The organism is Streptomyces sp. DI166 (assembly GCF_900091315.1).
Taxonomy (GTDB): domain Bacteria; phylum Actinomycetota; class Actinomycetes; order Streptomycetales; family Streptomycetaceae; genus Streptomyces; species Streptomyces fuscus.
On the sequence record NZ_FLSP01000005.1, the window covers coordinates 115,344 to 161,838 of the forward strand.

Below are 46,495 nucleotides of genomic sequence, written 5' to 3' on the forward strand. Positions count from 1 at the left end.
CCACGGCGGCACGGGCGGCACCGCGACCTCGCTGACCCTGGCCTCCGGCGAGCACCTGACCTCGGTGCGGCTGACGCAGGGTCAGAAGGACGGCCGTACAAGGATCTTCTCGGCGTCCTTCGGCACGGACGCGGGCCGCACGCTGTCCGCCGGTACGGCGACGGCCGACGCGAGGACCTTCACCGCGCCGGCCGGCTGGCAGATCGTGGGCTTCACGGGAAGGGCCGGGGACGAGATCGACAAGCTGGGGGTGCTGTACGCGCCGATCGGCTGACGGCGTTCACTCGTTGCGCAGCACCTCCGCCGCGGTCAGCCGCCCGGCCCGCCGCGCCGGGACCAGCGCTCCCAGCACCGCGATGACGATCCCGGCGAGGGCCAGTCCCGCCAGGGCCGGGGCCTGCCACACATCGGTCATGTACGAGGGCAGGGTGATGTCCACGGCGTCCGCCATGCGCGGTACGACCATCCGGTGCCCGGCGACGCCGAGCGGCACCCCGAGCAGGGAGCCGAGCGCCCCGAGCACCGCCATCGAGGTCACCTTCATCACCGTGACCTGGGCCGGAGTCATGCCGATCGACTTCAGCATGCCCAAGTCCCGGCGGCGGTCGCGGGTGTTGAGGACGACCGTGTGGAAGACGCCGAGGGCGGCGACCAGGGCCAGCAGTGTGGTGAGCGCGGCGGCCGAGCCGACGACGGTCTGCGTGACGGAGTTGGGGCCGGTGAGGGCCGGTGACAGGCCCCGGTCGGCGGCGCGCGCGGCGCGGGCGTAGGCGTCCGCGTCGGCTCCGGGGCGCAGCAGCACGTGGTAGGCGATGGGGTCCTCGTCCGGTGCCAGTGCCCTCAGCGTCCGCCAATCTCCCACGATCATCCGGGAGTTGGTCTGCATCACCTCCCCGACCACGCGTACCCGTTCGCTCCGTCCGCCGCGCTCCAGGCGCACGGTGTCGCCGACGCGCAGTCCGTTCTGCCGTAGGAAGGCCGATCCTGCGACGATCTCGCCGGGGGCCCGGTGCCAACGCCCGTCGGTGAGCATGTCGTCCAGGCGCGGCCGGTCACCCCGGCGCCCTTCGAGCATCACCTCCTGCGCGGAGCCCGCCATCCCGACCTCGACATCGGCCCGCGCGGTGACCTCGCGCGCCCCCGGCAGCCCGGCGAGCAGTTCGTGCAGGGCGCGGTCGCCGTGCTCGGGGCGGATCTCGCGGCCGTCCTCGTGTGCGCCGACGTACACCGTGAGGTCGTAGGCGCCGCGCCCCGCGTTGCCGAAGCGGTCCATGGTGGTGGCGAGGCCGGTCGCGAAGGTGACGGTCGCCGCGCCGAGGACGACGGCGGCGAGGGTGAGCGCGCTGCGTCCCGGCCGGGCGAACGGCAGCCCCATGCCGAGGCTCACCGGCCGGGGCAGCGGGCTCCCGGCCAGCCTCCGCTGGACGGCGAGCGCCCGCCCGGCGCGGGGCGCGCTGCCCGCGCTGATGGCCCGCGCCGCCGACATGCGGTGGGCGCGCAGTGCCGGGGCGAGCGCGGCCAGGACGCAGACGGCGGGCATGCCGAGCAGGGCGACGGCGTTCACCCAGGGGGCGATGGACACACTGCCGTGCAGGATGCCGGCGTCGGGCCCGGAGAAGACGAAGTCGAAGAAGGGGCGTGCCAGCAGGTTGCCCGCCGCCGCGCCGAGGGCGCAGCCCAGCACGGACGGGACGGAGATCATCGTGAGGTAGACGGCGACGACCTGACCGGGCGTGAACCCGATCGACTTCAGTACGCCGATGTGCCGGAACCCGGAGATCACGGCGCCGCTGACGACGTTGCCGATGATGAGCACGGAGACCGAGATCCCGAGCACGCCGAAGGCCATGAGGTAGGGCGTGTACGCGCGGGCCGAGCCGCTCACCCGCTCCTTGAGTCCGAGGTAGGTGCGGGCGGCGGTCAGGGCGTCGGCGGGGAGTTCCTCGGTGACCGTGGCGAGTCCGGCGCGCAGGCGGTCCTCGGAGGACGTGCCGTCGGTGAGGCGCAGCAGCAGTTGGGACGCCCGCGGGGCGAGGGCGTCGGCCTGGCCGGGGGTCACCCAGGCGTCGGCGGTGCCGCTGAGGCCGTAGGCGAAGCCGACGACGGTGAGGCGGGGGCCCGAGGGGATGGTGAGGGTCTTGCCGAGGTCGTCGGGGGCCCAGTCGCGGTCCCGGTTGAGGACGACCTCGCCGGGCCGGGTGGCCCAGCGTCCCGCCCACACGTCGAGCCGGTCCACGTCGGCGTCGGGGTCGGCGCGTCCGACCACGGTGATCTGCCGTCCGAGGCCGAAGGTCATGGCGTCCTGCGGCAGGGCGACGGAGGCTTCCGGATACGGGCCCGCGACGGCCTCGACGCCGGGCTGCCGGGCCGCCCGCGCGAGCGCCGCGTCGGAGGCGGCGGCGCGGTCGAAGGAGGCGACGACATGAGGGCCGCGCTGCTGGGCGAAGGCCTTGTCGAAGGGGGCGGAGGCGGCGTCGACCAGGCCGAGGGCGACCACGAGCGCGGCCGTGGAGGTGAGGGTGACCAGGGCGATCACGGTCGTCTGGAGCAGGCGCCGCCGTACGGCCGCGCGTGCGGTCCGCCACACGGCCCTCATGCGGACGGCTCCAGGGTGTGCTCGCCGGTGACCCGGCCGTCGGCGAACTCGACGATCCGGCCGGCGCAGCGCCTGGCCAGGTGCTCGTCGTGGGTGACCAGGATGAGTGTCTGGCCGATCTGGTTGAGGTCGATCAGCAGGTCCATCACCTGTTCCCCGGACCGGCTGTCCAGGGCGCCGGTCGGCTCGTCGGCGAGCAGCAGCGCGGGACGGTTCATCAACGCCCGCGCCACGGCGACGCGTTGGCGTTCGCCGCCGCTGAGGAGCGCCGGGTAGGCGTTGCGCCGGTCGGCGATGCCGAGTTCCTCGAACAGCTCCAGGGCGCGGCGGCGGGCCTGGCGGGCCGGGGTGCCGGTCAACTGGGCGGCCAGGGCCACGTTGTCGAGCGCCGAGAGGTCGTCGATGAGGTTGAAGAACTGGAAGATCATGCCGATCCGCCGCCGCCGGTACAGGGCGAGCTGCTTCTCGGACAGCTCGCCCACGTTCTCCCCCTGCACGACGACGGACCCCGCGGTCGGCCGGTCGAGCCCGGCGATCATGTTGAGCAGCGTCGACTTGCCGCACCCCGAGGGGCCCATCACGGCGACGGCCTCCCCCGCGCCGATCCGCAGTGACACCCCGTCCAGTGCCGTGGTCTCGCCGTACTCCTTGCGCACTCCGTCGAGTTGAACGACGGCCCCGCTGTCCTGTGCTGTCATGCCGAGGACGCTACGGCGCACCGGCGGAGCGGACATCCCTCCGGGGATGGCACCTGGGGCGGCTGCTCATCCCGGGGATGCAGGGCGCTGCATCCCCCGGCCGATGCGCGGGCGGCGGACGTCTGCGAAGGTGGACCCGTGTGGGAGTCGACGGCGTTGGTCACGGGGTGGGTCGCGGTGGTGTGCCTGGCGGTGGAGCTGGTACGGACCCGGCGGCGCTGGCGGGCGGCCGTCGGGGAACGCGGCTGGCTGCTGGAACGGGAGCGGGAGAACGCGGCGCAGGCGGCGGTGGAGGCCGAACGGGACCGTATCGCCCGCGAGTTGCACGACATCGTGAGCCACAACGTCAGCCTCATGGTGGTGCAGGCCGGGGCGGCGCGCGAGGTGCTCGGCACCATGCCGGACGAGGCGGTGACGGCGCTGCGCGCGGTGGAGGACGCGGGCCGCGGGGCGATGACGGACCTGCGGCATCTGCTGGGCGTCCTGGCCCCGGCACAGGACGGCGCGGACGGCGAGGACGGCGGCCCGGGGAGCACGGCCCCGCAGCCGGGACTCGACCGGCTCGGCACCCTCGTCGACCGGATCTCCTTCGCCGGGCTGCCGGTCGAGGTGCGGATCTCCGGGGAGCCGCGCCCGCTGCCGCAGGGGGTGGACGTGACGGCGTACCGCATCGTGCAGGAGGCCCTCACCAACGCGCTGCGGCACGGCGACGGCGGCAAGGCCGAGGTGACCGTGCGGTACGCGGACCACGCCCTGCGGGTGGAGGTCCTCAGCACCGGCCCGAGCGTGCTGACCGGCCAGGCCCCGCCCCCGCCGACCCGGCAGGGGACGGGACGCGGGCTGCTGGGACTGCGCGAGAGGGTCGCGGTGTACGGCGGTGACCTGGACGCCCGACGGCGCCTCGGCGGCGGTTTCCGGGTCCGCGCGCGCATCCCGCTGGACCGGCCGTGACGGCGCCCCGGGTACTGGTCGTCGACGACCAGACGCTGATCCGCACCGGTTTCCGGCTGATCCTCACCGCGCGCGGCATCGAGGTGGTGGGCGAGGCCGCGGACGGCGCCGAAGCGGTGTCCGCGGCGCGGGAGTTGCGGCCGGACGTCACCCTGATGGACATCCGCATGCCGACGATGGACGGCCTGGAGGCGACCCGCCGTATCCTCCAGCACCTGCCGGACTGCCGGGTGTTGATGCTGACCACCTTCGACCTGGACCACTACGTCTACACGGCCCTGTCGATGGGCGCGAGCGGCTTCCTCCTCAAGGACGTCACGCCCGAGCACCTGGCGTCCGCGGTACGCCTGGTGAACACCGGCGACGCCCTGCTGGCCCCCTCCATCACCCGCCGCCTGGTGGAGCGCTTCGCCGACACCGCGCCCGCGCCGCCGCCCCCCGCCCTGTCGAACCTCACCCCCAGGGAACGGGAGGTCCTGGCCCTCCTCGGCCGGGGGCTGTCCAACACGGAGCTGGCCGAGCACCTCACCCTCAGCGAGGCGACGGTGAAGTCCCATGTGGCCCGTATCTTCGCCAAACTGTCCCTGCGCGACCGGGCGCAGGCGGTGGTGCTGGCGTACGAGACGGGGCTGGTGAAGCCGGGATCGGTGTGAGACGCCGGATACCCTAGACCCCTTAGTTTCACGGCTAGTACCACCAGCATCCGGAGGGAGCCCCATGGCCCGCGCGGGTCTCACCGCCGACCGCGTCACCGCGGCCGCCGCCGACCTGGCCGACGAGGTCGGCTTCGAGAAGGTCAGCCTGTCGGCGCTGGCCCGGCACTTCGGCGTCAAGGACGCGAGCCTGTACTCCCACGTCCGCAACCTTGAGGACCTGCGCACCCGGATCGCGCTGCTCGCGGGCGGGGAGCTGATCGACCGCATCGCGCTGGCGGTCGCGGGCCGGGCGGGCAAGGACGCGCTCAGGGCCTTCGCCGACGCCTACCGGGAGTACGCCCTGGAACACCCCGGCCGCTACGCCGCCACCCAGATCCGCGTCGACCAGGCCCTGATCGCCGACACCCCGGCCCTGCGCCGCACCGCCGAGATCACCTACGGCGTGCTGCGCGCCTACGGCCTGGACGAACCCGATCTGACGGACGCCGTCCGCCTGCTGCGCAGCACCTTCCACGGCTACTGCGCCCTGGAGTCGGCGGGCGCCTTCGGCGCGCCCAGGGACGTACGGGCCTCCTGGGACCGCGCGGTGGAGGCACTGCACGTGGCACTGGAGCACTGGCCGAAGCGGGAACAATCAGTCGGCGGCCCTGGCTAGCGCTTGCACCTCGGCGTACGTGGGCGCCGCGCCGCGCGGGCTCCGGCCGGCGCGGATCCCGGTGGCCGTCTCCACCGCCGCGGCCAGTGCGCGCCGGTAGAGCAGTGAGCCGAGGCTGACGCGGTGCACGCCGAGGTCGGTGAGGTGCGCGAGGGTGGGTCCGGTGGGCGAGTAGAGGATGTTCAGGGGGACCTGGACCTGGCGGACGAGGGCCGCGATGCGCGCCGGGTCGGTCAGGCCGGGCACGAACACGCCGTCCGCGCCCGCCTGTTGGTAGGCGTCCAGGCGGCGGAGGGTGTCGCGCTCGTCCCCTTCGCCGAGCCAGTGCGTGTCGGTGCGCGCGTTGACGAAGAGGTCCGGTGCCGCCGCCTTCACGGCCGCGATCTTCGCCGCGTGCACCGGCACCGGGCCCAGTCCGTCCTCCAGGTTCAGACCGACGGCCCCGACAGCGGCCAGTTGCCGGGCGAACTCCCCCACCTCGTCCGGGTCGTCGCTGAAGCCGCCCTCCGCGTCGACGGAGAGCAGGAACGGCCCGCTGCCCAGGGTGAGGGCCAGCCGCAGCGTCTCGTCCTGGGTCGCCGAGGCACCGTCCGGCAGCCCCGCCCCCGCGGCGACGGCGAGGCTCGTGGTGGCGACGGCCGGGAAGCCCTCGGCGGCCAGCGCCAGGGCGGAGGCGTGGTCCCAGGCGTTGGGGAGGAGCAGCGGCGCGCCGGTGCGGTGGAGGCGGGCGAAAGGCGTCATGAGGGCACCGTAGGGCCGGGTCGCTTCGGTACCGGCCGAACCGTCGCGCCCTCAGCCGCCGCTCGTCACCTCCACCCGGCCGTCCTCGATCCGCATCCGGCTCTCCCCTCCGCCCGCCCAGCGCACCAGCAGGCCCCCCTCGCCGTCCGGGCTCACCTCGGCCAGCCGGGACAGGTCCGCCGGTTCCGGTTCCGCCGTCAGGCGGGCCAGCGCCACGAAGAGGGCCGGGGTGTCGCCCACCGTCCCGGTGAGGGCGCCCGTCAGACCCAGGGCCGGGGTCAGGTCGGCGCGCAGCTCGGCGGGCGGCGACCAGCCCGTGACCCGGATCTCCGTACCGGCTTCCGCCCCCGCCACCAGATACGCCCTGACCTCCACCGCGCCCCGCACCAGCACCGCGCAGGTGACCCGGGCGCCGCGGGCCGCGGTGTGTCGGGAGGCGGCCCAGCCCGGGCCGGTGCCCAGGGGTTCGATGGCGGTGCGGCTCGGGTCGCCGTCGACGAGGACGCTGTTGTCGCCGGACGGGGAGGGCCCGGTCGCCGTGGAGTAGGCGAGCCGGGAGTAGTAGGGGTCGTAGTCGGGGTGCTCGCTGCCGTGGTTGTGGAGGCGGACCAGACCGTCGGCGGTGGTGGACTGCAGCAGCCAGTTGGGCGGGGCGACGGGGTACGCCGCGTCCGGGCCCTCCGCCGGGGCCGGTTCCTCCGGTGCCGTCCAGACCTCGTGGTCCGCGGGGAGCAGCAGGCCGAGGAAGCCCTTGCTCGCCCAGTACGGGGACGCGGGGCCCGAGTAGTTCTGCAGCACCGCCGGGTTGGGACCGTGCCAGCCGAGGGTGAGCAGGCCGTGCTCGTCCAGCGCGCCGCGCTCCAGGAAGTGGCGCAGGGCGCCGGAGGCGAGGCGGCGGGTGCGGCCCGGGGGCAGCGGGGTGCGGCCGGTGAGGGCGCCGAGCCACAGCGGGGCCGTGGTCGCGAAGCGGTACGTCAGGGAGCGGCCCTGGTGCATGGGGGCGCCGTCGGCGGCGAACAGGCGCTCGTAGTCGGTCAGATGACGGTGCAGGCGGCGGCCGTAGAGGTCCAGCAGCCCGGCGTCGTCGGCGAGCCAGGCGTGCAGCACCGGGTAGAGGTGCATCGCCCAGCCGTTGTAGTAGTCGAACTTGCGGCCGTCGCCGTCGGTGTACCAGCCGTCGCCGAGGTACCACTGCTCGATGCGTTCCAGACCGCGGTCGATCGCCTTGCGCGACGCCTCCGGTTCGTGGCCCACCGACTCCAGGAAGCCGCCGACGGTCACCGGGAACAACTCCCAGTTGCACGGCCACGGTTCGGCGGTGAGGGCGTCGCCCAGCCATGCCGCGGCGCGCTGCCGTACCCGGTCGTCGAGGCGGTCCCACAGCAGCGGCCGGGTCAGCCGCAGGGCGAGGGCGATGGAGGCGGCCTCCACCAGCGGCTGGCTGCGGTGCCGCACCTCGGGCCAGACGCCGGCGGTACCGGCGGCGAGCCCGTCGGCGTAGCGCTCCAGTGCCGTCTCGTCACGGCGGAAGGCGGCCAGCAGGAGCGTACGGGCGTACCCCTCCAGGCCGTCGGAGAGCCGCCCGGACCAGCTCTGCCGGTCCCCTGGCAGGTGGTAGAGGGCGCGGTCGGCGGTGGCGTACGGCTCCACGGCGGCCAGCAGCGCGTCGGCGGCCGCCTCCCAGTGGGCGCGGGTGTAGCCGGTGCGGGGGCTGAGCGCGCGGTCGTCGGGGGGCAGGTCCATCAGCAGGCGTTCCTTCCAGCAGTGGCCTGGGGCGCCCCGGTTCCGGTCGGGACGCCCCAGGGGTTCATCCCACCCGCACCAGGCCCCTGGGCACCAGACCCTGGGCGAGCAGTTCGTCGCGGACGATCCCGGCGTAGGCGGTGGCGCCGCGCTCCGAGGTGTGGGTGTTGTCCCGTTTCTCGTTGTAGAGGTACAGCGCCTTGGAGCCCTCGACGCCGAGCGACTCGACGAGGGCCTTGGTGCGTGCGGTGAGGTCGACGAGCGGGACGTCCCGGTCGGCGGCGACCGCGCGGACGACCGCCGGGTGGTCCACCCCGAGTCCGTTGACCAGCAGGGCGGTGCCGTTGTTCAGGGTGCCGTCGGCGTTGAACCAGCGCCGCACGACCGGGGTGACCAGCACCGGCCGGCCGCCCCGCTCGCGGACCCCGGACACCAGGGGTTTCCAGGTTGGCGCGGTAGGTGGCCCCGTCGGTCGTCTTGTCGTTGTGCGCGAGCTGGATCAGTACCAGGTCGCCGCGCCGGATCCGCGGCCGGACCGTGTCCCACAGCCGGGGGTCGGCGAGATAACTGACCGTGCTCTCCCCGGAGTCGGCGTAATTGGCCACCGAGACTCCCTGGCGCAGGTACTGCGGGAGCTGCTGGCCCCAGCCGGTGTAGGGGTCGCCGGGCTGGTCGCAGACGGTGGAGTCGCCGATGAGGAAGATCTGCCGGGTGTGCCGGGCGGGGGTGACCCGGATGTCGGCGAGCGCGGGTGCCGAGCCGCCGATCGCCAGGTCAAGTCCGGGAGTTCCGTCGGGTCCGGTCGGTTCGCCCTCGGGGGTGCGGACGTCGACGGTGAAGGAGCGGGCGACGCGTGCCCCGGCGGGCGCGGCCGTCTCGGGGAGCAGGGCACGGCGGGTCTCGCCGCCGATGGCGGTGCTGGAGGCGGCCGGGCCGCCGAGGAGCACCCGTACGTCATAGGTGCCGGGCGGCAGGTCGAAGTGGCAGGCGGTGGCGGTGCAGTGGTCGATGTCCCGCACCGGCGCGGCGGCCTGCGCGGGCCCGGCGGTCAGGGCGGTGCTCAGCGTCACCGCCGCCAGTACGGCGATGTCGAAACGTCTCACTCGCGGCTCCTCCGTCACGTCCGGCGCGATGGCCGGTCCTGGTGCCGGACCGTACCGCCGATCGGCAAGCGCTTTCTAGATCCATACCGCAACTGACTGAATATCCAACACCAAACGTGCGCAAGCCCTTTCGCAAAATCGATTCAACTGTCAGCCTCGGACCCACCGGCAACCCCCACACCTCCCGAAAGGGGCACCCCCCATGCCCGCATCCGGACCGGTCGCCCGCCGTACCCTCGTCCTCGGCGCCGCCGCGGCGGCAGGCACCGCCGCCCTCGGCGGCACGGCCAGCGCCGCCGCCTTCGGCTGGAGCGACGACGGCGCGAACTACGTCATCGACACCGGAGCCCAACTGGTCTTCAAGGTCGGCAAGTCCAACGGGGATCTGACCTCGCTGGTGTACCGGGGCGTGGAGTATCAGGGCTACGGCGGCAAGAACTCGCACATCGAATCCGGTCTCGGCTCCTCGACCGTGACGATCGGTCAGTCCGGCTCGACGATCCTGGTGTCCGTCACCCACGGCACACTCCGGCACTACTACGCGGCCCGCAGCGGCGAGAACAACATCTACCTGTGGACCAACAAGGCCGACACCTCGGTCTCCGCGACCCGCTTCATCCTGCGCGTGAGGGCGGGCCTCTTCCTCAACGACGAGCCCGACTCCTACACCTACGCCCCCACCGCAATCGAGGCCTCCGACGTCTTCGCCAAGCCCGACGGCCAGACCCGCTCCAAGCACTACTCCAAGCTGCGCGTGGCGGACTACACCCACGTCGGCTGGTCGAGCGGCGGTGTCGGCCTGTGGATCGTGCGCAGCAACCACGAGAAGGCGTCCGGCGGCCCGTTCTACCGCTCCCTGCTGCGCCACCAGAGCGCCGACGGAGGCGGTCTGTACGAGATCCTCTACTACGGCCAGAACCAGACCGAGCCCGAGCGCTTCGGCCTCCAGGGCCCCTACGTCATCGCCCTGACCGACGGCGGCGCCCCCTCCGCGTCACTGTTCCCCGGCACGCTCACCACCCCGTGGGCGGACTCCCTCGGCATGGCGGGCTACGTCGGCGCGAGCGGCCGGGGCCGGGTCGCCGGGGTCGGCATCACCGGCCGCGACACTGCGTACGCGTACACCGTGGGCCTCGCCAACTCGGCCGCCCAGTACTGGGGTTCGGCCCGCGCCTCGGACGGCTACTTCTCCATCCCCGGAGTACTGCCGGGCACGTACACCCTGACCGTGTACAAGGACGAACTCGCCGTCCACACCGGCACGGTGACGGTCACCGCGGGCACGACCACCACCCTCAACACGATCGCGGTCCCCGCCTCCAACGACCCCTCGAACGCGACCGCGATCTGGCGGATCGGCGACTGGACCGGCACCCCCCGGGGCTTCAAGAACGCCGAACTGATGACGTACGCCCACCCCTCCGACGTACGGGCCGCACCCTGGACCGGGAACGTGGTGATCGGCAGCGGGACGGAAACCTCCGCCTTCCCCTGCTACCTCTGGAAGGACGTCAACAGCGGAATCGTCGTCTACTTCCGGCTCACCGCCGCCCAGGCAGCCGCCGCGCACACCCTGCGCATCGGCGTCACCACGGCCTACGCCAACGGCCGCCCCCAGGTCGTCGTCAACGACACCTGGACCTCCGCCATCCCCTCCCCGCCCACCCAGCCCGGCACCCGGTCGCTGACCAACGGCTCCTACCGCGGCAACAACCACACCTTCACCTACAGCGTCCCGGCGTCCGCCTGGCTGGCGGACACCGGCGCCTACAACACGCTGCGGATCAATGTGGTGAGCGGTTCGGGGACGACGTCCTACCTCAGCGCCGGCACCTCCATCGACGCGATCGACCTGCTGGCCTGACGAACCATGTCAACTCCCGCGCGTCCACTGCTGATTGGCGCCCCCGTTGCAGGAGTAGGTGATGAGGGCCGCGGAGTTGGCGGTGGACGCGCCGCTGACGTCGAGGCACTCCCCGCTCGCGCGGGAGACGACGTTCACGTACGAGCCGGTCGTGGTCACCGACCACTGCTGGGCGGCCACCGAGGCGGCGCAGTCCTCCTGGGTCACCGTGCTCGCGTTCTCCCGCAGACACAGGGAGCTGTGCCGCGCCACCAGCTGGTAGTAGCCGCCGCCCACCGGCTTGAACCAGTACTTCTGGTTGTTCCCGCCGTTGCAGTCCCACTGCTTGATCTGCGCCCCCCGCCACTGCGACTGACTGGTGACATCGGCGCACTTGCCGGAGTGCCGGGCGATGAGCGTCTGGTACGTGGCACTGACCCCGCTCACCGTTCCGGCGGCCGTGTCGACGGTGACCTCCGGGGTCCAGGACATCGACAGCGTCGTGGCGGTCGGGAAGTTCAGCGGCAGCCACACATAGCGGGAGTCGTTGACGGTCCCGCCGAAGGAGTTGCCCCAGCGGTCGCCGAGGTAGAGGTAGGAGGTGCCCGAACTGCCCTGCACGGGAAGGACGTAGGCGGTCTGCGAGCCGTAGGCCGTGGAGTCGCCGACGTCGGTCATGGCGGTCCAGGGCCCGGCGAGGGAGGTGGCGGTGGCGTACTGCTGCTGGTTGGGGTTCCAGCCGGTGGCGCCGGAGGTGAGCATGAAGTAGACGCCGCCCCGCTTGAACAGCGCCGGTGCCTCCCGGTGGCCGCCGTGCCAGGGGTCGGCGACCAGGGCGGCGATGCCGGTGTAGTCACTGGTCAGGCGGTAGATGTGCAGGTCGTAGTTCTCGCGCGCGGCGGAGACCATGTAGCCGGTGCCGTCGGTGTCGACGAAGACCGTGATGTCGCGGGACATGTGGCCGAGCGGGCGGAAGCTGCCCTGCCAGGTGTAGTCGCCGTCCACGGTGTCGGAGACGGCGACCGCCGCGCGCGCCTCGCCGTAGTCGATGCCGTTCTCCTTGTGCATCCACATCACGAACTTGCCGGTGGCCGCGTTGTACATGACCTTGGGCCGCTCGATGTTGGCGGTGGCCAGCTCCGGATCGGTCGCCTCGGTGAGGACGTGGTTGCGGAACTCCCAGTTCTTCAGGTCCGTGGAGCGGTACGCGGAGACGTACCGGAAGGTGTTGTCGGCGTTGCGGTTCTCGCCGAACCAGTAGTAGTACGCGCCGACCTTGACGACCCCGCCGCCGTGGGCGTGCACGGGGTTTCCCGAAATGTCGGTGAACTGGGTGCCGTTGACGACCGTGTGGGGCGCCGCCTGCGCGGGCCCGGCGAGGCCGAGGGCACCGGCCAGCGCCAGACAGAGGGCGAGCAGGATCGCGTACGCACGGTGGAGGTGTTCGCGGCTCATACGGACTGCCTCTCGAAGGGTGGGGGAAGGTCCGCGGCGACTGTTCGAAATTACGTACAGCATCTGCAATCCCGAACGCCGAAAAGGTAAGGGTGTGGCGGAGAGAGGTCAACGGGTCCGACGGGACAAGCGCGAGCGATCGTTTCCCGCCGCCGCGAGGCAGCCCCACGCCGGGCCAACTGACCTGCACAGCGCAGGAAAGAGCATTGCGGCCCAACTCAACGAATGATGAGATCAAACTCATGACGGAACAGAACGTCGTCGTGGACGACGAGGTCGAGGTGTTGGTCGTCGGGGGCGGACCGGTCGGGCTCACCGCCCGCATCATGCTGGAGCGCTGGGGCGTCAGCACGCTCCTGGTCGAGAAGTACCGTGAGCTGTCCCCGTTCCCCCGGTCCAGGCTGGTCAATGTGCGCTCGATGGAGATCCTGCGCGGGCTGGGCCTGGACGAGAAGGTCGAAAGCAGCTCCTTCCGACGGGAGTTCGGCCAGATCCGCTTCCGGGAGACCCTGGACAGCCCCGACTTCGCCGGGGAGGACTGGGTCGGGGTGAAGACACCGGTGCCGGAGAGCCCGGTGCTCGGGGTGGTCACCACCCAGGACCGACTGGAACCCCACCTCCTGGGCGGCGCCTCCACGCCGATGCGTTTCGGCGCCGAACTCGTCGACCTGACCGAGGAGTCGGACGCGGTCCTCGCCCGGATCCTGGACCACGAGCACGGCGGCCACCGCCAGGTCCGCGCCCGCTACCTGATCGCCGCGGACGGCGCGGGCTCCACGGTCCGGCACCTGCTGGACATCGGCACCGACGGCCCCGGCAGGATCGCCGACGTGACCACCCTCGTCTTCGACGCGGACCTCGACCCCTGGTGCGCCGAGTACCCGGCAGGCGTCTACTTCCTCACCCACGGCTCCCTCATCCCCCTCTACCCCGAGGGCGGTTGGGCGTGGGTCGGCCCGACCCCCGAACCCGCCGAGCACGACGACTGGCCGGGCTATCTCAACCGCCTCTTCAACATGCGCGAGAAGGTGGCGATCAAGATGCTGCGGGTGCAGCACTGGGAGATGAAGGCGTTCGTCGCCGAACGGTTCCGGCACGACCGGATCCTGCTGGCCGGCGACGCCGCCCACGCCGTCCCCGTCACCGGCGGCCTCGGCATGAACGCCGGTATCGCCGACGCGCACAACCTCTGCTGGAAACTCGCGGGCGTCCTGCGCGGCTGGGCCGCCCCGGGCCTGCTGGACACCTACGGCCCCGAACGCCGCCCCGTCGCCGAACGGACCCTGCGCCAGGCGGTCGCCAACGCCCAGCTCATGTTCCAGGTCCAGGCCCGGCGCCAGGAACAGCTCCAGACCGGGGCGGAACCCTCGGAGCGGATCGAACTGCCGTGGTCCGAGCGGTACTTCGCACAACTCGGGCTCGTCCTCGGCGTGGCCTACGACTCCGACGCCGTACTCCCGGACGGTACCGAACCTCCCGAACCGGAGGACCCGGCGACCGACTACATCCCCACCGCCCGCCCCGGCCACCGCATGCCCCACTTCCCGCTCGGCGTGAACCGCTCCTCGCTGGACGCGCTGGGCGAGTGGTTCACCCTGCTCACCCCCGACCCCGACGGCTGGGCCGGACAGCTCACCTCACCCTGGCCGCTCCGGGTCGAACGTCTCACCCCGGCCCACCTGGACACCTGCGGCCTGGGCCCGCGGGGAGCACTGCTGGTCCGCCCGGACGGCCATGTGGCGGCCCGCTGGGCGGACGGCCCACGGACGGACTCGACGGTGCGCGAGGCACTGGAGGCGATCACCGGAGTCGACGCGACCGACTGATCTCACATGCTGTACACGCAGTCCATTGACCGGACACCATGAACCACCCGCACACCCCGTCGACTAATGTCATGACATGACCAGCGACACCAGCCTCGCCCAGGCCCTCTCCACCGGTCCCGTCGTCCTCGACGGCGGGATGTCCAACCAGCTGGAGTCGGCCGGGCACGACCTCAGCGACGAGCTGTGGTCGGCACGGCTGCTCACCGAGCGGCCCGAGGCGATCACCGAGGCGCACCTCGCCTACTTCGAGGCAGGCGCGGACGTGGCGATCACCGCCAGCTACCAGGCCACCTTCGAGGGCTTCGCACGGCGCGGAATCAGCCGCGAACGGGCGGCCGAACTGCTGGCGCTGAGCGTGGAGTTGGCCCGGGAGGCGGCCCGCCGCGCCAAGGCGGAGCGGCCCCTGTGGGTGGCCGCCTCCGTCGGCCCCTACGGCGCGATGCTCGCCGACGGCTCCGAGTACCGGGGCCGCTACGGCCTCACCGTCGACGAACTGGAGCGCTTCCACCGCCCCCGCCTCGAAGTCCTGGCCGCCGCCGCTCCCGACGTGCTCGCCCTGGAGACGGTCCCCGACGCCGACGAGGCAAAGGCCCTGCTGCGCGCGGTACGCGGACTCGGCGTCCCGGCCTGGCTGTCGTACTCCGTCACCGGCGACCGCACCCGCGCGGGCCAGCCCCTGGAGGAGGCCTTCGCCCTGGCCGCCGAGGCGGAGGAGATCATCGCGGTCGGCGTCAACTGCTGCGCGCCGGAGGATGTCGACGGCGCGATCCGCACCGCGGCCCGCGTGACCGGCAAGCCGGTCGTGGTGTACCCGAACAGCGGGGAGAGCTGGGACGCCGAGTCCCGAAGCTGGCGCGGGGAGTCCCGGTTCACCCCGGCTCAGGTGAGGGGTTGGCGGGAGGCCGGTGCGCGGCTGATCGGGGGGTGTTGCCGGGTGGGGCCGGGGGCGGTTTCGGGGATTTCCGGGGTGGTGCGGCGCGGGGACTGATCAGGCGTCCGCCCGTCGCCCAACTCGACGCTGCGCAACTCCCCCAGCCGCCGCAGCCGCGTGAGGAAGACCTCCGCGGCGCTCCCGTTCGTCACCCGTCCCCCGGAAGGCCCACTTTCCAGCTGTCCCGCCGTCCAGTGCGCACGACTGGACGCCGCCGAGTCCAGGCGGCCCGATCAGGCACGCGGCCGGTCCGCACGTCCAGTCGTCACGGGCGGTCGCGGGACGGAGGGCGGGACAACGAGGTTGGGCGGCACGTCGTTCGTTCCGTGAGGGAGTTCTTGTGCACGCATGTGGTCAGTGCCGCCGTACCGCCCCGGGCAGCCGCAGTCGTCGTACGACCGAGCGGAGTTCCGTCCCTCGCAGAGGTGAGGCGGTGGCGGCGGCTGTCGGGTCCGCCGGTGTCGTGGAGGTGGGGTCGGCGGCCCAGAGGGCGAGTTCGCGGTCGCGGGGGCCGTAGACCGTGTGGGGGTCGCCCTCGCCGAAGACGCGGACGGGGTGACTGGGGTCCCAGTGCTCCCAGCCGGGGTCGCCGGTCTCGACGAAGCGGACCCAGGCGCGGTGCATCGCCTCGGAGAGTTCGGGCGGGGCGCCGTCGCCGGCGAGCTTGACGGACTCGGGGGTCTCGCCGGTGCCGAAGACGAAGCCCAGCTCCAGGGCGTGGCAGGCGCCGAGGCCGGGGCGGTTGGAGGGCCAGGCGAACTCGTACACACGGGTGGTCTCGGGGCGGGCGTCGGCCAGGCGGTGCACGGGGACGCGCAGCAGGTGGTCGGTGACCATCTGGCCGACGATCTCGGCGGTACCGGCCTCGGGGTGCAGGGCGCGGTAGCCGCGGGGCACCTCGTGCCCGCAGTGGCAGCGGGCCATCGCCCCGGCCAGCGCCACGGGTCCGAGCCGGTCGACCCGCTCCACCAGGCCGCCGGGCACCAGCCACAGCCGGTACTCGTCGCGGGTCCACCCGGCCATCAGATCGACCCCGCGTGCGGCCCCGCCCTCGGTCAGGGCGGTCAGCGGGTCGCGCGGCACGAGGTCGCCATCCTCGACGATCCCGAAAGCGGGACCGCCGAGCACCGGGCTGCTGAGCCTGCCCACGTCGGCCTGGGTGCGCAGCAGCAGTTCCCGGTCGACCTCGGCGAAGGCGGCGGCGGTGGCCGGGATCTTCAGCCGGGCGGCCATCCGGCGCACCATCCGGCGCACCTTGTCCCGCTCGGACACCTCGGGCGGCCCGCTCTGCAGAATCGCCCGCCTGACCAGCCCCTGCGCCTGCGGGGCGGCGAGCAGCGCCCCGGCGCTGATGGCCCCGGCGGACTGTCCGGACAACGTGATCCGCTCGGGGTCGCCCCCGAAGGCGCCGATCGCCTCGCGCACCCACTCCAGGGCGGCGAGCTGGTCCCGCAGTCCCGGGTTGGCGGGGACGTCGGGGAACAGCCCGTATCCCTCCACACCCAGCCGGTAGTTCACCGAGACCAGCACGATCCCGTCCCGGGCGAAGTGCCGCCCGTCGTAGACCGGCACGGCGGACGAGCCCCTGGTCAGCGCGCCCCCGTGCAGCCACACCAGGACGGGGAGCCGCGTCCCCGGGTCCGGCTCGGGGGTCCAGACGTTCAGGTTGAGGCAGCCGTCGCCCGCCACCACAGGGTCGGAGAGGTACTGCGCGAAGGCCTCCGAGTACGGCGGTTTCGGCGCCGTGGGCCCGAAGGCACCGGCGTCGCGCACGCCGCCCCAGGGCTCCGGCGGCAGCGGCGGCCGGAACCGGCGGGGACCGAAGGGGGGCGCCGCGTACGGGATGCCGCGGAACACCGCGATGCCCTGCTCGTACCTGCCACGCACAGCCCCGTAGGGGGTGCTGACCACGGGTTGCGTCCGGTTCGCCGCCATGCGCCCACCAGCCCTTCGCCACGCTTCCGCACCGTTCACATCAGAGCATCACATCGCCCGAATGTATTCCGGTACAGGGCGTCAGCGCTCGGCCACTCGGGGTACCCGGGTGCGGCGGGACGCGTGCACGACCGATTGACCACCGCTTCCCGCCGGATCTACGGTGGACCCCCGATAGAATGCGCTTTCTACAACCGTCCGTCACTCCCCGGTCCCGCTCAGCTGCGTGCAAGCGTGTAGGAGACCCATGCCAAGTCCTCAGCCGCCAAGAGCCGTGTTCGCGCTGGATCCGGTGCATCTCCCCCAGCTCTTCCCACCGCCTCTGATGGCCCGCCTGCGCCGCACGGCCGACCTCGACCCGGCACTGGTGGTACGCGACTTCACCGACCCGTCGGTCGCCGGCGCGCTGGCCCGGGCCGACGTACTGATCACCGGCTGGGGCTGTCCCCACCTGGACGCCGATGCCCTGGCCGCCGCGCCCCGCCTCCGCGCGGTCCTGCACTCCGCCGGCTCGGTGCGCTCCCTGATTGGCGACGCGGTGTGGGAACGGGGTATCGGCGTCTCCAGCGCGGTCGCCGCCAACGCGCTGCCCGTGGCGGAGTACACACTCGCGATGATCCTGCTCACCGGGAAGGACGCGTTCACGCAACGCGACCGCTACCGCGCCACCCACACCCAGCCCTCCCCCACCGAAACGGCCCACATCGGCAACGTAGGCCGCCGGGTCGGCATCATCGGGGCATCGCGAGTGGGACGCCGGCTCCTGGAACTGCTCCGCCCGTTCGACTTCGAGGTGCTGCTGCACGACCCGTACGTCAGCGAGCCGGAGGCGGCGGCACTCGGCGCGCAACTCGTCACGCTGGAGACCCTGCTGAGCCGCAGCGACATCGTGAGCCTGCACGCCCCCGACCTGCCGGAGACGCACAGGATGCTGGACGCACCCCGCCTGGCCCTGATCCGCGACGGAGGAGTACTGATCAACACGTCCCGGGGGGCGTTGATCGACCAGGAAGCCCTCACCCAGGAACTGATCAGAGGCCGCCTACAAGCAGTACTGGACGTAACAACTCCAGAACCACTCCCCCCAACCGACCCCCTCTACGACCTCCCGAACGTATTCCTGACCCCCCACATAGCAGGCTCCCTGGGCAACGAACTGACCCGCCTGGGCCACATAGTCACCGAGGAGTTGGAACGCGTAGCGACCAACTCCCCCTTGAAACACGCGGTAACCCAATCAGACATGACCCGGGTGGCATAAAAACCCGGCCCACAACAAACCCCAAACCAACGGCACGGGCCCACCAAGGCCCACAAAAACGCAGGCCACCGGCCGGGAGGGAGCCGGAGGGGCGCGCCGTTGTCGGGAGGGCATGGGGGCACCTCCCGCGCGAGCGAAGCCGAGCGTGGGGGAGCGCGGAGGCCCGAAGGGCTGAGCACGATCGCCGTCCCGACAACGGCACAGAGCGCCCCGCAGGCGACCGACCCATCCAACACAGAGGTGACTTGATGGTGCGTACGGGCAGTGCGGCCGCCGGGCCGACCCTGGCGGTCGTCGCCCGTGAGGCCGGGGTGTCGGTGCCGACCGCCTCCAAGGTGGTCAACGGACGGGAGGACGTCGCGCCCGAGACCCGCAGACGGGTCACCGAGGCCCTGGACCGGCTCGGCTACGTCCGCCGTCCCCGTTTCGACGCCGTCCGCGCGCCGGGCCTGGTCGACCTGGTCGTGCACGCGCTGGATACGTCCTGGTCCGGCACGGTGCTGCACGGGGTGGAGTCGGCGGCGCGGGACGCCGGTCTGGACGTGGTGGTCTCGGCCGCGCGCCCGCGCCCGACCGGTGGCCGCACGGAGCGGGGCTGGCAGGAGAAGGTGACCGCGCGCGGCTCCGCGGGGGTGCTGTTGTACCTGCCGGATCTCAGCGCCGCCCAGTACGCCCGGCTGGAGCAGCATCGCATCCCGTTCGTGCTGATCGACCCGGAGCAGGAGCCGCCGCCGGGCGTGGTGTCGGTGGGCGCGGCGAACTGGCGGGGCGGGGTGACGGCGGCCGAGCATCTGCTGGCGCTGGGCCATGAGCGGATCGGTGTGGTGGCGGGCCGTCGGCGCACGTTGGCCGGTGACGCGCGGGTGGCGGGGTACCGTTCGGCGCTTGCGTCGGCCGGGGTGCGGCATCGGCCGGAGTACGTACGCTTCACCGGTGCCGAGGACTGTCAGGCGCACCGTCGCACTTTGGAGTTGCTGGATCTGCCCGAGCCGCCGACGGCGGTGTTCGTGTGCTCGGACCGGCTGGCGCACGGGGTCTACGCGGCCTTGGCGGAGCGCGGGTTGAGGGTCCCGGAGGATGTGAGTGTGGTGGGCTTCGACGATCTGCCGGAGTCCCGCTGGATCACTCCGGCGCTCACGACGGTCCGCCAGCCGCTGTCGGAGATGGCGGCGACGGCGCTGCATCTGCTGGTGCGGATGATGGACGGGGACCGCCCGGAGAGCACGCGTACGGAGTTGTCGACGCGGCTGGTGGAGCGGGCGAGCACGGCACGGCCCCGGCTCAGGGCGTGATGCCCGCCGCCCAGGCGATGCCGCCCTTGAGGTGGGCGCGGAAGCGGGGATCCCCGTATGCCTCGGCCGTGTGCCCGAGTGCGGTGTAGAAGACGCGCCCGGTGCCCTGTTCGCGGCTCCAGGCGAGCGGGTGGTCGTTGCCCATGCCGCCGCCCCGGTACGACGACTCGTCGGCGCGCAGCAGCACCCGGACCGTTCCTCGGGGGTTGGCCCGGAAGTCGTACCACTCGTCCGTGAAGTCCCAGGCGGGCGGCAGCTGGCGGGTGGCCGGGTGGTCGGTGTCCTCGGTCAGGACGCGTCCGGGCTGCAGCTCGGGGTGGCGGTCGAAGCGGGCGCCGAGCAGTTGCCCGTAGTAGGGCCAGCCGTACTCGGTGCAGGCCGCGGCGTGCACACCGGCGAAGCCGCCGCCCTGCTCGATGTACGCGGCCAGCCGCTCCCGCCCGGCCGGCGTCAGCACCTCACCGCTGGTGGAGAGGAAGACGACGGCGCGGTACGCCTCCAGGGGCGCGGCGAAGGCGTCCGGGTCCTCGGTGTGTTCGATGTCGAACGCGCCCAGCGCGCGCAGGCAGTCGACGCCGGCCGGGATGGAGTCGTGCCGGTAGTCGGCGGTACGGGTGAAGACGAGCAGCCGTGGACGCATACCGAGAGCCTAGGCCCGTCAACACCGTTGGCGGTTGGGTCGGTTCGGGGTTCGGGTGTCGGCGGCCGCCACGACAATGCGTGCATGACCGATGACTGGCGGCAACGCATCGACGCGCTCCAGGAGGAGCTGATCCGCCGTGACGACCCCGCCGCCTGGGTGCGGGAGGCGGACGCGGTGGACGCCTCGCTGCGCTATCCCCATCTCGCGTTGCGCGGCCCGGTGTTCGGCGTCGCCGTGCAGGACCCGGCCGAGGGGCCCGGGTGGCGGCTGCTGAAGCCGGTGGTGGATCCGATGCCGCAGGTGGCCCGGGACGGCCTGAACTCCCATCTGTGGTTCACGGCCAAGGACGGCACGGACGATCCGGCGGTACGGCGGGAGTTGCTGGCCGCGGTGGCGGTGCTGGACGAGAAGCCGGTGAACGAGGTGACGGTGTGCGGGGTCCGCTACCGGGTGGTGCGTGCCGACGAGTTCTCCCGGGGCGACGGCGAGAACCTGGAGCCGCCCAGGCCCACGGACCCCGAACCGGCGGACCGGTCCTGGGAGCGTCCGCGCCGTCAGCCGTCCGTCCCGGACGTGGGTTTCGTGCTGGACCCGGGGCACGACGAGGGTCCGATGGCCGGGGCGATCCGGCTGGGCCTGCGCTCCTTCGTGTACTCCGGCGACCGCGTGCCGGACCCGGTGCGCGCCGACTCCCGGCAGGCGGTGCGCTCCCACCCGGACGTCGTCCTGCTGCCGACGGCGTTCGGTGTGGTCGAGTACGGCGCGGCCGGCTGGGAGCCGGCCGGCGGTCTCGCGCCGACCCCGCACGATGCCCGGCGCCAGCTCTACGACGGCATGTCGGAGGTGTGGGCGGTGCTGTACCAGTACGACGACACGACGCGCTCCCTGTACGCCGAGGCCGCCGAGCGGTTCCGGTCCCTGGGCCGGGCCGACGAGGTGTCCGTGGCGGGCCGCCGGTTCCGGCTGTGCCGGGTCGAGCGGATGCTGCGTATGGGCCCGGACGGCCCGGAGCCGGTCCGGGCGTCCGACCACGACGAGTACGGGCCGATGCGACTGCATCCGCCGATGGACGAGTTCGGGAGGATCACGGAGGAGTGACGACGGGGGCGACCGGGGACTGCCCGCTCACCTCGTGGCGCCCTGGTCACCCCCCCTCACCCCGTGGCGCCCCAGTCACCACCCCCTCACCCCGTGGCGTTCTGATCGTTGAGCGGAGCCCCGTCACCGGTCGCCGGCAGGTCGCCCCGCTCTACCGGTTCGCTGCCGCCGCCCCCGCGCTCCCCGGCGGGCGGCAGTAGGGTGTCCAGTTCGGCGTCCGACGGCCGGTGCACGGCCTCGGCGGCCTCCCGGAGCACGTCACGGGAAATGCCCTCGCCCGAGACGCGTACGACATGCCCCTTCTTCGGTACGGCGTACTCCTGGCCCCGGTACCAGGCGTCGCCCTCCTTCTCGCAGGGCGCGCTCGCGCCCTCGGCGCAGGTCTCGGCGGTCATCGTGCCGCGGTCCACCGACAGGTGGAGCTGGGCTCCGGTCTTCCGGGAGACGTACACCGCGGAGAAGCCGTCGTCGCCGAGGACTCCCACGGACTGCTGGGCGAGGGTGAAGCCGGGGGCCTCGGTGACGTAGACGTGTTCCGGCGCGATACCCAGCGCCGAGGCGCGGGCGGCGAGTTCGGCCTGGTCCGCGGCCTGTTCGGCGGCCGGGTCCGCGGCCGGGTCCGTGGCTTTCTCCGACCCGCAGCCGGTGAGCAGGAGGGAGGACAGGAGCAGGACGGACAGGACACCCCGTTGGTTGATCATGTCGCTCATCCTGCCGCACACCTGTTCCGCCGGGACAGGCCGTCCGCATAGCCTCGAACCCGATGAACACGATCCCGGCCCTGCTGGACCATCTCGTTTTCGCCACCCCCGATCTGGCCGCGACGGTCGCCGACTTCGCCCGCCGTACGGGTGTCACCCCCGCCCCGGGCGGCGCCCACGAGGGCCGGGGCACACGCAACCACCTGGTGGGACTAGGCGGCCGCGCCTATCTGGAGATCATCGGGCCGGACCCGGAGCAGACCGACCCGGGCACCCCGCGCCCGTTCGGCGTAGACACCCTTCCCGCTCCGCGCACGATCACCTGGGCGATCAGTCCGCCCGACCTGGACGCGGCGGTCGAGCGGGCCCGCGCTCACGGTTACGACCCCGGGCCGGTCGTTCCCATGAGCCGGCGCCGTCCCGACGGCACGCTGCTGCGCTGGCGGCTCACCGACGGCGCCACCGCCCACCCCTCCGGCCTGGTGCCCTTCCTGATCGACTGGGGCGGGTCCGCGCATCCGACGGACTCGGACCTGCCGACGGTGCCGCTGCTGTCGGTCTCCGCGGCCGCGCCGACGCCGGAGGAGATCCGGTCCCTGCTGGCAGTGCTCGGCACCGGCCTCCCGGTGGCCGAGGGCCCGGTCGGCATGTCGTTCGCCCTGGACTCCCCGGAGGGACCCGTGACCTTCGGCTGAGCCCCGAGCCCTGAGCCCCGCGCGCGGCGGTCTCTCCTTCCATTCCCCCGCACCCCGCCGTGTCCGTGTCCGTTTCCTTCAAGACCCCGCCCCCGCCGCTGCCTACCGTGGCCCCATGACTCCGCGATTCGATGCCCTCGGCCTCGTTGTCTCCGACATGGCCGCCGCCGTCACCTTCTACCGCCGCCTCGGCTTCGAGTTCCCCGAGGGGGCCGAGTCCGAGTCGCACGCCGAGGCTCCCCTGCCCGGCGGGCTGCGGCTGATGCTGGACACCGAGGAGACGGCCCGATCCCTCAACCCCGGCTGGCAGCCGCCCACCGGAAGCGCCCGGCACGCGCTGGCTCTGCGCTGCGACAGCCCGGCCGAGGTCGACACGGTCTACGAGGACCTCGTCGGCGCCGGGTACCACGGCGAGTTGAAGCCCTGGGACGCCTTCTGGGGCCAGCGGTACGCCGTCGTGCACGACCCGGACGGCAACGGCGTCGACCTGTTCGCCCCACTGACTCCGGCCCAGTAGCTCCCCGGCCGACTCCCGCTATCCCCGGCCCAGTAGCACCCCGAGCGGCACCCCGGCCAACTCCTTGACCTCGCGCGCCAGATGGGCCTGGTCGGCGTATCCAGCACGGGCCGCCGCCTCCGCGAACGGGACCTCGGCGCGGGCCAGTTCGAGGGCCCGCCCGAAGCGCAGGATGCGGGCGAGGGTCTTGGGGCCGTAACCGAAGGCGTTGAGGGCACGCCGGTGCAACTGCCGTGCGCCGACCCCCAGTTCGTCGGCCGTCGCGGCAACCGGCCGCCCGGCGTCCAGGGCCGCCACGAGTCGTCGCAGCAGCGGTTCGGGCGGCTCGGCGCGTTCCAGGACCACCTCTTCGAGCGCGGTCGGTACATCGGCGGCGCCCGCGATCCGGCCGTGCAGGCGCCGTACCTCCCGGGCGGGCCACAGGTCGGTGAGGTCGACGCGCCGGTCGCGCAGTGCGTGCGCGGGCACGCCCAGGAAGGCGGGGGCGCCGCCGGGGAAGAAGCGCACGCCGTACCAGGCGCCGCCGTCCTGGGTGATGTGCGCCCGGGTGTCGGCGCCCGCGACGATCAGCCGTCCGTCGTGCCAGAGCAGGTCCATGCAGCCGTCGGGCAGCACCCGGCCGCCGCCCACGGAGGCGGTGTTGGCCCAGACGACGGCTCCGGGGAGCCGGGACGGCCGTTCCCGGTACACGCGCCTACGCTCCCCTCTCCCGGTGCTCCCGGTGGTCCTGCGGGCTCACCCCGTACACCCGTTTGAAGGCGCTGGACAGCGCGAACGCGCTGCCGTAGCCGACGCGGCGGGCGATCGCCTCCAGGGTGTCGGGGGTGTCCCGGAGCGCGTCCGCGGCCAGCGCCAGCCGCCACCCGGTGAGGTACGTCATCGGCGGTTCGCCGACCAGTTCGGTGAAGCGGCGGGCGAGCGCGGCCCGCGACACCCCGGCCTTGGCGGCGAGGGACGCCACGGTCCAGGGGTGGGCGGGGTCGTCCTGCACCAGGCGCAGCACCCGGCCCACGACGGGGTCGCCCAGCGCCCGGTACCAGGCGGGCGCCGCCGCCTCGGGGCGGGAGAACCAGGTCCGCAGCGCCGCGATGACCAGCAGGTCAAGCAGGCGGTCCAGGACGACTTCCTGGCCGGGTTCGTCGCGGACGATCTCCGTCATCAGGTACGGCGTGAGCGGGCAGTCCCACACGTCGGCGGTGAGCGCGAGGAGCGGCGGCAGGGCGTCCAGCAGCCGTCCGCTGACCTCGCCCTGCCACAGGTAGGTGCCGATCAGCATGACGGCGGAGCCGTCGAGCCGGTCGCCCCAGGTGCGCACGCCGAGGTCCATGGAGCCGTTGAGCGGGCGGCCGTCGGGGTAGGAGCACTCGGCGCCCGGCAGGATCACGGCCTGGGGTGCCGTCTCCGGGCTGTCGCCGCAGGTGTACGGGTCGGGGCCGCGGGCGATGGCGAGGTCGCCGGGGCCGAGGCGCAGCGGCTCACCGGTGTCCGGGGTGATCCAGGCCTCGCCGCGCACCATGAGCATCACGGTGAGCGGGGCGCGGTCCTCGATGCGTACGGCCCAGGGCGGTTCGAAGCAGGCGCGGATCATGAAGGCCCCGCGTGCGCGCGGCCCGTCGAGGAGACCTGCGAGGGCGTCCATGGCGCCAGGGTAGACGCGCGCGTATGGGAATGAGCCGTTCAGCGATGGGGCGTTGGGCCCGGCCGCCGTTGACTGGACGCATGACGACGAACACGGCGAACACGGCGAACACGCGGAACACGACAGTGATGGTGACCGGCGCCTCGGGACGTACCGGCAGCCGGGTGGCCGAGGCCCTGCGCACGGCGGGGCTCGGCGTACGGGAGGCCACGCGGTCGCGGGGCTTCGACTGGGGGGACCCGACGACCTGGGCGCGGGCCCTGCGGGGCTGCGACGCGGCGTACTTGATGTACCCGACCGACGTCGGTGATCCCGCCGCCACCGAGGGCGTCGGGACGCTGGCCCGGGAGGCGGTGGGGCTGGGCGTACGGCGGCTGGTGCTGCTGTCGGCGCGCGGTGAGTACCAGGCGCGGCCCACCGAGGAGGCGCTGAAGGCGTCGGGCGCTGACTGGACGGTCGTCCGGGCGGCGTGGTTCGCGCAGAACTTCAGCGAGGGCCCGCTGGCGGACGGGCTGCGCGAGGGCGGGGAACTGGTGTTCCCGGCGGGCGAGGTGCCGGAGCCGTTCCTCGACGTGCGGGACATCGGGGAGGTGGTGGCGGCCGTGCTGTCGGCCGGGGACACGTACGTGGGGCGGACCCTGGAGCTGACCGGCCCGCGTCTGCTGTCCTTCCGGGAGGCGGTCGCGGAGGTCGCGGCGGCCACGGGCACGGAGCTGACGTACATGCCGGTACCGGCGCGGGCGTACGGGGATCAGCTGGTCGGCTTCGGTATCCCGCGGGAGGAGGCGGGCTTCCTGGTCGAGGTGTTCGAGACCCTCCTCGACGGCCGCAACGCCCACCTCACCGACGGGGTCGAGCAGGTGCTGGGCCGCCGCCCCCGCGACTTCGCCGACTTCGCCCGGGAGGCGGCGGCGGGGGGTGCCTGGAAGGCGTAGGGCAGGCACCTGGCCGCCGGGCCGGTCGGACTGCGGCCTCCCGCCCGGCCCGGCGCCGACGCGGGCGGGGACGGGGACGGGGAGCGTGGGGGCGGGTGGCCGCGTGCGGGCAGCTCCGGACCAGCCCCGGGGGCCGCTGACCGCACGCCCTGCGGCCGGGGTTCGTGCCGGGTCGGGGGCGCCGGGCGCCCCGTCAGCAGTCGTCCGGTTTCTGCGGGGGATGCGTGCTCTTCACATGCGTGCGCAGCCGGGAGGTGACGTCCTCGGGGGGCAGGAAGCGGGACCAGCGTTCGGGGAACTCCGAGGGCATGTCGGGGTCGTCCGGGTCCTCCGCCGCGGCCTCGCGCTGGGCGGCGGCGCGGGCGACGTACTCGGCGACCTGGGCCTCGCGCAGCCGCTCGTTGGCGTCGCGGGCGGCGGCCGTGGCGGCGGCCGGCCAGACGCGGTCGATCGCGGCGTTGACGGCGGCGCCGACCAGCACCGCGAAGGCGGACACGCCGATCCACAGCAGGACGGCGACTGCGGCGGCGAGGGAGCCGTAGATGGTGGCGCCCTCGACGGTGTTGGTGAGGTAGATCCGCAGCAGGAAGCTGCCGAGGACCCACATGCCGAGCGCGACCAGCGCGCCGGGCACGTCCTCGATCCACGGGGAGCGGACCGGCACGGAGACGTGGTACAGCGTGGTGAGGAAGGCGACCGACAGCAGGATGACGACCGGCCAGTACAGCACTTGGACGACCGTCTCCGACCACGGAAGCACGTTCAGCACCGCGTCCGGTCCCGCGACCATCAGCGGCAGCGCGATGGAGCCGATCACCAGGGCGACCAGGAACAGTACGAACGCGACGAGCCGGGTCTTGACGATGCCGCGGACGCCGTCGAGGCCGTACATCACGGTGATCGTGTCTATGAAGACGTTCACGGCGCGCGAGCCCGACCACAGGGCGAACAGGAAGCCGATGGAGATGACGTCGGGGCGTCCGCCCTTCATCACGTCGTCGAGGATCGGCTGGGCGATCTGGCGGACGCCCTTGTCGGACAGGACCGTGCGGGAGGCCTCCAGGAGGTTCTCCTCCAGGCTGGTGATGGTGTCGGTGCCGGTCCAGTCGTCGACGTAGCCGAGCAGTCCGATCATGCTCAGCAGCAGCGGCGGCACGGACAGCAGCGTGAAGAAGGCCGCCTCCGCGGCGAGCCCGAGGATCCGGTACTCGATGCAGGAGTTCACCGTGTCCTTGAGCAACAGCCAGGCGGTCCTGCGCTTGGAGACGTCCCGGTAGAGGGCACGCGCGCGGTGGAGTCGGCCGGACGGCCGCTGAGGGGATTCACTTGCTGGCTGCACGAACTAACGGTATCCGCCGTCAGGGCCGCTTCCGTCCCGCCGGGGGCGGCCGCGTCGGCGGCGTGACCGTCCCGATACGGAACGGTAGGTTCGCACCATGGACGGGACCACCCACACCGTGACGAACCAGCCTCCGCCCCTGGTCGGCTACGACGTGTACGCCACCGACCGGGCGCTGACGGAGGCGGTGGAACGGCACCTCGCCCCGGAACTGCTCGACGAGGCCCACGCGGAGCTGTCGGCGCTCGGCCGCTCGGCCGGTGCGGAGCAGCTCCAGCAGTGGGCGGCGCAGGCGAACGAGTACCCGCCCCGGCTGCGCACCCACGACCGCTACGGCAACCGTGTCGACGAGGTCGACTTCCACCCGGCCTGGCACCGGCTGCTCGGCAAGGGTGTGGCGGCGGGCCTGACGGCGGCCTGGGACCGGCCCGGCGGGCACGTCCGGCGGGCGGCCGGGTTCCTGGTGTGGACGCAGGTCGAGGCGGGCACCTGCTGCCCGCTGTCGATGACCCATGCGGCGGTGCCCGCGCTGCGCCAGGAGCCGGAGCTGGCCGCGGAGTGGGAGCCGCGGCTGACGTCCACGGTGTACGACCGCGAGCTGCGGCCCGCGCGGCACAAGGCCGGGGCGCTGTTCGGGATGGCGATGACGGAGAAGCAGGGCGGCAGCGACGTCCGCACCAACACCACGGCGGCGCGTCCGCTCGGGGACGGGGTGTCGTACGAACTGACGGGGCACAAGTGGTTCTGCTCGGCGCCGATGTCGGACGGCTTCCTGGTGCTCGCGCAGGCGCCGGGCGGCCTGACCTGCTTCCTCGTCCCCCGCGTCCTGGAGGACGGCACCCGCAATGTCTTCCGGCTCCAGCGGCTGAAGGACAAGCTGGGGAACCGGGCCAACGCCTCCTCCGAGGTCGAGTTCGCCGGGACGTGGGCGCGCCGGGTCGGTGAGGAGGGGCGCGGGGTGCGCACCGTCATCGGGATGGTGGCGGCGACCCGGCTGGACTGCGTCCTGGGGTCGGCGGGGCTGATGCGGCAGGCGGTGGCGCAGGCGATCCACCACTGCGACCACCGCGAGGCGTTCGGCGGGCGGCTCGCCGACAAGCCGCTGATGCGCGCGGTCCTGGCCGACCTGGCGCTGGAGTCGGAGGCCGCGACGACGCTCGCGCTGCGGCTGGCGGCGGCGTACGACGACGGGGGCGAGCAGGAGCGGGCGCTGCTGCGGATCGCGGTACCGGCCGCCAAGTACTGGGTGACCAAGCGCTGTACGCCGGTCACGGTGGAGGCGTCCGAGTGCCTCGGCGGCAACGGCTACGTCGAGGAGTCCGGCATGCCCCGCCTGGTCCGTGAGTCCCCGTTGAACTCGGTGTGGGAGGGCGCGGGCAACATCCAGTGCCTGGACGTCCTACGGGCCCTGCGCCGCGAACCGGAGTCCCTGAACGCCTACCTCCAGGAAGTCGGCCAAGCCCGGGGCGCCGACCACCGCCTGGACGCGGCCATCAAGGACGTCCTGACGGAACTGGCGGACCTGGAGTCGGTGGAGGCACGCGCCCGCCGTCTGACAGAACGCCTGGCCCTGGTCCTCCAGGCCTCCCTCCTGGTCCGCCACGCCCCACCGGAGGTCGCGGACGCGTTCTGCGCAGCCCGCCTGGGCAAGGACGCAGGCGCCACCTTCGGCACCCTCCCGCCGACCCTGAACCTGCCCGAACTACTGGAACGGGCCAGGCCGCAGACCAACCCCTAGGGGCGCGGGGAACTACGCGCCTAGCCCCCACAAGGCGGCACCCGCCACGAAACCAGCAGCCCCCACCCCGGTGCGATCGGGCAAAGGCCGAAGGCCAAGCCCCCAGGGGCGCAGGGAACTGCGCGCCAAGCCCCCACCAGCCCGCACCCGCCAACGAACCAGAACCCCCCACCCCGGTGGGCGATCCGGCGGCACCCCCGGAGGGAGGGGGTGGTGCTGCGCCGACACGGCACCACCCCCTCGCAGGCCCGTTCGAGGCCGCGAACACCGCTCGGGACGGTGTTCGCTCAAGTTTCAATCAGCCCGAAGCCGACCACCAGGGTTGCAAGGGGTTGCAACTTTCTGTCCCCTCTGGCCGGAGTGCACCCTTCCGCCCCGCGGGAGGAGCAGGATGAGACATCCGGTCGGTAATCGACGCACCCCGAGGGGGAGGGACTCGTGGCCCTGTCACCGATGGACGTGACGCAGCTGGCCGCCGTCGACACGGCGCGCGCGGCGCGAGTGCTGAGCGAGGTCCGCAACGCCACGCTCTCCGGGCAGCGCGCACCGGTCGCCCCCCGCCCGGTGATCGAGGAGTCCTGGGGCCGGATGCTGCGCAGCGGGGTCGACCCCGACCACGACTTCCGCACCGGTCTGCTCTCCCGCGAGGAGGTGCAGCGGCGCCGCCAGACGAGCGCGCTGCGCCATGTGCTGCCGGTGCTGCGCGAGGGGCTGCTGTCGGTCGCGGACATCGCCCACCACATCATGGTCGTCGCCGACGAGGAGGGGCGCGTGCTGTGGCGGGAGGGCAGCGCGCCGGTGCTGCGCAAGGCGGACAGCCTCGGTTTCGAACTGGGCGCCGACTGGCGGGAGGACGTCGTCGGCACCAACGGCGTGGGCACCCCGGCGGTGGTACGGCGGCCGGTACAGGTGTTCGCCGCCGAGCACTTCGTGCGCACGCACGCGAGCTGGACCTGCGCCGGGGCGCCGATCACGGACCCGCGCGACGGCCGGCTGATCGGCGTGGTGGACGTCAGCGGACCGCTGGAGACCATGCATCCGGCGACCCTGGCCTGGGTGGACTCGGTGGCCAAGCTCGCCGAGGCGCGGCTGCGGGAGCTGCACATGTCGTCGCTGGAGCGGTTGCGGGCGGTGGCGGCGCCGGTGCTGTCCCGGCTGTCGGGGCAGGCGCTGGTGGTGGACCGGGACGGCTGGTGCGCGGCGGTGACGGGGATGCCGTACACGAGCCGGATCGCGCTGCCCAGGCCGCTCGCGGCGGGCCGTCGGTGGCTGCCGGGGATGGGACTGTGCGCGGTGGAGCCGCTGGCGGACGGCTGGCTGGTCAGACCGGCCGACGAGCCGGTGCCGGGCGAGGGCACGCGGATCGTGCTGGATCTGTCGCAGCCGCGCGGCTGGTCGCTGACGGTGACCGGGGCGGCGGGTTCCTGGAGTCATGAACTGAGTCCCCGGCATGCCGAGTTGCTGTATCTGCTCGCACTGCGCCGGGAGGGCCGCAGCGCCGCGGAGCTGGCCGAGGAGGTGTTCGGCGACGCGGGCCGTACGGTGACGGTGCGGGCGGAGATGTCGCGGGTGCGGCGCTACCTGGGGGCTCTGCTGCAACATCGGCCGTATCGTTTCTGCGATGACGTGGAGGTCGAGGTGCTGTTCCCCGGCGACCCCCGCGACCTGCTGCCGCAGTCGACGGCACCGGCGGTGGTCAGGGACCGAGCGCGACGCGGCGCACACCAGGAGTAGCCGGACGCGTACCGCCTGAATCGCTCGGCTGGGTATCTTCTGGGTATTTGCTCGGTCTTCGTCCCCGACCGTCCCGCACTGTCGTAGCATCCCATCTGGGCCACCCCACCTGCTCCCTGGTTCAACGCACGGATCATCAGGCGCAGTTGGCCCGCCCTCAGGAGGACGTCATGAAGAAGCAACGCGGCAGACACCGTCGGCGCAAGCGGGGCCGCGCGCTGCGCGGAGTGCTGGCCGGTACCGCGCTGGCGCTCACCGCCGCCGCCACCATGATCAGCGCCTCCCAGGCCACGGTCGACGACGACCCCGGGGCGGTCAAGCCGCTCACCTCCCGCGCCGAGCTGAACACCCTGCGCCTGACCGAGGAACTGGTGCCCGAGCGGACGCTGGACCGGCTAGCCGACGAACTGGGCCGCCCGGTCGGCGTACGCGCGGTGCTCGCCGACGCCGACCACACCCTGCGCGGCGCCGCCGACTGCACGGCCGCCGAGCGCACGGCGCTCCCGGTGGCGCCCGCCCCCACCCACGTCTACTGCTGGGACGCCGCCGACACCCGGGGCTGGCGGCCGGGCCCGCTGACCACCTCCGGTGACGCCGACGACGACGGCCACTGGGGCGAGCAGCGGGTCGTACTGTCGGCCTGGTCCGACGGCACCGCCTCCCGGGTCGCCTTCGTCGACGCCACCGACCCCGACGCGCCGCGCTACACCTGGGTGGGCCTGGCCGCCCCCGCCACCGAGGACGGCGCCCGGCCCGGCACCCTGCGCGCGCCCGTCACCGGGATGGTCTGGTACCAGGACAAGCTCCTGGTCGGCACGGGTGACGGGCTCTATGTCTACGACGTGCACCGCGTCCAGCGCGAGAGCGGCCCGACCGGGTCCCGGTTCACCCTGCCCGCGGTCGGCGTGTACCGGCCGGACGGGCCGAATCCCACCCGTATCTCCCTGGACCGCACCACCTCGCCGAACAGCCTGGTGGCCCGCGCCGGCGACCGATTGTGGCGCTACGACTTCAGCTCCGACCCGGAGCGCACCGGCCTGCTCGACACGGGCCGGGCGACCGAGGCGTACCGCTCCGAGGTCGACGGCCCCGGCGCCGTGCTGTCCTACCGCTCCCGCTGGTACGTGACGCAGGCGGGCGAGGAGCACGGCACCCTGTGGCGGCAGACCGCGCGGGGGGCGGAGGCCACGCGCTGCGGGGACGACGCCACGCGCCGCTGCTGGAGCGCGGCGACCCCCTCGCTGTCCTACTGGGAGGAGACCGGCGAGGTCTGGGCGCAGTCGGGGCGGACCCTGTTCGCGCTGCCGCTGAGCTCGATCGACAGATCCGTGGAATAGATGATTCCCTGGGCGGCATGCCCAACATTCCCGTGACCACCTGGTCCCTGGAGCAGACGAGCCCCTCCGACCTGCTGCCCGCCGCCGCTCCCGACGACGAGGTGCGGATCGTCCGCTCCGAGGTCCCCTCCCCCGAGTTCAGCCGCTTCCTCTACACCGCCGTCGGCGGTGACATCCGCTGGATCGACCGGCTCGGCTGGAGCCACACCCAGTGGCAGGAGCACCTGGAGCGCCCCGGGGCGGAGACCTGGGTCGCCTACGACCGGGGCACACCGGCCGGGTACGTGGAGCTGAACCCGCAGGACGACGGAGTCGTGGAGATCGAGTACTTCGGGCTGCTCCCCGCCTTCCGCGGCCGCCGCATCGGCGGCCACCTGCTCTCCTACGGCGCCGCCCGCGCCTGGGACCTCGCGGAGCGCTGGCCCGAGCGGCCGCCGACGAAGCGGGTGTGGCTGCACACCTGCAGCCTGGACGGCGAGCACGCGATGGCCAACTACCAGCGCCGGGGCTTCAAGCTGTTCGACACCAAGGTCGAGGAACAGCCGGAGGTGGCCACTCCGGGGCCCTGGCCGGGGGCCTACCCCGTCTGACCTGCGTGATGCGGCGCAGCGCCGCTGTGTGACCAAGGACACCCCTGTCTCGCTCTGCGGGACAGGGGTGTCCGCATGATGGACGAAGCTGGACTGTGTCCAGATCGCCGTGACACGCTTCCGTCATGCCTGGAACTGGAATTGCCTTGGTGAGTCGGCGGCACGTCGACCTCGGCCGCATGTCCAGCGCCATCTGTCCGGCGCGCTGAGAGTACTCCAGCACCGCCCGGATCTTTCCTTTTCGCCTGCTTTCCCGCGCAATGATGCGCACGACTGCCCGTGCGCGCTTCCGCGCAGGTCAGAGACGCTTTCCCGCCTGTCCCGAAGGACGTACCAACCATGGCCGCCACCCCTGCAAACCCTGCCGCCGCGACCCCGCGCCGCAAGGCGAGCCGTCACCGCGGCGAGGGCCAGTGGGCCGCGGGGCACTTCACCCCGCTGAACGGCAACGAGCAGTTCAAGAAGGACGACGACGGTCTCAATGTGCGGACACGCATTGAGACGATCTACTCCAAGCGCGGCTTCGACTCCATCGACCCCAACGACCTGCGCGGACGTATGCGCTGGTGGGGTCTGTACACCCAGCGCCGCCAGGGCATCGACGGCGGCAAGACCGCCGTACTGGAGCCGGAGGAGCTGGACGACGAGTACTTCATGCTCCGCGTGCGCATCGACGGCGGCCGGCTGACCACCCAGCAGCTGCGCGTCATCGGTGAGATCTCGCAGGAGTTCGCGCGCGGCACCGCGGACATCACCGACCGGCAGAACGTGCAGTACCACTGGATCCGGATCGAGGACGTGCCCGAGATCTGGGAGCGCCTGGAGGCGGTGGGCCTGTCCACCACCGAGGCGTGCGGTGACACGCCCCGTGTGATCATCGGCTCGCCGGTCGCGGGTATCGCCGCGGACGAGATCATCGACGGCACCTCCGCCATCGACGAGATCCACAGCCGCTACATCGGCAGCAAGGAGTTCTCCAACCTGCCGCGCAAGTTCAAGACGGCGATCTCCGGCTCCCCGCTGCTGGACGTGGCGCACGAGATCAACGACGTGGCCTTCGTCGGTGTCGTCCACCCCGAGCACGGCCCCGGCTTCGACCTGTGGGTCGGCGGCGGACTGTCCACCAACCCCAAGATCGGTGTCCGGCTCGGCGCCTGGGTGCCGCTGGACGAGGTCCCGGACGTGTGGGCCGGTGTCATCGGCATCTTCCGTGACTACGGCTACCGGCGGCTGCGCACCCGCGCCCGCCTGAAGTTCCTGGTCGCCGACTGGGGCGCGGAGAAGTTCCGGCGGACGCTCGAAGACGAGTACCTCAAGCGTCCGCTCCTCGACGGCCCCGCCCCCGCCGAGCCCGTCGCCCGCTGGCGCGACCACGTCGGGGTGCACCGGCAGAACGACGGCCGCTTCTACGTCGGGTTCGCCCCGCGCGTGGGCCGCGTGGACGGCGCCACCCTGACGAAGATCGCCGCGCTGGCCGAGGCGCACGGCTCGAACCGGGTGCGCACCACCGTCGAGCAGAAGATGATCATCCTCGATGTCGAGGAGACGCAGGTCGAGTCGCTGGTCGAGGCCCTGGAGGCGCTGGATCTGACCGCCAAGCCGTCCCCGTTCCGGCGCGGCACCATGGCCTGCACCGGCATCGAGTTCTGCAAGCTCGCCATCGTCGAGACCAAGGCGCGCGGTGCCTCGCTGATCGACGAACTGGAGCGCCGCATCCCGGACTTCGACGAGCCGATCACCATCAACATCAACGGCTGCCCGAACGCCTGCGCCCGTATCCAGGTGGCGGACATCGGTCTCAAGGGGCAGCTGGTCCTCAACGACAAGGGCGAGCAGGTCGAGGGCTACCAGGTGCACCTCGGCGGCGCCCTGGGCCTTGAGGCCGGGTTCGGCCGCAAGGTGCGCGGTCTGAAGGTGACGGCCGAGGAACTGCCCGACTACGTCGAGCGGGTCCTCAAGCGCTTCCAGGCCGAACGCGAGGACGGCGAGCGGTTCGCCACCTGGGCGGCGCGCGCCTCGGAGGAGGCCCTCTCATGAGCGAGCGGGCCGCCCCCTTCTACTGCCCCTACTGCGGGGACGAGGACCTTCGTCCCGGCGAGCAGGGCCACGGCGCGTGGGAGTGCGCGGCGTGCAACCGGGCCTTCCAGCTGAAGTTCCTCGGGCTGCTGGCCCGCGGCCTTCAGGCGAACGACGCAGGGGGAGACGGGATATGACGACCGCTCAGGAAGAACGCACCGCCGAGGATCTCAAGGCGCTCGCCGAGCGGGCGGGCCGCGAGCTGGAGGACGCCTCCGCGCTGGAGATCCTCAAGTGGGCCGCCGACACCTTCGGTTCCCGCTTCTGCGTCACCTCCTCGATGGAGGACGCGGTCGTCGCCCATCTCGCCTCGCGCGTGCTGCCCGGCGTCGACGTCGTCTTCCTCGACACCGGCTACCACTTCCCCGAGACCATCGGCACCCGGGACGCGGTGGAGGCGGTGATGGACGTCAACGTCATCACCCTCACCCCGCGCCAGTCGGTCGCCGAGCAGGACGCCGAGTACGGGCCGAAGCTGCACGACCGCGACCCCGACCTGTGCTGCAGGCTCCGCAAGGTCCAGCCGCTTGAGGAGGGCCTCACCGGCTACCGGGCGTGGGCGACGGGCCTGCGCCGCGACGAGTCCCCGACCCGGGCCAACACCCCCGTGGTCGGCTGGGACGAGAAGCGGCAGAAGGTCAAGATCGCGCCCATCGCCAAGTGGACCCAGGAGGACGTGGACGCCTACGTCACCGAGCACGGCGTCCTCACCAACCCGCTGCTGATGGACGGTTACGCCTCCGTCGGCTGCGCCCCCTGCACCCGGCGGGTGCTGGAGGGCGAGGACGCGCGCGCCGGACGCTGGGCGGGCCGCGCCAAGACCGAGTGCGGGCTGCACCTGTGACCACGACCCCGTTTCCGGAGAATCAGGAGAACCACGTGACGACCGGAGCCACCGTCTGGCTCACGGGTCTGCCGTCCGCCGGCAAGACCACGATCGCGTACGAGCTGGCCGGCCGGCTGCGCGAAGAGGGCCACCGTGTCGAGGTGCTCGACGGCGACGAGATCCGCGAGTTCATCTCCGCGGGGCTCGGCTTCAGCCGCGAGGACCGGCACACCAACGTCCAGCGCATCGGCTTCCTCGCCGACCTGCTCGCCCGTAACGGCGTCAAGGCGCTGGTGCCGGTGATCGCGCCGTACGCCGACAGCCGTGAGGCGGTGCGCAAGCGCCACCAGGCCAGCGGTGCGCCGTACCTGGAGATCCACGTGGCCACGCCGGTCGAGGTGTGCAGCGAGCGGGACGTGAAGGGCCTGTACGCCAAGCAGGCGGCGGGTGAGCTGTCCGGGCTGACGGGGGTCGACGACCCGTACGAGGAGCCGGTCTCTCCCGACCTTCGCATCGAGTCCCAGAACCAGACCGTGCAGGAGTCCGCGGCGGCTGTGTACGCCCTGCTCAGCGAAAGGGGCCTGGCATGACGACGACCGTCTCCACCGTCGAGGAGGGCACGCACACGCCGTACGCCCTCTCCCACTTGGACGCTCTGGAGTCCGAGGCGGTGCACATCTTCCGTGAGGTGGCGGGCGAGTTCGAGCGGCCGGTGATCCTGTTCTCCGGCGGCAAGGACTCCATCGTCATGCTGCACCTGGCGCTGAAGGCGTTCGCCCCGGCGGCGGTCCCGTTCTCGCTGCTGCACGTGGACACCGGGCACAACTTCCCCGAGGTCATCGAGTACCGCGACCGCGCGGTCGCCAAGCACGGGCTGCGGCTGCATGTCGCCTCCGTGCAGGACTACATCGACCGCGGTGTGCTCAAGGAGCGCCCGGACGGCACCCGCAACCCGCTGCAGACGCTGCCGCTGACGGAGAAGATCCAGAGCGAGAAGTTCGACGCGGTATTCGGCGGCGGGCGGCGCGACGAGGAGAAGGCGCGCGCCAAGGAGCGGGTGTTCTCGCTGCGCGACGAGTTCTCCCAGTGGGACCCTCGCCGTCAGCGGCCCGAGCTGTGGAACCTGTACAACGGCCGGCACGCACCCGGCGAGCACGTCCGTGTCTTCCCGCTGTCCAACTGGACCGAGCTGGACGTCTGGCAGTACATCGCCCGCGAGGACATCGAACTGCCGCAGATCTACTTCGCGCACGAGCGCGAGGTGTTCAAGCGCAGCGGCATGTGGCTGACGGCCGGCGAGTGGGGCGGCCCCAAGGAGGGCGAGACCGTCGAGAAGCGGCTCGTCCGCTACCGCACGGTCGGCGACATGTCCTGCACCGGCGCCGTCGACTCGGACGCGACCACCCTGGAGGCGGTCATCGCCGAGATCGCGGCCTCCCGGCTCACCGAGCGGGGCGCGACGCGGGCGGACGACAAGCTGTCCGAGGCCGCGATGGAAGACCGTAAGCGCGAGGGGTACTTCTAAGCATGAGCACCACCACGGAACTCACCGAGACGACCCTTCTGCGGTTCGCCACGGCCGGTTCGGTCGACGACGGCAAGTCCACGCTCGTCGGCCGCCTGCTGCACGACTCCAAGTCGGTGCTCGCCGACCAGCTTGAGGCCGTCGAGCACGCCTCCCGCAACCGCGGCCAGGAGACCCCCGACCTGGCCCTGCTCACCGACGGCCTGCGCGCCGAGCGGGAACAGGGCATCACGATCGACGTGGCGTACCGCTACTTCGCCACGCCGAAGCGCCGGTTCATCCTCGCCGATACCCCCGGCCACGTGCAGTACACCCGCAACATGGTCACCGGCGCCTCCACCGCCGAGCTGACGGTGATCCTCATCGACGCCCGCAACGGCGTCGTCGAGCAGACCCGCAGGCACGCCGCCGTGGCCGCGCTGCTGCGCGTCCCGCACGTGGTCCTCGCCGTCAACAAGATGGACCTGGTCGGCTACCAGGAGTCCGTGTTCGCCGCCATCGCCGAGGAGTTCACGGCGTACGCGACCGAGCTGGGCGTCCCGGAGGTCACCGCGATCCCGATCTCGGCGCTCGCCGGTGACAACGTGGTGGAGCCGTCCGCGAACATGGACTGGTACGGCGGTCCCACGGTGCTGGAGCACCTGGAGACGGTGCCGGTCTCGCACGACCTGAGCCACTGCCACGCCCGGCTGCCCGTGCAGTACGTGATCCGGCCGCAGACCGCCGAGCACCCCGACTACCGCGGCTACGCGGGCCAGATCGCGGCGGGCTCCTTCCACGTCGGCGAGCAGATCACCGTGCTGCCCTCGGGCCGCTCCACCCGGATCGCCGGTATCGACCTGCTCGGCGAGCCGGTCGACGTCGCCTGGACCACCCAGTCGGTGACCCTCCTGCTGGAGGACGACATCGACATCTCGCGCGGCGACCTGATCGTGCCCAGCAAGGACGCCCCGCCGACCACCCAGGACATCGAGGCCACCGTCTGCCACGTCGCCGACGCCCCGCTGACCGTCGGCCACCGGGTGCTGCTCAAGCACGGCACCCGCACGGTCAAGGCGATCGTGAAGGACATCCCCTCCCGGCTCACGCTGGACGACCTGTCCCTGCACCCGCACCCGGGACAGCTCGTCGCCAACGACATCGGCCGGGTGAAGATCCGTACCGCCGAGCCGCTCCCGGTCGACTCCTACGCCGACTCGCGGCGCACGGGTTCGTTCATCCTGATCGACCCCAGCGACGGCACCACGCTCACCGCCGGCATGGTCGGCGAGTCCTTCGCCTCCCCGGAGCCCGTCAAGGACGACTCCGAGGACGACGGCTGGGACTTCTGACGATGACGCCGATGACGATGACGATGACGACGACTCCGATGACGCCGACCTCGATCCCGATGTGCCGGGCGACGCGATGTCCGCTGTGATCCCGCACCCGCACAACCGCCGCATCCCCGGCCGCGCTCGATAGGGCGCGCGAGCCGGGCCACCGAGAGGAACCCCTCCCCCGTGCCTGCCATCCCCGCCGCCCTGCGCCGTGCCCTCGCGGCAGTGGCCCTGCTGCCGCTGCTCGCGCTCGCGGCCGCCTGCGGCTACGGCTCCCAGGCCGTGGAGAACAGCGAGGGGGCGATCCCGGGTGCGGCGAAGGTCGACGGCCTGGACTCGGTGCGCATCGGCTACTTCGGGAACCTCACCCACGCCACCGCGCTGGTGGGACGGCACGAGGGGATCTTCCAGAAGGCGCTCGGCGGTACGACGGCCCAGTTCTCGACGTTCAACGCCGGTCCGTCCGAGATCGAGGCGCTGAACTCGGGGTCCGTCGACATCGGGTGGATCGGTCCCTCGCCGGCCATCAACGGCTACACCAAGGCGGACGGCACGAACCTGCGGATCGTCTCCGGGTCGGCCTCCGGCGGGGTGAAGCTGGTGGTGAACCCGGAGAAGATCAAGTCCCTGAAGGACGTGAAGGGCAAGCGGATCGCCACTCCGCAGCTCGGCAACACGCAGGACGTGGCGTTCCTCAACTGGGTCGCCGAGCAGGGCTGGAAGGTCGACGCGCAGAGCGGCAAGGGCGATGTGTCCGTGGTCCGCTCCGACAACAAGGTCACCCCGAACCTCTACCGGTCCGGGTCGATCGACGGGGCGTGGGTGCCCGAGCCGACCGCCTCGAAGCTGGTCGCCGACGGCGCGAAGGTGCTGCTGGACGAGGCGGACCTGTGGCCGGACAAGAAGTTCGTGATCACCAATGTGATTGTGTCGCAGTCCTTCCTCAAGGAGCACCCGAAGGCCGTGGAGGCCGTCCTGCGGGCCTCCGTCGAGGCCAACCGGTGGATCAACGCCCACCCGGACCAGGCGAAGGCCGCGGCCAACGCGCAGTTGGCGGCGGACACCGGCAAGCCGCTGCCCGCCGATGTCATCGACCGGGCCTGGCCCTCCATCGAGTTCACCGACGACCCGCTGGCCGCCACGCTCGACGCGCAGGCCGACCACGCGGTCGCGGCGGGCCTGCTGGAGAAGCCGGACCTGACCGGAATCTACGACCTGACCGCACTGAACAGGGTCCTCAGCGCCGAGGGCGAACCCGGGGCCGACGACGCCGGTCTCGGCGTCAAGTGAGCCACCAGTCCAGATGAGTTCCCAGGAGGTGACGACCATGGCAACCGCCCTCGCCAAGGCTGTCGACACGGACACGTCCGTGGAGCACGCCGCGCGTATCGAGCATGTCTCGAAGTCCTTCGCGGGCCCCGCGGGGCAGCAGCTCGTCCTCGACGACATCTCGCTGGATGTCGCACCGGGCGAGTTCGTCACCCTTCTCGGAGCCTCGGGCTGCGGCAAGTCCACTCTGCTGAACCTGGTCGCGGGCCTGGACAGGCCCAGCGCGGGCAGCATCAGCACGGACGGGCGTCCGGCGCTGATGTTCCAGGAGCACGCGCTGTTCCCGTGGCTGACCGCGGGCAAGAACATCGAACTCGCCCTGAAACTGCGGGGCGTGCCGAAGGCGGAGCGGCGCGGGCGGGCCGAGGAGCTGCTGGAGCTGGTCCGCCTGCACGGCGCGTACGGCAAGCGGGTGCATGAGTTGTCGGGTGGTATGCGCCAGCGGGTGGCGCTGGCCCGTGCTCTGGCGCAGGACAGCAAGCTGCTGTTGATGGACGAGCCGTTCGCGGCGCTGGATGCGATCACGCGGGATGTGCTGCACGACGAGCTGACGCGGATCTGGCGCGAGACGGGTCTGTCGGTGCTGTTCGTCACCCACAACGTGCGTGAGGCCGTGCGCCTGGCCCAGCGGGTGGTGCTGCTGTCCTCCCGGCCCGGGCGTATCGCGCGGGAGTGGACGGTCGGGATCGCCCATCCGCGCCGTATCGAGGACAGTGCGGTCGCCGAGCTGTCCGTCGAGATCACCGAAGAACTGCGTGGGGAGATCCGCCGCCATGGCCAGCACTGACACCACCGCCAAGGACGGCACCGACCTCGCCGGCCTGGAAGCGGGCCTCGACGCCCTGGACGCCGTCACCACCACCCGCACCCCCCTGCGCGAAACCCTCCTCCGCAAGGTCCTGCCCCCCATCACCGCTGTCGCGCTGGTGCTGGCGGTGTGGCAGATCCTGGTGTGGCTGGAGGTCGCCCCCTCCTACAAACTCCCCTCCCCCGGCGCCGTCTGGGAGGAGGTCCGCACCGCCTGGCTCCAGGGCACGCTGCTGGACTACATCTGGACCAGCGTCTCGCGCGGCCTGCTCGGCTTCCTCTTCGCCCTCGCCATCGGCACCCCCCTCGGCCTGATCGTCGCCCGGGTCAGGTTCGTGCGCGCCGCGATCGGGCCGATCCTGTCCGGTCTGCAGTCCCTGCCCTCGGTCGCCTGGGTGCCCCCGGCCGTGATCTGGCTCGGCCTGAACGACTCGATGATGTTCGCCGTCATCCTCCTCGGCGCCGTCCCGTCCATCGCCAACGGCCTGGTCGCCGGCATCGACCAGATCCCCCCGCTGTTCCTGCGCGCCGGACGCACCCTGGGCGCCACCGGACTCAAGGGCGCCCGGCACATCGTCATGCCCGCCGCCCTGCCCGGCTACCTCGCCGGACTCAAGCAGGGCTGGGCGTTCTCCTGGCGCTCCCTGATGGCCGCCGAGATCATCGCCTCCTCCCCCGACCTCGGCGTCGGACTGGGACAGCTGCTGGAGAACGGCCGCAACAACGCCAGCATGTCCCAGGTCTTCCTCGCCATCCTCCTCATCCTCCTCGTCGGCATCGCCATCGACCTGCTCATCTTCAGCCCCCTCGAACGCCGCGTCCTGCGCAGCCGCGGCCTGCTGGCAAGGAGCTGAACCTCCATGTCCCACCGGCCGGTTCTCCTCGTCATCGCCCACGGCAGCCGCGACCCGCGGCACGCCGCGACCGTGCACGCCCTGGTCCGGCGGGTGCGGGCCATGCGCCCCGGGCTGCGCGTGGAGACCGGCTTCCTGGACTTCAACATCCCTTCCGTGCAGGGCGTTCTGGAGTCGCTGGCGGCGGAGGGCGTGCGCGACGTGGTGGCGCTGCCGCTGCTGCTGACCCGCGCCTTCCACGCGAAGGCCGACATCCCCGCCGTCCTGCGCGACGCCCCGCGTTCCCTGCGCATCCGGCAGGCGGAGGTGCTGGGCCCGTCGCCGCTGCTGCTGACGGCACTGGAGCGGCGTCTGTACGAGGCGGGCCTGACCCCCGCCGACAAGTCCTCGACCGGGGTCGTGCTGGCCTCGGCGGGGTCCACCGACCCGGAGGCGAGCGCGGTGATCGCAGCAATCGCGCGGGAGTGGCGGCACACCGGTTGGTGCGCCGTGCGACCCGCGTTCGCCTCCGCATCCCTGCCGCGTACCGAGGACGCGGTCGAGCAACTGCGCGCCCTCGGCTGCGCGAAAGTGGCCGTCGCGCCGTACGTCCTGGCGCCCGGCTTCCTGCCCGACCGCATCGCCCGCGGCGCCGCGCGGGCGGACGTCCTCGCCGACGTCCTCGGCCCGGCCCCGGAGGTGGCACGGCTGCTGCTGGAGCGGTACGACGAGGCGCGCGTGCCGGTGCTGACGGTTCTGGGGGCGTGAGCGGCGATTTCGGCCGCCGCATTTCGGTAAAAGCGCTCCCCCTTGTCCCGCCTGTCTGCTGGGATGGTCCCTCGAAGGCGAGCGGGGGAGAGCAGTTCACGTGGCGGGTCGTGAGTTCGGGCACTACTTGGGCCTGCCCGGGGCTCTTTCGGGGCTGCCGCTGAGCCCTCTGGTGGTCGGGTACGGCGAACTCGCCGCCGCCCAGAGCGGGGCCGGACTGCGGCACCTCGGCGAAGCGCTCGCCCCCGCGGGCGACTTACGGGTCCTGGACGGCCTGTACGTCCCCTCCGGCCCGCGCTCACGGCGCCGCGTCGACGCGGATCTGCTGGACGACCTCGCCCGCACCACCTCCTCCGCCGCCGCGCGGGTCGCGGAACTGCTGGCGCAGCTGTACCGGCGTGATCCGCTGGGGCCGCGCCGGGCCGTGCTGTACCAGCTGATCTGTCTGCTCCAGGAGTCCTGTCCCGTCGAGGCGCTGGGTGTGCACCCCGACGAGCGGGCGGCCCTGGTGGCGGCGGCGCGGACCCGGCCCGTGCTCGACCGGCTCCAGCGCGACGCCGCCGAGGCGCTGGCGGACGCCTGGGAGCGGCGCCGGCTGCACCGGGTGCGCGGCCTGATGGCGCGGTTGCCGCAGGGCGACCCCCGGCTTGAGCGGTTACGGACCGTCCTGGCCGCCCGGTCGGCGAACGCGGAGGCGGCCCTGGCCGCCGCCCGCTGCGCCGAGGAGGACGGCGCGCTGGAGTCCGCGAGCGAGCGGTACCTGCGGGCGCTGGACCTGGCCGCCGACGACAAGCGGGCGCTGCGCGGACTGGTCCGGGTGCACCGGCCGGGTCGCAAGGCCAAGCTGCGGGCCGAAGTCGCCCTGGACCACATCGCGTTGGACTGGGAGCGCGACGGTACGGACTGGCGGCTGCTGTGCCTGTACCGCACTCCGCGGGGCGAGGCCCGGGTGCGCGAGGTGACGGGCGTCCGGGACACGGCCGTACCGCTGGGCACCGCGGTCCGCTACGCCGCCTTCCCGCTGGCGGACGACCGGGTGGCCGGGCCGCCGCTGGTGTCGCACCGGGTGCTGTTCGCGCCCGAGGTGACCGGGCTGACGCTGACGGACGGGCCGGAGCGGATCGCGGGGACCTGGCGCCGTCCGCCCGGCGCCGAGGAGGTCACCGTCGAACCGGTCGCGGGGAAGCGCCCGGAGCTCCGCGCCGACGGTTTCACCGTGACCGGTCTTCCGGTCGGCCACCACGAGCTGCGGGTCGTGTGCCACTACCGCACACCGGACGGACGACTGGTCCCCTCCCCCGGTGTCAGGGCCTCGCACCGGGTGCATCCCTGGCCCGAGCCGGTCCGTACGCTCACCGCGGTGCCCGAGGACCACACCGTACGGTTCGACTGGACCGGAGGCGCGGGCGCCGAGGTCCGCCTGGTGGTGTGGCCGGGCCGGCCCCCCGCCCCCGGAACCGAGTTACGGGCCTCGGAGCTGCCGCCCGCCGTCACCGTGCCGCCCGCCGGGCACTCCCGGGTCGCCGCCGTCTCCGTCCTGGGTGAACGGGCGCTGGCCGGTCCCTCGGTCGATGTCGAGGTGCTCCAGCCGGTGACCGGGCTCGGCGCGCGGCGACTGCCCGACGGGGCGGTCGCGGTTCTGCTGGACTGGCCCGCAGCCACCAACCAGCTCGTGGTCCGCTGGGACGGCCCCGACGGTACGGGGGAGCGGACCGTGACCGCGCACGCCTACCGGCACGGCGGGCTGCGGCTGCCGGTGGGCCCGGGGCGGGTGCGGCTGTGCGCCACGGCCGTGCCGCAGGGCCCGCGGGGGGCGGTCGTGGCGGCGGCCGGTGCCGAGACGGTGGTGCCGCCCGACACCGCCATCGGCTATCAACTCGTGCGTGAGCGGCGGCTGTTGCGCGGCAGGGGCCGTACCCTGCTGAGGGTCACCCTGTCCTCGCTCGGTGGTGGGGGCGGCCCCGATGTCCCGGAGTTCGTGTGTGTCGCCCGCAGCGGAACGGTCCGGCCCCGCAGCGCCACCGACGGCACCACCGTGGTGCGCGTCCCCGGTGCCGAGCTGATCCGGTACGGCACGGTCGAACAGGAACTGCCGGCCGCGCCGCTCCCGGCCCCCTACACCCTGCGCGGCTTCCTGCTGGGCGAGCACGCCGCCGACGTACGACTGGAAGAACCGTCCCCCGCGACCCTGGTGGTGCGCTGACATGACGACCGTGATCTGCCCCTACTGCTTCGCCCGCTCCTCGGCGGGCAGGTTGCCCTACCGCTGTCTGATGACTCCGGCCGGTATCCGCGGCGGCCGCCCCTGCGGGCCCGAACGCGACGACATCTGGGCCGGGTTCATGGGCCCCGGGGTGCCACCCGGCGCCCTGATGCGCGGCCCGGTGTTCGCCCCGCCCCGCAAGATCGGACGGCGGGCCGGAGCGGGCAGCAGTGTGCCGTGCCCGGGGTGCGGGGTGGGCACCACGACCCGGGTCTGCGGGGCCTGCCACAACGACCTGCCGAGCGACTACTGCGACCACGACAGCCGGATCATCGCCCTGGTCGGGGCGAAGGCGTCCGGGAAGAGCACCTATGTCGCGGTCCTGGTCAACGAGTTGAACCACCGGGTCGGTCAGGCCTACCACGCCACGCTGGCCGCGATGGGGCAGAGCACCCAGACCCGGGACAAGGAGATGGCGGAGGACCTGTACGAGCGGCTGCGGCTGCCGGACGCCACCAGACCGGCGGCGCTCGGCTTCAACGACCCGCTGCTGTACCGCCTCAGCCTGCCCCGGCGCAGCCGCCTGGGCTCCGGGACCCGGCACACCGCGCTGGTCTTCTTCGACGCGGCGGGCGAGGACCTGGCGGGCGCCGAGGCGATGGACCGCTACACCCGCTACCTGAGCGCGGCGGACGGCATCATCCTGCTGGTGGACCCGCTGCAACTCGGTTCGGTGCGCGACCGGTTGCCGGTGCACGACGGTCCGCCGCTGCCGGTGGTGGAGACGCCGCCGCAGCAGATCGCCGCCGATCTGGCCCGGCAGTTGCGCGCCCACGGCAAGGGCGGCTCCCGGGGCCGGGTGTCCACGCCTATCGCGGTGGCGGTCACCAAGACCGACATGCTCAAGCCCCTGCTCGACCCGCACTCCCCGGTGCTGCGCAACGCCCCGCACCCGGGCGGCGCCCTCGACGACGACGACCGGCTCGGGGTGCACGAGGAGATCCGCTCCCTGCTCAACGACTGGGACTCGGGTGCGCTGGTTCGCCAACTGGAGTTGGATTTTGCGGAGTTGTCGCTGTTCGGGCTGTCCGCGCTGGGCGCGCCGCCGCCCGCCGAGGCACCGGCGGACGTACCCAAGTCCGGTCCGCAGCCGATCCGGGTGGAGGATCCGCTGATGTGGCTGCTGGCCCGGCGCGGACTGCTGCCGGTGCACCGTACGACGGGGAAGGAGCGGGTCAAGTGACCCTGGCGCAGCTGCACTACACCTCCGCGCCGCCCGGCCCGGACGGTTCGGGCTTCCGGTTCACGGCGGTCAGCGCGGGCGTGCCGCAGGGGCTGCTGCGGGAGGCGGAACAGCTCATCGGCTACGAGCCGCCGCGGGACTGTCCGGCCCGCCCGGACGCGGAGGAGCTGAAGCGCTTCCCGAAGTCCTTCTCCTGCTCCGAACTGTCCGACGGCGGACGGCTGCTGAGCCGTTCCGTCTACACGGGCGCCGACTACAGCGGGCGCTGGGGCAACTTCCACGCCCACGCCCTGCACCTGCCGCCGGGGGCCCGGCTGCCGGACGGGGCGCTGCCCATCACGGCCTGGGAGTCGCCCCGCTGGGCCGACAGCACGCCCCCGGGCGGGCGGCCGGTTCCGGTGGACCGGTTCGAGCCGTCGGGGCTGCTGCGCCGGGACGCCCTGGTCGCGTTCGCGGCGTCCCGGGCCGCCTGGCTGGCGCCGTTCTTCGCGGATCTGGGGGCGGTGACCCGGGACCCGGGCGCCGGCCAGATCGTGCTCGTGGAGCACGACAGCGCGGATGTCGCCCAGTGGATCGCGCTGGCCTGCGCGGTGCTGCCGCGCGAGGAGGCGCACCGGCTGACGTTCACGACCTACACCCGGCGTCCGCAGCAGGCCCGTCAGCAGATCGTGGGCGCCGTGCCGTCGTCGGAGCGGGTGGCGAGCGACCACCGGTACCGGGTGCACGACTGCACCGGGCGGCCGCCCGCCGAGCCGGTCCCCGACACCTGGGCGGAGGTGTGCGCCCGCGTGTGGACGGCGGGGCGGCCCGACCTGTTCCGTGACGCCGGGGACGGCCTCGGGCCGCTCACGGTGGCCGCGCTCACGGCGGGCATCGCCCTGCGCTCGGACGCGCGGGCGGTCGCGGCGCGC

General features: G+C 72.7%; 41 protein-coding genes and 2 pseudogenes (1 of these 43 running past the window's edge). 31 read left to right on the top strand and 12 right to left on the bottom strand.

Annotated features, from left to right (window positions below; genetic code table 11):
- Positions 1 to 274, top strand: the 3' portion of a protein-coding gene (locus tag GA0115233_RS04270; RefSeq protein ID WP_093718710.1) for a jacalin-like lectin. It extends 1,040 nt beyond the left edge of the window; only the last 274 of its 1,314 coding nucleotides appear in the window; its start codon lies off the left edge, out of view; the stop codon is at positions 272 to 274.
- Positions 275 to 280: 6 nt separating this feature from the next.
- On the opposite strand, the gene GA0115233_RS04275 is transcribed toward GA0115233_RS04270, so the two are convergent.
- Complete coding sequence (locus tag GA0115233_RS04275; protein WP_093718711.1) at positions 281 to 2,596, bottom strand: ABC transporter permease; 2,316 nt, start codon at positions 2,594 to 2,596, stop codon at positions 281 to 283.
- On the bottom strand, positions 2,593 to 3,294 hold the full coding sequence (locus GA0115233_RS04280; RefSeq protein ID WP_093718712.1) for an ABC transporter ATP-binding protein: 702 nt from the start codon (positions 3,292 to 3,294) through the stop codon (positions 2,593 to 2,595). Before GA0115233_RS04280 ends, GA0115233_RS04275 begins: the two co-directional genes overlap by 4 nt.
- Before the next feature lie 138 nt (positions 3,295 to 3,432).
- Between GA0115233_RS04280 and GA0115233_RS04285 the strand changes: the two genes are divergently transcribed.
- The 3 genes from GA0115233_RS04285 to GA0115233_RS04295 all read left to right on the top strand — a co-directional run bounded on the left by GA0115233_RS04285 (position 3,433) and on the right by GA0115233_RS04295 (position 5,556).
- Positions 3,433 to 4,245 carry a sensor histidine kinase gene (locus tag GA0115233_RS04285; protein ID WP_093718713.1) on the top strand — a complete coding sequence of 271 codons (813 nt, stop codon included), beginning with the start codon at positions 3,433 to 3,435 and terminating at the stop codon, positions 4,243 to 4,245.
- The gene (locus GA0115233_RS04290) at positions 4,242 to 4,898 is read left to right on the top strand and encodes a response regulator (RefSeq protein ID WP_093718714.1); all 657 of its coding nucleotides are present in this window, start codon (positions 4,242 to 4,244) and stop codon (positions 4,896 to 4,898) included. Before GA0115233_RS04285 ends, GA0115233_RS04290 begins: the two co-directional genes overlap by 4 nt.
- A gap of 64 nt (positions 4,899 to 4,962) precedes the next feature.
- The gene (locus tag GA0115233_RS04295) at positions 4,963 to 5,556 is read left to right on the top strand and encodes a TetR/AcrR family transcriptional regulator (RefSeq protein WP_093718715.1); all 594 of its coding nucleotides are present in this window, start codon (positions 4,963 to 4,965) and stop codon (positions 5,554 to 5,556) included.
- Here the strand turns inward: GA0115233_RS04295 and GA0115233_RS04300 are convergent.
- The 3 genes and pseudogenes from GA0115233_RS04300 to GA0115233_RS04310 form a co-directional block, all read right to left on the bottom strand.
- Positions 5,536 to 6,297, bottom strand: a complete 762-nt coding sequence (locus GA0115233_RS04300; RefSeq protein ID WP_093718716.1) for an isocitrate lyase/PEP mutase family protein — start codon at positions 6,295 to 6,297, stop codon at positions 5,536 to 5,538. The genes GA0115233_RS04295 and GA0115233_RS04300 overlap by 21 nt on opposite strands.
- Before the next feature lie 51 nt (positions 6,298 to 6,348).
- Positions 6,349 to 8,040, bottom strand: a complete 1,692-nt coding sequence (locus GA0115233_RS04305) for a DUF2264 domain-containing protein (protein WP_093718717.1) — start codon at positions 8,038 to 8,040, stop codon at positions 6,349 to 6,351.
- A gap of 64 nt (positions 8,041 to 8,104) precedes the next feature.
- A pseudogene (locus GA0115233_RS04310) lies at positions 8,105 to 9,143 on the bottom strand (rhamnogalacturonan acetylesterase).
- A gap of 202 nt (positions 9,144 to 9,345) precedes the next feature.
- Between GA0115233_RS04310 and GA0115233_RS04315 the strand changes: the two are divergent.
- On the top strand, positions 9,346 to 11,007 hold the full coding sequence (locus GA0115233_RS04315) for a rhamnogalacturonan lyase B N-terminal domain-containing protein (protein WP_093718718.1): 1,662 nt from the start codon (positions 9,346 to 9,348) through the stop codon (positions 11,005 to 11,007).
- 9 nt (positions 11,008 to 11,016) lie between these two features.
- Here the strand turns inward: GA0115233_RS04315 and GA0115233_RS04320 are convergent, their stop codons facing one another.
- Positions 11,017 to 12,441 (bottom strand): RICIN domain-containing protein, encoded by a 1,425-nt coding sequence (locus tag GA0115233_RS04320; protein WP_093718719.1) that lies wholly within the window; start codon positions 12,439 to 12,441, stop codon positions 11,017 to 11,019.
- Between the two features lie 242 nt (positions 12,442 to 12,683).
- Between GA0115233_RS04320 and GA0115233_RS04325 the strand changes: the two genes are divergently transcribed.
- Positions 12,684 to 14,267, top strand: a complete 1,584-nt coding sequence (locus GA0115233_RS04325) for an FAD-dependent monooxygenase (RefSeq protein ID WP_176711638.1) — start codon at positions 12,684 to 12,686, stop codon at positions 14,265 to 14,267.
- 76 nt (positions 14,268 to 14,343) lie between these two features.
- A complete protein-coding gene (gene mmuM, locus GA0115233_RS04330) occupies positions 14,344 to 15,258 on the top strand; it encodes a homocysteine S-methyltransferase (protein ID WP_093718720.1) in 915 nt (304 codons plus the stop codon).
- Positions 15,259 to 15,555: 297 nt separating this feature from the next.
- On the opposite strand, the gene GA0115233_RS04335 is transcribed toward mmuM, so the two are convergent.
- Complete coding sequence (locus GA0115233_RS04335) at positions 15,556 to 17,136, bottom strand: carboxylesterase/lipase family protein (RefSeq protein WP_093718721.1); 1,581 nt, start codon at positions 17,134 to 17,136, stop codon at positions 15,556 to 15,558.
- A 247-nt stretch (positions 17,137 to 17,383) separates the two neighbouring features.
- Here GA0115233_RS04335 and GA0115233_RS04340 point away from each other — a divergent pair, with 247 nt between their 5' ends.
- Together GA0115233_RS04340 and GA0115233_RS04345 are read left to right on the top strand one after the other, a co-directional pair.
- Complete coding sequence (locus GA0115233_RS04340; RefSeq protein WP_176711639.1) at positions 17,384 to 18,397, top strand: hydroxyacid dehydrogenase; 1,014 nt, start codon at positions 17,384 to 17,386, stop codon at positions 18,395 to 18,397.
- Between the two features lie 248 nt (positions 18,398 to 18,645).
- On the top strand, positions 18,646 to 19,689 hold the full coding sequence (locus GA0115233_RS04345; RefSeq protein ID WP_093718723.1) for a LacI family DNA-binding transcriptional regulator: 1,044 nt from the start codon (positions 18,646 to 18,648) through the stop codon (positions 19,687 to 19,689).
- Here GA0115233_RS04345 and GA0115233_RS04350 read toward each other — a convergent pair.
- On the bottom strand, positions 19,679 to 20,329 hold the full coding sequence (locus tag GA0115233_RS04350; protein WP_093718724.1) for a ThuA domain-containing protein: 651 nt from the start codon (positions 20,327 to 20,329) through the stop codon (positions 19,679 to 19,681). The genes GA0115233_RS04345 and GA0115233_RS04350 overlap by 11 nt on opposite strands.
- A gap of 84 nt (positions 20,330 to 20,413) precedes the next feature.
- Here GA0115233_RS04350 and GA0115233_RS04355 point away from each other — a divergent pair, with 84 nt between their 5' ends.
- Entirely contained in the window at positions 20,414 to 21,430 is a 1,017-nt protein-coding gene (locus GA0115233_RS04355) for a DUF5954 family protein (protein WP_093718725.1), read from the top strand.
- Positions 21,431 to 21,516: 86 nt separating this feature from the next.
- On the opposite strand, the gene GA0115233_RS04360 is transcribed toward GA0115233_RS04355, so the two are convergent.
- On the bottom strand, positions 21,517 to 22,131 hold the full coding sequence (locus tag GA0115233_RS04360) for a hypothetical protein (RefSeq protein WP_093718726.1): 615 nt from the start codon (positions 22,129 to 22,131) through the stop codon (positions 21,517 to 21,519).
- Between the two features lie 62 nt (positions 22,132 to 22,193).
- Between GA0115233_RS04360 and GA0115233_RS04365 the strand changes: the two genes are divergently transcribed.
- Both GA0115233_RS04365 and GA0115233_RS04370 read left to right on the top strand, forming a co-directional pair.
- On the top strand, positions 22,194 to 22,826 hold the full coding sequence (locus tag GA0115233_RS04365; protein ID WP_093718727.1) for a VOC family protein: 633 nt from the start codon (positions 22,194 to 22,196) through the stop codon (positions 22,824 to 22,826).
- A 115-nt stretch (positions 22,827 to 22,941) separates the two neighbouring features.
- Entirely contained in the window at positions 22,942 to 23,343 is a 402-nt protein-coding gene (locus tag GA0115233_RS04370) for a VOC family protein (RefSeq protein WP_093718728.1), read from the top strand.
- A gap of 18 nt (positions 23,344 to 23,361) precedes the next feature.
- Here GA0115233_RS04370 and GA0115233_RS04375 read toward each other — a convergent pair whose 3' ends face one another.
- Both GA0115233_RS04375 and GA0115233_RS04380 read right to left on the bottom strand, forming a co-directional pair.
- Positions 23,362 to 24,033 (bottom strand): helix-turn-helix domain-containing protein, encoded by a 672-nt coding sequence (locus GA0115233_RS04375; RefSeq protein ID WP_093718729.1) that lies wholly within the window; start codon positions 24,031 to 24,033, stop codon positions 23,362 to 23,364.
- Between the two features lie 4 nt (positions 24,034 to 24,037).
- Positions 24,038 to 24,982 (bottom strand): AraC family transcriptional regulator, encoded by a 945-nt coding sequence (locus GA0115233_RS04380; protein WP_093718730.1) that lies wholly within the window; start codon positions 24,980 to 24,982, stop codon positions 24,038 to 24,040.
- 80 nt (positions 24,983 to 25,062) lie between these two features.
- Here GA0115233_RS04380 and GA0115233_RS04385 point away from each other — a divergent pair, with 80 nt between their 5' ends.
- Positions 25,063 to 25,917: an NmrA family NAD(P)-binding protein gene (locus tag GA0115233_RS04385; RefSeq protein WP_093718731.1), complete on the top strand. Its 855-nt coding sequence runs from the start codon at positions 25,063 to 25,065 to the stop codon at positions 25,915 to 25,917.
- 193 nt (positions 25,918 to 26,110) lie between these two features.
- On the opposite strand, the gene GA0115233_RS04390 is transcribed toward GA0115233_RS04385, so the two are convergent.
- Complete coding sequence (locus GA0115233_RS04390; RefSeq protein WP_093718732.1) at positions 26,111 to 27,256, bottom strand: YihY/virulence factor BrkB family protein; 1,146 nt, start codon at positions 27,254 to 27,256, stop codon at positions 26,111 to 26,113.
- 97 nt (positions 27,257 to 27,353) lie between these two features.
- Here GA0115233_RS04390 and GA0115233_RS04395 point away from each other — a divergent pair, with 97 nt between their 5' ends.
- The 18 genes and pseudogenes from GA0115233_RS04395 to GA0115233_RS04475 all read left to right on the top strand — a co-directional run.
- Positions 27,354 to 28,994 (top strand): acyl-CoA dehydrogenase family protein, encoded by a 1,641-nt coding sequence (locus GA0115233_RS04395; RefSeq protein ID WP_093718733.1) that lies wholly within the window; start codon positions 27,354 to 27,356, stop codon positions 28,992 to 28,994.
- 438 nt (positions 28,995 to 29,432) lie between these two features.
- Positions 29,433 to 30,728 carry a helix-turn-helix domain-containing protein gene (locus GA0115233_RS04400; protein WP_093718734.1) on the top strand — a complete coding sequence of 432 codons (1,296 nt, stop codon included), beginning with the start codon at positions 29,433 to 29,435 and terminating at the stop codon, positions 30,726 to 30,728.
- Between the two features lie 170 nt (positions 30,729 to 30,898).
- Positions 30,899 to 32,065: a hypothetical protein gene (locus tag GA0115233_RS04405; RefSeq protein ID WP_093718735.1), complete on the top strand. Its 1,167-nt coding sequence runs from the start codon at positions 30,899 to 30,901 to the stop codon at positions 32,063 to 32,065.
- A 17-nt stretch (positions 32,066 to 32,082) separates the two neighbouring features.
- Entirely contained in the window at positions 32,083 to 32,655 is a 573-nt protein-coding gene (locus GA0115233_RS04410; RefSeq protein WP_093718736.1) for a GNAT family N-acetyltransferase, read from the top strand.
- Between the two features lie 125 nt (positions 32,656 to 32,780).
- Positions 32,781 to 32,864 carry a putative leader peptide gene (locus GA0115233_RS42305; RefSeq protein ID WP_310887545.1) on the top strand — a complete coding sequence of 28 codons (84 nt, stop codon included), beginning with the start codon at positions 32,781 to 32,783 and terminating at the stop codon, positions 32,862 to 32,864.
- A gap of 130 nt (positions 32,865 to 32,994) precedes the next feature.
- The gene (locus GA0115233_RS04415) at positions 32,995 to 34,692 is read left to right on the top strand and encodes a nitrite/sulfite reductase (RefSeq protein ID WP_093718737.1); all 1,698 of its coding nucleotides are present in this window, start codon (positions 32,995 to 32,997) and stop codon (positions 34,690 to 34,692) included.
- A complete protein-coding gene (locus GA0115233_RS04420; RefSeq protein WP_093718738.1) occupies positions 34,689 to 34,868 on the top strand; it encodes a hypothetical protein in 180 nt (59 codons plus the stop codon). The genes GA0115233_RS04415 and GA0115233_RS04420 overlap by 4 nt, the downstream gene beginning before the upstream one ends.
- Positions 34,865 to 35,575, top strand: coding sequence for a phosphoadenylyl-sulfate reductase (locus tag GA0115233_RS04425; protein ID WP_093718739.1), 711 nt, complete (start codon positions 34,865 to 34,867; stop codon positions 35,573 to 35,575). The genes GA0115233_RS04420 and GA0115233_RS04425 overlap by 4 nt, the downstream gene beginning before the upstream one ends.
- Complete coding sequence (gene cysC / locus GA0115233_RS04430) at positions 35,572 to 36,147, top strand: adenylyl-sulfate kinase (protein ID WP_093718740.1); 576 nt, start codon at positions 35,572 to 35,574, stop codon at positions 36,145 to 36,147. The genes GA0115233_RS04425 and cysC overlap by 4 nt, the downstream gene beginning before the upstream one ends.
- Positions 36,144 to 37,082 (top strand): sulfate adenylyltransferase subunit CysD, encoded by a 939-nt coding sequence (gene cysD, locus GA0115233_RS04435; RefSeq protein WP_093718741.1) that lies wholly within the window; start codon positions 36,144 to 36,146, stop codon positions 37,080 to 37,082. The genes cysC and cysD overlap by 4 nt, the downstream gene beginning before the upstream one ends.
- Positions 37,083 to 37,084: 2 nt before the next feature.
- Positions 37,085 to 38,413, top strand: coding sequence for a sulfate adenylyltransferase subunit 1 (locus GA0115233_RS04440; protein ID WP_093718742.1), 1,329 nt, complete (start codon positions 37,085 to 37,087; stop codon positions 38,411 to 38,413).
- Positions 38,414 to 38,584: 171 nt separating this feature from the next.
- Positions 38,585 to 39,691 (top strand): aliphatic sulfonate ABC transporter substrate-binding protein, encoded by a 1,107-nt coding sequence (locus GA0115233_RS04445; RefSeq protein ID WP_093718743.1) that lies wholly within the window; start codon positions 38,585 to 38,587, stop codon positions 39,689 to 39,691.
- A 37-nt stretch (positions 39,692 to 39,728) separates the two neighbouring features.
- Complete coding sequence (locus GA0115233_RS04450; RefSeq protein WP_093718744.1) at positions 39,729 to 40,517, top strand: ABC transporter ATP-binding protein; 789 nt, start codon at positions 39,729 to 39,731, stop codon at positions 40,515 to 40,517.
- Positions 40,504 to 41,391, top strand: a complete 888-nt coding sequence (locus GA0115233_RS04455; protein WP_093718745.1) for an ABC transporter permease — start codon at positions 40,504 to 40,506, stop codon at positions 41,389 to 41,391. The genes GA0115233_RS04450 and GA0115233_RS04455 overlap by 14 nt, the downstream gene beginning before the upstream one ends.
- 6 nt (positions 41,392 to 41,397) lie before the next feature.
- The gene (locus tag GA0115233_RS04460; RefSeq protein WP_093718746.1) at positions 41,398 to 42,138 is read left to right on the top strand and encodes a sirohydrochlorin chelatase; all 741 of its coding nucleotides are present in this window, start codon (positions 41,398 to 41,400) and stop codon (positions 42,136 to 42,138) included.
- 100 nt (positions 42,139 to 42,238) lie between these two features.
- Positions 42,239 to 44,341, top strand: coding sequence for a hypothetical protein (locus GA0115233_RS04465; protein WP_093718747.1), 2,103 nt, complete (start codon positions 42,239 to 42,241; stop codon positions 44,339 to 44,341).
- Between the two features lies 1 nt (position 44,342).
- Positions 44,343 to 45,584 (top strand): TRAFAC clade GTPase domain-containing protein, encoded by a 1,242-nt coding sequence (locus tag GA0115233_RS04470; RefSeq protein ID WP_093718748.1) that lies wholly within the window; start codon positions 44,343 to 44,345, stop codon positions 45,582 to 45,584.
- Positions 45,581 to 46,495 (top strand): annotated as a pseudogene (locus GA0115233_RS04475) (hypothetical protein); the annotation flags it as partial. The gene GA0115233_RS04470 and the pseudogene GA0115233_RS04475, both read left to right, overlap by 4 nt.

Bases quoted from the DNA above. Each gene is read 5' to 3' on its own strand.
- GA0115233_RS04315 (WP_093718718.1), top strand. From the start codon at position 9,346: ATGCCCGCATCCGGACCGGTCGCCCGCCGTACCCTCGTCCTCGGCGCC.
- GA0115233_RS04455 (WP_093718745.1), top strand. From the start codon at position 40,504: ATGGCCAGCACTGACACCACCGCCAAGGACGGCACCGACCTCGCCGGC.
- GA0115233_RS04450 (WP_093718744.1), top strand. From the start codon at position 39,729: ATGGCAACCGCCCTCGCCAAGGCTGTCGACACGGACACGTCCGTGGAG.
- GA0115233_RS04340 (WP_176711639.1), top strand. From the start codon at position 17,384: ATGCCAAGTCCTCAGCCGCCAAGAGCCGTGTTCGCGCTGGATCCGGTG.
- mmuM (WP_093718720.1), top strand. From the start codon at position 14,344: ATGACCAGCGACACCAGCCTCGCCCAGGCCCTCTCCACCGGTCCCGTC.
- GA0115233_RS04325 (WP_176711638.1), top strand. From the start codon at position 12,684: ATGACGGAACAGAACGTCGTCGTGGACGACGAGGTCGAGGTGTTGGTC.
- GA0115233_RS04350 (WP_093718724.1), bottom strand. From the start codon at position 20,329: ATGCGTCCACGGCTGCTCGTCTTCACCCGTACCGCCGACTACCGGCAC.
- GA0115233_RS04360 (WP_093718726.1), bottom strand. From the start codon at position 22,131: ATGATCAACCAACGGGGTGTCCTGTCCGTCCTGCTCCTGTCCTCCCTC.
- GA0115233_RS04365 (WP_093718727.1), top strand. From the start codon at position 22,194: ATGAACACGATCCCGGCCCTGCTGGACCATCTCGTTTTCGCCACCCCC.
- GA0115233_RS04470 (WP_093718748.1), top strand. From the start codon at position 44,343: ATGACGACCGTGATCTGCCCCTACTGCTTCGCCCGCTCCTCGGCGGGC.
- GA0115233_RS04385 (WP_093718731.1), top strand. From the start codon at position 25,063: ATGACGACGAACACGGCGAACACGGCGAACACGCGGAACACGACAGTG.
- GA0115233_RS04460 (WP_093718746.1), top strand. From the start codon at position 41,398: ATGTCCCACCGGCCGGTTCTCCTCGTCATCGCCCACGGCAGCCGCGAC.
- GA0115233_RS04425 (WP_093718739.1), top strand. From the start codon at position 34,865: ATGACGACCGCTCAGGAAGAACGCACCGCCGAGGATCTCAAGGCGCTC.
- GA0115233_RS04275 (WP_093718711.1), bottom strand. From the start codon at position 2,596: ATGAGGGCCGTGTGGCGGACCGCACGCGCGGCCGTACGGCGGCGCCTG.
- GA0115233_RS04415 (WP_093718737.1), top strand. From the start codon at position 32,995: ATGGCCGCCACCCCTGCAAACCCTGCCGCCGCGACCCCGCGCCGCAAG.
- GA0115233_RS04370 (WP_093718728.1), top strand. From the start codon at position 22,942: ATGACTCCGCGATTCGATGCCCTCGGCCTCGTTGTCTCCGACATGGCC.
- GA0115233_RS04395 (WP_093718733.1), top strand. From the start codon at position 27,354: ATGGACGGGACCACCCACACCGTGACGAACCAGCCTCCGCCCCTGGTC.
- GA0115233_RS04295 (WP_093718715.1), top strand. From the start codon at position 4,963: ATGGCCCGCGCGGGTCTCACCGCCGACCGCGTCACCGCGGCCGCCGCC.
- GA0115233_RS04380 (WP_093718730.1), bottom strand. From the start codon at position 24,982: ATGGACGCCCTCGCAGGTCTCCTCGACGGGCCGCGCGCACGCGGGGCC.
- GA0115233_RS04355 (WP_093718725.1), top strand. From the start codon at position 20,414: ATGACCGATGACTGGCGGCAACGCATCGACGCGCTCCAGGAGGAGCTG.
- GA0115233_RS04280 (WP_093718712.1), bottom strand. From the start codon at position 3,294: ATGACAGCACAGGACAGCGGGGCCGTCGTTCAACTCGACGGAGTGCGC.
- GA0115233_RS04305 (WP_093718717.1), bottom strand. From the start codon at position 8,040: ATGGACCTGCCCCCCGACGACCGCGCGCTCAGCCCCCGCACCGGCTAC.
- GA0115233_RS04335 (WP_093718721.1), bottom strand. From the start codon at position 17,136: ATGGCGGCGAACCGGACGCAACCCGTGGTCAGCACCCCCTACGGGGCT.
- GA0115233_RS04410 (WP_093718736.1), top strand. From the start codon at position 32,083: ATGCCCAACATTCCCGTGACCACCTGGTCCCTGGAGCAGACGAGCCCC.
- GA0115233_RS42305 (WP_310887545.1), top strand. From the start codon at position 32,781: ATGCCTGGAACTGGAATTGCCTTGGTGAGTCGGCGGCACGTCGACCTC.
- GA0115233_RS04320 (WP_093718719.1), bottom strand. From the start codon at position 12,441: ATGAGCCGCGAACACCTCCACCGTGCGTACGCGATCCTGCTCGCCCTC.
- GA0115233_RS04300 (WP_093718716.1), bottom strand. From the start codon at position 6,297: ATGACGCCTTTCGCCCGCCTCCACCGCACCGGCGCGCCGCTGCTCCTC.
- GA0115233_RS04345 (WP_093718723.1), top strand. From the start codon at position 18,646: ATGGTGCGTACGGGCAGTGCGGCCGCCGGGCCGACCCTGGCGGTCGTC.
- GA0115233_RS04440 (WP_093718742.1), top strand. From the start codon at position 37,085: ATGAGCACCACCACGGAACTCACCGAGACGACCCTTCTGCGGTTCGCC.
- GA0115233_RS04420 (WP_093718738.1), top strand. From the start codon at position 34,689: ATGAGCGAGCGGGCCGCCCCCTTCTACTGCCCCTACTGCGGGGACGAG.
- cysD (WP_093718741.1), top strand. From the start codon at position 36,144: ATGACGACGACCGTCTCCACCGTCGAGGAGGGCACGCACACGCCGTAC.
- GA0115233_RS04405 (WP_093718735.1), top strand. From the start codon at position 30,899: ATGAAGAAGCAACGCGGCAGACACCGTCGGCGCAAGCGGGGCCGCGCG.